At 66.2% G+C, this 55,945-nt stretch carries 53 protein-coding genes, 1 tRNA gene and 1 pseudogene (2 of these 55 only partly in view); 25 read left to right on the top strand and 30 right to left on the bottom strand.

Annotated elements, in window-relative coordinates; translation table 11 throughout:
* Window positions 1-989, bottom strand: partial view of a fatty-acid--CoA ligase gene (locus tag NLR35_RS07290; RefSeq protein ID WP_257165869.1) — the 5' portion only. The gene continues 640 nt to the left of window position 1, outside the view; the window shows 989 of its 1,629 coding nt (coding positions 1-989); the start codon lies at window positions 987-989; its stop codon lies off the left edge, out of view.
* Window positions 989-1,159, bottom strand: a complete 171-nt coding sequence (locus NLR35_RS07285; protein WP_257166173.1) for a hypothetical protein — start codon at window positions 1,157-1,159, stop codon at window positions 989-991. The genes NLR35_RS07290 and NLR35_RS07285 overlap by 1 nt, the downstream gene beginning before the upstream one ends.
* Here NLR35_RS07285 and NLR35_RS07280 point away from each other — a divergent pair.
* A complete protein-coding gene (locus NLR35_RS07280) occupies window positions 1,116-2,258 on the top strand; it encodes an extensin family protein (RefSeq protein WP_257165868.1) in 1,143 nt (380 codons plus the stop codon). The genes NLR35_RS07285 and NLR35_RS07280 overlap by 44 nt on opposite strands.
* Before the next feature lie 160 nt (window positions 2,259-2,418).
* On the opposite strand, the gene NLR35_RS07275 is transcribed toward NLR35_RS07280, so the two are convergent.
* A complete protein-coding gene (locus NLR35_RS07275; protein ID WP_257165867.1) occupies window positions 2,419-3,099 on the bottom strand; it encodes a L,D-transpeptidase in 681 nt (226 codons plus the stop codon).
* 332 nt (window positions 3,100-3,431) lie between these two features.
* Between NLR35_RS07275 and NLR35_RS07270 the strand changes: the two genes are divergently transcribed.
* Together NLR35_RS07270 and NLR35_RS07265 are read left to right on the top strand one after the other, a co-directional pair.
* A complete protein-coding gene (locus NLR35_RS07270) occupies window positions 3,432-4,409 on the top strand; it encodes a magnesium transporter CorA family protein (protein WP_257165866.1) in 978 nt (325 codons plus the stop codon).
* Window positions 4,410-4,825: 416 nt separating this feature from the next.
* Window positions 4,826-5,062: a hypothetical protein gene (locus NLR35_RS07265; RefSeq protein ID WP_257165865.1), complete on the top strand. Its 237-nt coding sequence runs from the start codon at window positions 4,826-4,828 to the stop codon at window positions 5,060-5,062.
* A gap of 232 nt (window positions 5,063-5,294) precedes the next feature.
* Here the strand turns inward: NLR35_RS07265 and NLR35_RS07260 are convergent, their stop codons facing one another.
* Window positions 5,295-6,047: an SDR family NAD(P)-dependent oxidoreductase gene (locus NLR35_RS07260; RefSeq protein ID WP_257165864.1), complete on the bottom strand. Its 753-nt coding sequence runs from the start codon at window positions 6,045-6,047 to the stop codon at window positions 5,295-5,297.
* A 137-nt stretch (window positions 6,048-6,184) separates the two neighbouring features.
* Window positions 6,185-6,835: a pyridoxamine 5'-phosphate oxidase gene (pdxH, locus tag NLR35_RS07255; RefSeq protein WP_257165863.1), complete on the bottom strand. Its 651-nt coding sequence runs from the start codon at window positions 6,833-6,835 to the stop codon at window positions 6,185-6,187.
* A gap of 125 nt (window positions 6,836-6,960) precedes the next feature.
* Between pdxH and NLR35_RS07250 the strand changes: the two genes are divergently transcribed.
* Both NLR35_RS07250 and NLR35_RS07245 read left to right on the top strand, forming a co-directional pair.
* Window positions 6,961-7,365, top strand: a complete 405-nt coding sequence (locus NLR35_RS07250) for an RT0821/Lpp0805 family surface protein (protein WP_306577292.1) — start codon at window positions 6,961-6,963, stop codon at window positions 7,363-7,365.
* A gap of 112 nt (window positions 7,366-7,477) precedes the next feature.
* Entirely contained in the window at window positions 7,478-8,437 is a 960-nt protein-coding gene (locus NLR35_RS07245) for a J domain-containing protein (protein ID WP_257165862.1), read from the top strand.
* 576 nt (window positions 8,438-9,013) lie between these two features.
* Here NLR35_RS07245 and NLR35_RS07240 read toward each other — a convergent pair.
* Together NLR35_RS07240 and NLR35_RS07235 are read right to left on the bottom strand one after the other, a co-directional pair.
* Window positions 9,014-9,787 carry an anti-sigma factor gene (locus NLR35_RS07240; protein ID WP_257165861.1) on the bottom strand — a complete coding sequence of 258 codons (774 nt, stop codon included), beginning with the start codon at window positions 9,785-9,787 and terminating at the stop codon, window positions 9,014-9,016.
* A 100-nt stretch (window positions 9,788-9,887) separates the two neighbouring features.
* The gene (locus NLR35_RS07235; protein ID WP_008964497.1) at window positions 9,888-10,376 is read right to left on the bottom strand and encodes a sigma-70 family RNA polymerase sigma factor; all 489 of its coding nucleotides are present in this window, start codon (window positions 10,374-10,376) and stop codon (window positions 9,888-9,890) included.
* 205 nt (window positions 10,377-10,581) lie between these two features.
* Here NLR35_RS07235 and fabI point away from each other — a divergent pair, with 205 nt between their 5' ends.
* The 4 genes from fabI to NLR35_RS07215 all read left to right on the top strand — a co-directional run bounded on the left by fabI (window position 10,582) and on the right by NLR35_RS07215 (window position 14,484).
* The gene (gene fabI, locus NLR35_RS07230; RefSeq protein ID WP_257165860.1) at window positions 10,582-11,415 is read left to right on the top strand and encodes an enoyl-ACP reductase FabI; all 834 of its coding nucleotides are present in this window, start codon (window positions 10,582-10,584) and stop codon (window positions 11,413-11,415) included.
* A 24-nt stretch (window positions 11,416-11,439) separates the two neighbouring features.
* Window positions 11,440-12,039, top strand: coding sequence for a histidine phosphatase family protein (locus NLR35_RS07225; RefSeq protein WP_257165859.1), 600 nt, complete (start codon window positions 11,440-11,442; stop codon window positions 12,037-12,039).
* Between the two features lie 116 nt (window positions 12,040-12,155).
* Complete coding sequence (aroC, locus tag NLR35_RS07220) at window positions 12,156-13,241, top strand: chorismate synthase (RefSeq protein WP_257165858.1); 1,086 nt, start codon at window positions 12,156-12,158, stop codon at window positions 13,239-13,241.
* A gap of 52 nt (window positions 13,242-13,293) precedes the next feature.
* Complete coding sequence (locus NLR35_RS07215) at window positions 13,294-14,484, top strand: adenylate/guanylate cyclase domain-containing protein (protein ID WP_257165857.1); 1,191 nt, start codon at window positions 13,294-13,296, stop codon at window positions 14,482-14,484.
* Window positions 14,485-14,493: 9 nt separating this feature from the next.
* On the opposite strand, the gene clpS is transcribed toward NLR35_RS07215, so the two are convergent.
* On the bottom strand, window positions 14,494-14,799 hold the full coding sequence (gene clpS, locus NLR35_RS07210; RefSeq protein ID WP_006609442.1) for an ATP-dependent Clp protease adapter ClpS: 306 nt from the start codon (window positions 14,797-14,799) through the stop codon (window positions 14,494-14,496).
* A gap of 234 nt (window positions 14,800-15,033) precedes the next feature.
* On the opposite strand from clpS, the gene NLR35_RS07205 reads away from it, so the two are divergent.
* On the top strand, window positions 15,034-15,900 hold the full coding sequence (locus NLR35_RS07205) for a DUF1194 domain-containing protein (protein WP_257165856.1): 867 nt from the start codon (window positions 15,034-15,036) through the stop codon (window positions 15,898-15,900).
* A gap of 170 nt (window positions 15,901-16,070) precedes the next feature.
* On the opposite strand, the gene NLR35_RS07200 is transcribed toward NLR35_RS07205, so the two are convergent.
* Entirely contained in the window at window positions 16,071-16,328 is a 258-nt protein-coding gene (locus NLR35_RS07200) for a hypothetical protein (RefSeq protein WP_257166172.1), read from the bottom strand.
* Here NLR35_RS07200 and NLR35_RS07195 point away from each other — a divergent pair.
* From NLR35_RS07195 to NLR35_RS07185, 3 genes are all read left to right on the top strand, one after another.
* Window positions 16,215-17,084, top strand: a complete 870-nt coding sequence (locus tag NLR35_RS07195; protein WP_257166148.1) for a sigma-70 family RNA polymerase sigma factor — start codon at window positions 16,215-16,217, stop codon at window positions 17,082-17,084. The two genes, NLR35_RS07200 and NLR35_RS07195, sit on opposite strands and share 114 nt — an antisense overlap.
* An 83-nt stretch (window positions 17,085-17,167) precedes the next feature.
* Entirely contained in the window at window positions 17,168-17,707 is a 540-nt protein-coding gene (locus tag NLR35_RS07190) for a carboxymuconolactone decarboxylase family protein (protein ID WP_257165855.1), read from the top strand.
* 252 nt (window positions 17,708-17,959) lie between these two features.
* On the top strand, window positions 17,960-18,532 hold the full coding sequence (locus NLR35_RS07185) for a septal ring lytic transglycosylase RlpA family protein (RefSeq protein ID WP_257165854.1): 573 nt from the start codon (window positions 17,960-17,962) through the stop codon (window positions 18,530-18,532).
* A gap of 334 nt (window positions 18,533-18,866) precedes the next feature.
* On the opposite strand, the gene NLR35_RS07180 is transcribed toward NLR35_RS07185, so the two are convergent.
* From NLR35_RS07180 to NLR35_RS07150, 7 genes are all read right to left on the bottom strand, one after another.
* Window positions 18,867-20,102, bottom strand: coding sequence for a class I SAM-dependent RNA methyltransferase (locus tag NLR35_RS07180; RefSeq protein ID WP_257165853.1), 1,236 nt, complete (start codon window positions 20,100-20,102; stop codon window positions 18,867-18,869).
* A complete protein-coding gene (locus NLR35_RS07175; protein ID WP_257165852.1) occupies window positions 20,095-20,832 on the bottom strand; it encodes a TlyA family RNA methyltransferase in 738 nt (245 codons plus the stop codon). Before NLR35_RS07175 ends, NLR35_RS07180 begins: the two co-directional genes overlap by 8 nt.
* Before the next feature lie 375 nt (window positions 20,833-21,207).
* Window positions 21,208-21,765 (bottom strand): nucleoside 2-deoxyribosyltransferase, encoded by a 558-nt coding sequence (locus tag NLR35_RS07170; protein WP_257165851.1) that lies wholly within the window; start codon window positions 21,763-21,765, stop codon window positions 21,208-21,210.
* Window positions 21,766-21,796: 31 nt separating this feature from the next.
* A complete protein-coding gene (dxs, locus tag NLR35_RS07165; protein WP_257165850.1) occupies window positions 21,797-23,722 on the bottom strand; it encodes a 1-deoxy-D-xylulose-5-phosphate synthase in 1,926 nt (641 codons plus the stop codon).
* 1,125 nt (window positions 23,723-24,847) lie between these two features.
* Window positions 24,848-25,099 (bottom strand): exodeoxyribonuclease VII small subunit, encoded by a 252-nt coding sequence (locus tag NLR35_RS07160; RefSeq protein ID WP_006611439.1) that lies wholly within the window; start codon window positions 25,097-25,099, stop codon window positions 24,848-24,850.
* Window positions 25,100-25,198: 99 nt separating this feature from the next.
* A complete protein-coding gene (locus NLR35_RS07155) occupies window positions 25,199-26,128 on the bottom strand; it encodes a histone deacetylase family protein (RefSeq protein WP_257165849.1) in 930 nt (309 codons plus the stop codon).
* Window positions 26,129-26,244: 116 nt separating this feature from the next.
* Window positions 26,245-27,921, bottom strand: coding sequence for a bifunctional UDP-sugar hydrolase/5'-nucleotidase (locus NLR35_RS07150; protein WP_257165848.1), 1,677 nt, complete (start codon window positions 27,919-27,921; stop codon window positions 26,245-26,247).
* A 104-nt stretch (window positions 27,922-28,025) separates the two neighbouring features.
* Between NLR35_RS07150 and bla the strand changes: the two genes are divergently transcribed.
* Window positions 28,026-28,913 (top strand): subclass B3 metallo-beta-lactamase, encoded by an 888-nt coding sequence (gene bla / locus NLR35_RS07145; RefSeq protein ID WP_257165847.1) that lies wholly within the window; start codon window positions 28,026-28,028, stop codon window positions 28,911-28,913.
* A gap of 2 nt (window positions 28,914-28,915) precedes the next feature.
* On the opposite strand, the gene solA is transcribed toward bla, so the two are convergent.
* Complete coding sequence (gene solA, locus NLR35_RS07140; RefSeq protein ID WP_257165846.1) at window positions 28,916-30,100, bottom strand: N-methyl-L-tryptophan oxidase; 1,185 nt, start codon at window positions 30,098-30,100, stop codon at window positions 28,916-28,918.
* A gap of 21 nt (window positions 30,101-30,121) precedes the next feature.
* Window positions 30,122-30,886, bottom strand: a complete 765-nt coding sequence (locus NLR35_RS07135) for an enoyl-CoA hydratase-related protein (RefSeq protein WP_257165845.1) — start codon at window positions 30,884-30,886, stop codon at window positions 30,122-30,124.
* Window positions 30,887-31,140: 254 nt separating this feature from the next.
* Between NLR35_RS07135 and NLR35_RS07130 the strand changes: the two genes are divergently transcribed.
* Window positions 31,141-31,929, top strand: coding sequence for a hypothetical protein (locus NLR35_RS07130; protein ID WP_257165844.1), 789 nt, complete (start codon window positions 31,141-31,143; stop codon window positions 31,927-31,929).
* A 4-nt stretch (window positions 31,930-31,933) separates the two neighbouring features.
* On the opposite strand, the gene NLR35_RS07125 is transcribed toward NLR35_RS07130, so the two are convergent.
* Window positions 31,934-32,305 carry a hypothetical protein gene (locus tag NLR35_RS07125; RefSeq protein ID WP_257165843.1) on the bottom strand — a complete coding sequence of 124 codons (372 nt, stop codon included), beginning with the start codon at window positions 32,303-32,305 and terminating at the stop codon, window positions 31,934-31,936.
* Window positions 32,305-32,820, bottom strand: coding sequence for a hypothetical protein (locus tag NLR35_RS07120; protein ID WP_257165842.1), 516 nt, complete (start codon window positions 32,818-32,820; stop codon window positions 32,305-32,307). Before NLR35_RS07120 ends, NLR35_RS07125 begins: the two co-directional genes overlap by 1 nt.
* Before the next feature lie 293 nt (window positions 32,821-33,113).
* On the opposite strand from NLR35_RS07120, the gene NLR35_RS07115 reads away from it, so the two are divergent.
* Window positions 33,114-34,382 (top strand): DUF892 family protein, encoded by a 1,269-nt coding sequence (locus NLR35_RS07115; RefSeq protein ID WP_257165841.1) that lies wholly within the window; start codon window positions 33,114-33,116, stop codon window positions 34,380-34,382.
* A 313-nt stretch (window positions 34,383-34,695) separates the two neighbouring features.
* Here NLR35_RS07115 and NLR35_RS07110 read toward each other — a convergent pair whose 3' ends face one another.
* Entirely contained in the window at window positions 34,696-37,614 is a 2,919-nt protein-coding gene (locus NLR35_RS07110) for an autotransporter domain-containing protein (protein ID WP_257165840.1), read from the bottom strand.
* 546 nt (window positions 37,615-38,160) lie between these two features.
* On the bottom strand, window positions 38,161-38,418 hold the full coding sequence (locus NLR35_RS07105; protein WP_257165839.1) for a hypothetical protein: 258 nt from the start codon (window positions 38,416-38,418) through the stop codon (window positions 38,161-38,163).
* Between the two features lie 429 nt (window positions 38,419-38,847).
* Here NLR35_RS07105 and NLR35_RS07100 point away from each other — a divergent pair, with 429 nt between their 5' ends.
* On the top strand, window positions 38,848-39,531 hold the full coding sequence (locus NLR35_RS07100) for a phytanoyl-CoA dioxygenase family protein (RefSeq protein WP_257165838.1): 684 nt from the start codon (window positions 38,848-38,850) through the stop codon (window positions 39,529-39,531).
* A 99-nt stretch (window positions 39,532-39,630) separates the two neighbouring features.
* On the opposite strand, the gene NLR35_RS07095 is transcribed toward NLR35_RS07100, so the two are convergent.
* The 3 genes from NLR35_RS07095 to NLR35_RS07085 all read right to left on the bottom strand — a co-directional run bounded on the left by NLR35_RS07095 (window position 39,631) and on the right by NLR35_RS07085 (window position 43,140).
* Window positions 39,631-40,044: a hypothetical protein gene (locus tag NLR35_RS07095; protein ID WP_257165837.1), complete on the bottom strand. Its 414-nt coding sequence runs from the start codon at window positions 40,042-40,044 to the stop codon at window positions 39,631-39,633.
* Between the two features lie 95 nt (window positions 40,045-40,139).
* Window positions 40,140-40,433 (bottom strand): HdeA family protein, encoded by a 294-nt coding sequence (locus tag NLR35_RS07090; RefSeq protein WP_257165836.1) that lies wholly within the window; start codon window positions 40,431-40,433, stop codon window positions 40,140-40,142.
* Between the two features lie 928 nt (window positions 40,434-41,361).
* Window positions 41,362-43,140: an acyl-CoA dehydrogenase gene (locus NLR35_RS07085; RefSeq protein WP_257165835.1), complete on the bottom strand. Its 1,779-nt coding sequence runs from the start codon at window positions 43,138-43,140 to the stop codon at window positions 41,362-41,364.
* A 292-nt stretch (window positions 43,141-43,432) separates the two neighbouring features.
* Here NLR35_RS07085 and NLR35_RS07080 point away from each other — a divergent pair.
* Both NLR35_RS07080 and NLR35_RS07075 read left to right on the top strand, forming a co-directional pair.
* Window positions 43,433-43,507 (top strand) — tRNA-Gln (locus NLR35_RS07080).
* Window positions 43,508-43,767: 260 nt separating this feature from the next.
* A pseudogene (locus NLR35_RS07075) lies at window positions 43,768-44,100 on the top strand (MetQ/NlpA family ABC transporter substrate-binding protein); the annotation flags it as partial.
* 78 nt (window positions 44,101-44,178) lie between these two features.
* On the opposite strand, the gene NLR35_RS07070 reads toward NLR35_RS07075, so the two are convergent.
* From NLR35_RS07070 to NLR35_RS07050, 5 genes are all read right to left on the bottom strand, one after another.
* The gene (locus NLR35_RS07070; RefSeq protein ID WP_257165834.1) at window positions 44,179-45,579 is read right to left on the bottom strand and encodes an amidase; all 1,401 of its coding nucleotides are present in this window, start codon (window positions 45,577-45,579) and stop codon (window positions 44,179-44,181) included.
* Between the two features lie 143 nt (window positions 45,580-45,722).
* Window positions 45,723-46,919 carry a 2Fe-2S iron-sulfur cluster-binding protein gene (locus NLR35_RS07065; RefSeq protein WP_257165833.1) on the bottom strand — a complete coding sequence of 399 codons (1,197 nt, stop codon included), beginning with the start codon at window positions 46,917-46,919 and terminating at the stop codon, window positions 45,723-45,725.
* Window positions 46,916-47,746, bottom strand: coding sequence for an FAD binding domain-containing protein (locus tag NLR35_RS07060; RefSeq protein ID WP_257165832.1), 831 nt, complete (start codon window positions 47,744-47,746; stop codon window positions 46,916-46,918). The genes NLR35_RS07065 and NLR35_RS07060 overlap by 4 nt, the downstream gene beginning before the upstream one ends.
* A complete protein-coding gene (locus NLR35_RS07055) occupies window positions 47,743-50,115 on the bottom strand; it encodes a xanthine dehydrogenase family protein molybdopterin-binding subunit (protein ID WP_257165831.1) in 2,373 nt (790 codons plus the stop codon). Before NLR35_RS07055 ends, NLR35_RS07060 begins: the two co-directional genes overlap by 4 nt.
* A gap of 1 nt (window position 50,116) precedes the next feature.
* Window positions 50,117-51,394: an amidohydrolase/deacetylase family metallohydrolase gene (locus tag NLR35_RS07050; RefSeq protein WP_257165830.1), complete on the bottom strand. Its 1,278-nt coding sequence runs from the start codon at window positions 51,392-51,394 to the stop codon at window positions 50,117-50,119.
* Between the two features lie 174 nt (window positions 51,395-51,568).
* On the opposite strand from NLR35_RS07050, the gene NLR35_RS07045 reads away from it, so the two are divergent.
* The 6 genes from NLR35_RS07045 to NLR35_RS07020 form a co-directional block, all read left to right on the top strand.
* The gene (locus tag NLR35_RS07045; protein WP_257166147.1) at window positions 51,569-52,057 is read left to right on the top strand and encodes a MarR family winged helix-turn-helix transcriptional regulator; all 489 of its coding nucleotides are present in this window, start codon (window positions 51,569-51,571) and stop codon (window positions 52,055-52,057) included.
* A 434-nt stretch (window positions 52,058-52,491) separates the two neighbouring features.
* Entirely contained in the window at window positions 52,492-53,328 is an 837-nt protein-coding gene (locus NLR35_RS07040) for a nitroreductase family protein (protein ID WP_257165829.1), read from the top strand.
* 25 nt (window positions 53,329-53,353) lie between these two features.
* The gene (locus NLR35_RS07035) at window positions 53,354-54,208 is read left to right on the top strand and encodes a transporter substrate-binding domain-containing protein (protein WP_257165828.1); all 855 of its coding nucleotides are present in this window, start codon (window positions 53,354-53,356) and stop codon (window positions 54,206-54,208) included.
* A gap of 134 nt (window positions 54,209-54,342) precedes the next feature.
* On the top strand, window positions 54,343-54,987 hold the full coding sequence (locus NLR35_RS07030; protein ID WP_257165827.1) for an amino acid ABC transporter permease: 645 nt from the start codon (window positions 54,343-54,345) through the stop codon (window positions 54,985-54,987).
* Window positions 54,984-55,640 (top strand): amino acid ABC transporter permease, encoded by a 657-nt coding sequence (locus tag NLR35_RS07025; protein WP_257165826.1) that lies wholly within the window; start codon window positions 54,984-54,986, stop codon window positions 55,638-55,640. The genes NLR35_RS07030 and NLR35_RS07025 overlap by 4 nt, the downstream gene beginning before the upstream one ends.
* A gap of 13 nt (window positions 55,641-55,653) precedes the next feature.
* Window positions 55,654-55,945, top strand: the 5' end (the start) of a protein-coding gene (locus NLR35_RS07020) for an amino acid ABC transporter ATP-binding protein (protein WP_306577290.1). 476 nt of this gene lie beyond the right edge of the window; 292 of the gene's 768 nt are visible here — the first part of the coding sequence; it begins with the start codon at window positions 55,654-55,656; its stop codon lies off the right edge, out of view.

Genomic DNA, 55,945 nt, shown 5'->3' with positions numbered 1-55,945 from the left:
ATCTCGGTCATGCCCCAGGCGTGACGCACGCCGATGCCCATGTCGAGGAACGCCTGGATCATCGAGCGCGGCATCGCCGAGCCGCCGCACACCACCATCTTCAGATGCGGCAGGGTGAGCTTATGCGCCTGCATGTGCTGCAGCAGCATCAGCCATACCGTGGGCACGCCGGCGGTGTAGGTCACCTTCTCGGTGTCGAGCAGCTCATAGACCGAGGCGCCGTCGAGCTTCGGCCCGGGCATCACCAGCTTGGTGCCCATCGACGGCGCGGAGAATGCGATGCCCCAGCTGTTGGCATGGAACAGCGGAACCACCGGAAGCATTGTGTCTGCGGCTGAGGTGCCGAGCGAATCCCTGGAATTGGCCATCAACGCATGCAGCACGTTCGACCGATGCGAATACAGCACGCCCTTGGGATCACCCGTGGTGCCCGAGGTGTAGCACATCGCCGCTGCGGTGTTCTCGTCGAAGGTGCCCCACTTGAAATCGCCATCGGCCTCGCCGATCCACGATTCGTAGGCGACGGCGTTCTTCAGCGTCGTCTCCGGCATGTGCGCGGCGTCGGTGAGCACCACGTAGCGCTCGACGCTCGGCAGCTTGTCGGCGAGCTTCTCCAGCAGCGGCACGAAGGTCAGGTCGGCGATGACGATGCGGTCCTGGGCGTGATTGACGATCCAGGCGATCTGTTCCGGGAACAGGCGCGGATTGACCGTGTGACAGATCGCGCCGATTCCCATAATGCCGTACCACACTTCGAGATGGCGGCCGGTATTCCAGGCGATGGTGGCGACGCGGTCGCCGAGCTTGATGCCGTCGCGCGTCAGCTTCTGTGAAACCTTGAGCGCGCGGTCGTGGATTTGCCGATAGGTGGTGCGAACGATGGGGCCTTCGACCGAGCGCGTCACGACCTCCTGGGAGCCGTGGATCGTCGCTGCATGCTCGATGATCCGGTGGCAAAGCAGGGGCCAGTCTTGCATCAATCCAAGCATCAGGTCGTTCCTCCGGTGGTGTTCGCTTTAGGCAGCGAGGGTCTTTTGGTCCGTTTCGTGAATTTTAGCGCGCGCCGCAGCGCGCGCAAATGGCCTTGTGGGAGCCAAACCGTCGCGCCGGGCGCGATGGTTAGCGCTGCCGCCGCGACCATTGCATTGAGCTGGCTCATGGCCGCTCCGCCGGCTGCCGCGCGATCCCGGGACGGCGGCCAAGCGCAGACGCGCGCCGCCACCGAATCGGCCGTGCGGCGCGTCCCGATGGCTGCCGTGCCGCTGCCGCAGCCCCGGCCAGATACGGCGCCGCCGCGGGCCGGCGCCAAGGCCGCTGCGCCGGCTGATTCGGCCGACGGTGCCGGCAAACCGCCCAATGCTGAGAAGGAGGCTCGCGAGCCCGGAAAGGAGCCAGGCGAAGCCAATCGCGAGGCGAAGGCTCCGCCTGCGCCACAGCTTTCCGCCTGCCGGCAAGCTCTGACCGAGGAGATCGCGATCGCGCCGTCGATCCCCCCGATCAAGGGCCCCGGCGCCTGCGGCGGCGACGATCTGGTGCGGCTCGAGGCCGTGGTGCTGCCGGACAAGCGACGCGTGGCATTGACGCCGGCCGCGACCATGCGCTGCACGATGGCCACTGCCGTGGCGAACTGGGTCCGCAGCGATCTGGTCCCGCTCGCCGCCCGGCTGGGCAGTCCGATCGCTGCGCTCGACAATTACGATTCGTACCAATGCCGCGGCCGCAACAACATCGCCGGCGCGCAGATGTCGGAGCATGGCCGCGCCAATGCGCTCGACGTGCGCGGCTTCAAGCTCGCGGACGGGCGCATGATCGAGCTCACCGATCGCACCCAGCCGCGCGATCTGCGCGAGACGGTGCTGCATTCCGTGTGCACGTATTTCACGACCGTGCTGGGCCCCGATTCGGACTGGTATCACGAGGATCACATCCACCTCGATCTCGCCGAGCGCCGCAGCAACTACCGCATCTGCCAATGGGACGTGCTCGATCCCCTGCCGAAAGTCGCACCCTTGATGCCGGCGGTGCGGCCGGACGATGCGCCGCCGCGGGAGACGGCGGAGGCCGATGAGGCAGGGAAGGGCGAGAAGGCCGCGGCCCGGCCCGGATCATCCGGTGCGACGGAGGCGGAGAAGCCGAAGGCCGAGCCGGCCCCCAGCGATGCAGCCGAGGCTGACGAGACCGAACCGGCAGCGCCTGCACCTCCACCGCCAGCGGTGCACTCCAAGGGCAGCAAGAAGAAGCACAAGAGCCGATCCTGAGCGTGCGCATTCGGCTCGTCGACCGCCCGCGGGATCGCCAGACCGGCGGAGGGCGGCGCCTTCAGCAAAGCCCGAAAACAAAAAGGCGCCGGATGACCGGCGCCTTTGAAAAGGATGCTAAACGCGTTTCTCGGCTTTTGATCTCGTGTGCGGGCGAGGCTTACTGCATCGCCGCGTAGGTGCCGCCGCCCTGCAGGGCCATCTGCGGCTTGTAGGGCGAATCGCCCTTCTTCGGATCCAGCACGACGACGATGGTGCCGACCTTGACCCGGTTGTAGAGGTCGATCGCGTCCTCGTTGGTCAGGCGGATGCAGCCTGAGGAGATCGACGCGCCGATATATTCCGGCTGGTTGGTGCCGTGGATGCGGAACAGCGTGTCCTTGCCGTTGGCATAGAGATACATCGCGCGCGAGCCCATCGGATTGTCGGGGCCGGCTGCCACGAAGGTCGGCACGCCCAGGCGCTCGATCTCGCTCTTGGTCGGATGCCAGGCCGGCCATTCCGTCATGGCGCCGACCTTGGCGATGCCGGACCAGGCCATGGCCTCTTCGCCGACGGTGATGCCGTAACGGATCGCCTTGCCGCCATCGAGCACATAATAGAGGTAATGGGCGTCGGAATCGACGACGATGGAGCCCGCGGCTTCCTTGCGGTGATAGTCGACGATCGCGCGGCGGTACGGCTCGGCCACCGGGGTGTTGGTATAGCGGATCTTCGCGAGAAGTTCCTTGTCCTTCGGCTTGAAAGCCTGGGTGTTGGTCGCCTCATAGGTCGTGGCCTGCATGCAGCCCGACAACATCAGGCCGGCGGCCAGGAGTCCGAGTTTCACCTTCAGCGACATCTCACCACTTCCAATTGATAGCTGACGTTGCAATGCCGCGGCCGCACCACTGCATCGCGATTCCAGATGTCCCATTATCGTCAAAATCGATCTCGATTCCAGCCGATACACGCACAAGTCACGCTGCAGCGCCGTGATTGTTGCTTTTTTGTCGCAAGAATCCGGCCGGCCATCCACAGCTGTGCTCCGAATGGCACGGTCGCACCGTTCTACGCGTGCGTCGGCCCGATCGCAAAATGCCGATGGACCGTGCCGGCAAGCTGCGTCACAAGGCGGCAGCACCCCGCCGGTAAATCCGCCGAAAACCACGTCTCGCGATTCGGAGCTTCTCTATGTTCTCGGTGTTCGTCCCGTCGGAGTCCTCGCTCAAGAAGGCGGCCGTCACCGATCCCGCAGCCCTGCCGGAGAATGCGGTCTGGGTCGATCTCGTGAACCCGAGCAGCGCCGAGGATCGCGCCGTCGAACAGCTGGCCGGGATTGCGGTGCCGACGCGGGAGGACATGCAGGAGATCGAGATCTCCAGCCGGCTCTACATCGAGAACGGCGCCCGCTACATGACCGCGACGCTGATGTGCCACTCCGACACCGACATGCCCAGGACCACGGCCGTGACCTTCATCCTCGCCGGCCACCGCCTGGTGACGGTGCGCTACGACCAGCCGCGGCCGTTCGCGGTGGTGGAGGCCAAGCTCGCCCGCAGCTGCGCGCCCGGCATCACCGGCGAGATGGTGCTGATGGAGCTGCTCGACGCCGTGATCGATCGCTGCGCCGACATTCTCGAGCGGGTCGGTGCCGACATCGACCAGGTCAGCCACGAGATCTTCGAGCCCAACAACGAGCGGCACGGCCACGCCAAGCAGTATTCGCAGATCCTGATCGCGATCGGCCGCAAGGGAGATTTGACCTCGAAGGTGCGCGAAAGCCTCGTCTCGATCGGGCGGCTCGTCACCTTCCTCTCGGCCGTGGTCGAAGGCGTGAAGTGGTCGAAGGACATGCGCGAGCAGCTCAAGACCATGCAGCGCGATGTGGCCTCGCTGACTGATCACGCGTCCTATCTCGCCGGCAAGATCACCTTCGTGCTCGACGCGATGCTCGGCGTCGTCAATCTCGAGCAGAACAACATCATCAAGCTGTTCTCGGTCATGGCGGTCGTGCTGATGCCGCCCACCTTGATCGCGTCGATCTACGGCATGAACTTCAAGATGATGCCGGAGCTGGAATGGGCCCACGGCTATCCGATGGCGCTGGTGCTGATGCTGATCTGTGCGATCGTGCCGTACTACATCTTCAAGCTGAAGAAGTGGCTGTAGTGCAGCGGCCATCGCCGATTTCCTGGCGAGGCCGATTGTCGTCTCTCGTCTGCAAGATCGGCTGATCGGATACCGCACGACGCGCTGCTGGAGGCCTCGTTGGCGCCGTGTTGTTAGCAGCTCGGGACATGTTCGCTCATCGAAATCCCGGTCGCTGGTATGGCGCTATGCACTTCAGTCGACACAAGCGCGGCGCGGCAAGATATGCCGGGAAATAGTTGTTAGGTCCGCCGCAACGCGGCTGCAAAGGCGCCTCAATTCCTCAGGTAAAATTTGACGGGAACACTGAACGTTTGATCGAAACTTCTCTGCGATAAGTCAGCACGTAGGCATGACCGAAAACGAGCGCTTCGGCGCTTGGCATGCAAGGCGAAGCTGGAGGGTGCGTTGATCGCGCCCGGGGCGAAGAGGCGGCAATGGTTGAGAAACGCATAACGGCATCGAACAACGTGGTCGAGCTCGCCAGCTATCAGCGCGGCCGCGCCGGCACTGTCGTGGCCCATGCGCTGTCGCCCCGGACCTGCAGCTATTGCGGCGCAGAGCTGGAGGACGACGAGCGCGAGGACGATTGCTCCAGCGCGCTGAACGTCGAGACCGATCGTCTGCGCTGGCGCGCCGCGCAGATCCTCCGTGGCCTGGTGTGCGAAGGCTGAACCGGCGTTCTCGATCGTACGGACTTCGGTAAATCTGCCGGTCCGATCGTCCAACTTCCGCATGGGAAGAACTGCAGCGCCTCCTCGACGGAGGCGCTTTCAGTTTGTGGCACCCAACGATGTCGAGCCGATCTTTGCAGACGGCGTTAATCGCGCCTTGGCGTCATCAGCCCGGACTCGTTGACGACCGCAAGCTGGCGTGAACCAAGCCGGCGACGCGCGGGGCCCTTGGTCAGACGTGCTGGCCGCCGTTGATGTGGATCTCGGCACCGTTCACATAGGAGCTGGTCTCGGTGCACAGCACGTAGATGATCTTGGCGACCTCGTCGGGTGTGCCGAGCCGCTGCATCGGAATCTGCTCCTGCACGATCTTCTCGGTGCCGGGCGACAGGATCGAGGTGTCGATCTCGCCGGGGGCGATCGAGTTGACGCGCACGCCGACGCGGCCGAAATCCGAGGCCATCTCGCGGGTCAGCGCCGCGAGCGCGGCCTTGGACGTCGCGTAGGCCGCCCCCGCAAAGGGGTGCACGCGCGAGCCGGCGATCGAGGTCACGTTGACGACAGAGCCCTTGGCCGCCTTCAGCTCGTTGATCAGGCCGCGCGCCATCATGATCGGTGCGAAGAAGTTGACGCGGAAGACGTGATTCCAGGTGTCGAGATCGGTATCGACGGTGCCGAGCCGTGCGCCGCCCGATCCCTTCGGCGAGATCGCGGCGTTGTTGACCAGCGCATGCAGCTCGCCGCCGTCGATGCGCTGCTTGATTTCGGCGATCGCGCGCAGCGTATCCTGCGGATCGGAGAGATCGACCTGGACGTGGTCCTCGGGACCGGCTCCCCACGGGCATTCCTCCGGAAAGGGATGGCGCGAACAGGTGAGCACGCGCCAGCCTGCGGACGAGAAGCGGATCACCGTCGCGTGGCCGATGCCGCGGCTGGCGCCGGTCAGCAGCATCGTGCGCCGCGGCTGGTTGGAAGGGTTCGGCATAGGCTGGGTCTCTCACGATCCCTGAGGGATCAACTTACCACAATGGTTGCGTGTTCGCTGCGCTAATCCTGCGCATCGATGTCGAACGACGCGTTTGACGTTTGTTCGATGAGGCGTCGCGCCAGGCACAAGCCCGCTTACGGATACATCCTCACCTTCGCCCAAGGCTGACCGGCAGCCTCGCGCCGGAATTCGATGCGGTCGTGCAGGCGGAAGGGCCGGTCGTGCCAGAACTCCATGCGAACCGGCGTGACGCGCCAGCCGCTCCATCCCGGCGGCCGCGGCACCTCGCCGATGATGTATTGCGTGGCGACCTTGGCGATCGCCTGTTCGAAGGCGAAGCGGCTCTCGAGCGGCTGCGACTGTTTGCTCGCCCAGGCGCCGAGTTGCGCCTGCTTCGGCCGGCTGGCGAAATAGGCGTCGGCCTCCGCGTCGGTCACCGGCGTCACCAGGCCGCGGATGCGGACCTGGCGGCGCAGCGACTTCCAGTGAAACAGCAGCGCGGCCTTCGGATTGGCGGCGAGCTCCTGGCCCTTCTGGCTGGCCTTATGGCTGTAGAACACGAAGCCATCGGCGTCATAGCCCTTCATCAGCACCATGCGCACGTCCGGCAACCCGTCCGCATCGACCGTCGACAGCGCCATCGCATTCGGATCGTTCGGCTCGCTCTTGGTGGCCTCCGCGAACCACTCGGCAAACAGCGCAAACGGCTCGCCGGCCTGGGTAAAATCGGCCGATGTACCGGATGTTAAGGTTGTCTGGTGTTTGATGCTCGTGGGGTCGGTCATGTCTTTGGGGAGTCCGAGTTTTGCGTTCACCCGCGGCCAGGCGCGTGCGAGTTCATTCTGGTCCGGCCCTATATAGGGCATCGGTCCGGCTTGGCCTATCCGCGATCGGTCATGCCGGCACCGCTTTGACACTCATTCTAATCGGCTTGTCCGGCGGCGGCTGCAGCCTGTCGCGCCCCGAGTCGGCATTCGCCAAGATGGAGGATGCGGAGATCACCGGCACGATCAGCCCACCGCCCGAGCGCGAGCCGACCGAGGCCGATCTCGCCTTCGCCCGCAACGCCGCCTCGGACGTGCTGACCAAGGGCAGCAAGGATTCCAGCCAGCCCTGGCAGAATCCGCAGACCGGTGCCCGCGGCTCGGTGACGCCGATCGCCAAATCCTACACCGCTGACGGCGGCCGCACTTGCCGGGATTTCCTGGCGAGCTATGTCAACGGCAGGACCGAGCGGTGGCTGCAGGGCTCAGCCTGCCGGATCGAGCGGGGACGCTGGGACATCCAGACGCTCAAACCCTGGCAGCAAAGCTAGCGGGACCGCACCGGAACCCGTTGCAAAAATACAACGGACTCCCCAGATGAAATGCAAAGCGGGCGGGGAGCCCATAGGTTAGTATCTGACTTTCTGTAAGGAGACGTGACGGATGCGCGACCCCTATGAGGTCTTGGGGGTGCCGCGAAGCGCCAACGCTGCGGCCATCAAGAGCGCCTATCGCAAGCTCGCCAAGAAGCATCATCCCGACAGCAACAAGGATGACCCGAAGGCATCGGCCAGGTTTGCCGAGATCAATTCGGCCAACGAGATCCTGGGCGACGACGAGAAGCGGAAGCAGTTCGATCGCGGGGAGATCGATGCCGACGGCAAGCCGCGTTTCCAAGGCTTCCCCGGCGGCGGCGCCGGCCGGGCCGGTCCAGGCGGTGGCTTCGAAAACTATAGCTTCCGAAGTGGCGGCCCTGGTGGCGGCTTCGCGGGAGGCGGCGGCTTCGAGGACATTCTGAACAGCATGTTCGGCGGTGCCGCGCGCGGTGGGCGTGGCGGCGGCGGCCCGTTCGAGTTCGATACCGGCGGCGTCGGCGTCGACCTCGACCTCAAGGTCGCGATGTCGGTGTCGCTCGAGGAGTCCGTCAAGGGCGGCGAGAAGCGCGTGCGCCTGCCGTCAGGCAAGGAGCTCAACGTCAAGGTTCCCGCCGGCGTCACCGCCGGCCAGCAGATCCGGCTCAAGGGGCAGGGCGAGAGCGCGCCGGGGCACCGGCCCGGCGATCTCCTGATCACGATCCAGATCGCGCCGCATCCGTTCTTCAAGGTCGAGGGCAGCGACGTCAGGCTCGATCTGCCGATCACGCTGTATGAAGCCGTGCTCGGTGCCAAGGTGCGCGCGCCGACGCTCGGCAGCGCGGTCGAGCTGTCGATCCCGAAGAACACCTCCAGCGGCCGGACCTTCCGGCTGAAGGGCAAGGGCCTGCCGAAGAGCGACGGCTCGGCGGGCGATCTGTTCGTCACGACCAAGATCGTGCTGCCGGACGGCAACGACGCCGAGCTGGAAGCGCTGATGACCAAGTGGCGCGACAAGCATCCCTACAATCCGCGCAGCAATCTTTCGTAACACAGCCGGCGAAGCTCGCGGGCTCGCCGGACAGCATGCGTGTTGACGGTCGGTCGTGGCGCCTACCGTGGCCTTCATCGTCCTTCGAGACGCCCGCCTCCGGCGGGCTCCTCAGGACGAGGTCGGAATTCTGGGTGAAAATTTTACCCCTCATGGTGAGGAGCGCCGCGCGCGGCGCGTCTCGAACCATGAGGCCTCGAACGATGCGCCCACATCCGTGGGCGGACCCTCGCGGGGCCACAGATATCGGCGTGCTGAAGGGAGAAAAAAGTGCGGCCTCGAAAGGGGGACCAGCGCGGTACAAAACCCCGATCGAGGCCGCTTCCGTGTCGATCGGCGGATCGAACACTCCTCATTTTTTCGTGAAGTTTCGGAGCGATATTGAGACGCGTCCGTGCCCTGATTCCAGATTTTCGGTGACGGAATTGCGGCGTCGACCTGGGCGTGTCCTCCGCCCAGGAGATGTGAAGATGGCGCCCCTCAGGCTATCGTTTGCAGCTCTGCCGCAAATGCTTCTGATGATGCCGGAAATCCCGACGAGGTCGGCGTCAGCGGAGTCCCGGCGACACCAGACCGCTAGCCGCCCACACGTTCGGACTGGTCATAAACAAGGCGTGCAACCTGAGTGAGACGTGTCCGGTCGCTGCCGCCGCTGACGACGTAGCTGACCCCGCGCTCCGCCCAGGACAGCGCGGAGGTATTGCCCTGCGCCGTGTAGCGCATCTGCGCCGCCTCGATCCCGACCTTGGTCGCATACACCGTAAAGCGCTCGCCGGAGGCGCTCTCGTACATCAGGAAGGAGGCGGGGCCGGTCGGGCCCGGCAGCAGCCGGCCACCGACGAGCTTCAGCCCGGTGGCTTCCAACTCGGGGGCCTGCACGGTGCGGCCGCAGCGCTTCGTCAGCCATTGCTGCAGATGCGCCTTCTCGTCGCCGGGAACCTCGACCGGATGGCGCACCTCGACGACGTAGAGCCGGTGTGCGTCGAGCGCCTCCCCGGCCAGGTTCTGCAGCAGGGCGGGAGAGGTGGCCGCGCCATGCGCGACCCAGCCGACGGCGCCGCCGACCGCAAAGGCGACGATGCTCGCGGCGACGGCGCCGATGATCCAGCGCCGCGGACGGTGATCCAGGCGATCCAGATCGAGGCGTCGCGGCACAGGCTCGTTGATGACCGCATCGTAGCGGGCATGCAGGGCCGCCGTCATGCTGCGCCAAGATTCCACCCGTTCGGCATCCGCCGGATGCGCTGCAAGCCAGCGCTCGACATCGCTGCGGCGCTCCGCCGGCAGCTCGTTGTCGACATAGGCGTGCAGTTCGTCCTCGGTGACGGGAATGGTCGGCTCGGTCATCATCTTGATCTCGTTGCAGTCGAGCGGCCGCCCCGATGGGCGGCCGTAACGGCCCTGGTCAGGCGACCGCGGTCACGCGGCTTTTGTGCGGATGATCGCAGGTTCATTTCACCCTCCGCAGCGCCGGCCGCTCACCTTCGAGCACCGCCCGGACATGAGCACGGGCGCGGGCAAGGCGCGACATCACGGTGCCGATCGGGACGCCCTGGATGTCGGCGACCTCGCGGTAGCTCATGCCCTCGAGCACCACGAGCAGCAGCACGGCGCGCTGCTCCTCCACCAGGGTCGCGAGCGCGCGCTCGATGTCGCGGCCCTCGGCCTCGGTGCCGCTGGCGTCGGGATTGTCGTCCTGCAGCGGCATGAAATGCGGCCGCCGCGCCAGCGACCGGCGGCGGTTCTTGTTCAGGTTGGTGAGGATCGTATACAGCCAGCTGCGCAGATCCCCACCCAGGAACAGCCGCTCGGAGCGCAGTGCCCGCACCAGGGTATCCTGGACGAGGTCGTCGGCCGCATCCATGTCGCGCGCCAGGGCCCTTGCATAGCGGCGCAATGCCGGGATCATGGCCTCGACGCTCTGGCGAAACGCGCTCATGGGGTGTCCGGCGGCCGTCCAACCTTGTGACAGCGACGCGGGCCGCAACCGCGCCTTGCAACGATCATAACCCCGCGATGACAGGCCTATTCCGGCCCGGCAAGTCCTGCCCGGACTTTGCCACAGAGCGGGTGGAATGGGGCTGTACCGGGCCAGACCGGTGGTGTACGTCCACTTCTTAATAATCAGTTCGATGGGAAGCCGCATGGCGCAGATTTCAGGTTTGATGCAGGGCAAGCGCGGGGTCGTTCTCGGCGTGGCCAACAACCGCTCGATCGCCTGGGGCATCGCCAAGGCCGCGCGCGCCGCGGGAGCCGAGATCGCGCTGACCTATCAGGGCGACGCGCTGAAGAAGCGGGTCGAGCCCTTGGCCGCCGAGCTCGGCGGCCTCGTGCTCGGCCATTGTGACGTCACCGATCCCTCGACCATCGACGCCGTATTCGACGTGCTGAAGGAGAAGTGGGGCAAGATCGATTTCGTCGTCCACGCCATCGCCTTCTCCGACAAGGACCAGCTCGACGGCCGCTACATCGAGACCACGCAGGACAATTTCTCCAAGAGCATGCTGATCAGCTGCTACTCGCTGACTGCGATCGCGCAGCGCGCCGAGAAGCTGATGACCGACGGCGGCTCGATCATCACGCTCACCTATTACGGCGCCGAGAAGTGGATGCCGCACTACAACGTGATGGGGGTCGCCAAGGCCGCGCTGGAAGCCAGCGTGCGCTATCTCGCCGCCGATCTCGGCGAGAAGAACATCCGCGTTAACGCGATCTCGGCCGGTCCCATCAAGACGCTGGCCGCGTCGGGCATCGGCGACTTCCGCTATATCCTGAAGTGGAACGAGTACAACGCGCCGCTGCGCCGGACCGTGACGATCGACGAAGTCGGCGATAGCGCGCTGTATCTCTTGTCCGACATGTCGCGCGGCGTGACCGGCGAGGTGCATCACGTCGATTCCGGCTATCATGTCGTCGGCATGAAGCGGCCGGAGGCGCCGGACATCTCGCTCAGCAACTCCGTCGGCGCCAAGGAATAGCCAAAGAATAGCTGATCGCCTGCAATGCCCCGGCCCACGATCTACTACATCCGCCACGGCGAGACGGAATGGAATGCGCTCGGCCGGCTGCAGGGCACGCAGGACATCCCGCTGAACGCGCTCGGCCGCGTCCAGGCGGTGCAGGCCGGCAACATCCTCAGCGAGCTGGTCGCGCGCAACGGCGATGACGCGGCGCGCTTGCCGTATGTCGCAAGCCCGCTGATCCGCGCCCGCGCGACCATGGAGCTGGTGCGCGAGACCTTGAAGCTGCCGGTGGCGGACTACGGCCTCGACGCGCGGCTGCGCGAGATCGGCTATGGCAAATGGGAGGGCGCGACCCTGCCGGAGATGCAGGCTGCCGACCCGGTCTTCTATGCCAAGCGACTGACCGAGAAATGGACCCTGGCGCCGGAAGGCGGCGAGACCTATGCCGATGTCGAGCGCCGGGTCCGCGACTGGTATGATGGGCTGACAGGCGATACCGTCGCGGTCGCCCATGGCGGCACCGCGCGGGCGCTGATGGTCGCGCTCGGCTTCGAAACGCCGACCCGCGCCGTCGACCTGCCGATCCAGCAGGGCGCGGTGTATGTGTTCGGCGAGAACGGGTTCGAGAAGTTCGGTTAGTTTCATGCCTGTCGTTCCGGGGCGCCTCGTGAGAGGCGAACCCGGAATCTCGAGGTTCCGGGTCTGGTCCTTCGGACCATCCCGGAACGACGGTTTTTTCGATTGGTGATCAGCTCATGTCCTTCAACACCTTCGGCCACATGTTCCGCGTCACCACCTTCGGCGAGAGCCATGGCGTGGCCATCGGCTGCGTGGTCGACGGCTGCCCGCCGCGGATTCCGCTGGAGGCCGCGGAGATCCAGACCGATCTCGACCGCCGCCGCCCCGGCCAGTCGCGCTTCACCACCCAGCGCCAGGAGCCGGACCAGGTGAGGATCCTGTCCGGCGTCATGGCCGATCCCGACAGCGGCGCGCAGGTCACCACCGGCACGCCGATCGCGCTTGAGATCGAGAATACCGACCAGCGCTCGAAGGACTATTCCGAGATCAAGGACAAGTTTCGTCCGGGCCATGCCGACTTCACCTATGAAGCCAAATACGGCCTGCGCGATTACCGCGGCGGCGGCCGCTCCTCGGCGCGCGAGACCGCCACGCGGGTCGCGGCCGGCGCCATCGCGCGCAAGATCATCGCCGGCGTGAAGGTGCGCGGCGCTCTGGTGCAGATGGGCCCGCACAAGATCGACCGTGACAAGTGGGACTGGGACGAGATCGCACGCAATCCGTTCTTCTGTCCCGACAAGGACAAGGCGGCGTTCTTCGAGACCTATCTCGACGGGATCCGGAAGTCCGGCTCCTCGATCGGCGCGGTGCTGGAGATCACGGCCGAAGGCGTCCCGGCCGGCCTCGGCGCGCCGCTCTACGGCAAGCTCGACGCCGACCTCGCCGCGGCGATGATGAGCATCAACGCGGTGAAAGGCGTCGAGATCGGCGCCGGCTTTGCTGCCGCCGAACTCACCGGCGAGGAGAATGCCGACGAGATGCGCTCCGCCAATGACGGCACGCGCTTCCTGTCCAACAACGCCGGCGGCATCCTCGGCGGCATCGCCACGGGCCAGCCGATCGTGGTGCGCTTCGCGGTCAAGCCGACCTCGTCGATCCTGACGCCGCGGCAGACCGTCGACCGGGCCGGCCACGAGACGGAGATCCTGACCAAGGGCCGTCACGACCCCTGCGTCGGCATCCGCGCGGTTCCCGTCGGCGAGGCGATGATGGCCTGCGTGCTCGCCGACCATCTGCTGCGCCATCGCGGCCAGGTCGGGTAAGCGTTCGACGCCGCGTGTTTGCCGTTGTCACACGGCTCGCTTAATGTCGGCCATGGACATCTCCAAGCTGCAGGACATCAAGGAGTGGCTGGTCGACGGCGCGCGTTCCACCGCGACGCCGAGCGAGATGATGGCCGAATGCTGCGCGCGGCTGATGGACCTCGGCATCCCCTTGTGGCGCGTCGGCGTGTTCGTCCGCACCCTGCATCCCGACATCGCCGGCCGCAGCTTCATCTGGCGTCAGGGAGCGGAGGTCGAGATGGGCACGGTCGCTTTCGGTTTCGAGAGCAGCCCGATGTACCGCGACAGTCCGCTCGCCCGCGTGTTCGAGCAGGGCACCGAGTTCAGGGCCGATCCGCGTGGTCCCCTGGCCGAGCAGTTTCCGATCCTGATGGATCTGCGCGCCGAAGGCGTCACCGACTATGTCAGCCTGCCTCTGACCTTCATCGACCGGGCCATCCACGCCGCGAGCTGGACCACCAGGAGCCCGGGCGGTTTCACCGAGGAGCAGCTGAACGCGATCCGCTCGCTGGCGCCGGCTCTGGCGCGCTACACCGAGATCGTCACGCTGCGCCGGACCGCCTCGATGCTGCTCGACACCTATGTCGGCAACAGCGCCGGCGAGCGCATCCTCGGCGGCCAGATCCGCCGTGGCCACACCGACGCCATGGACGCGGCGATCTGGCTGTCCGACCTGCGCGGCTTCACGCCCTTGTCCGACCGGCTGCCGGCCGAGGACGTGGTCGAGATCCTCAACCAGTACTTTGATTGCCAGGTCGAGCCGATCCGCGAGCAGGGCGGCGAGGTGCTGAAGTTCATGGGCGATGGCCTACTCGCGGTGTTCCCAATCCGTCGCCAGGGCGGCGATCCGGCCGAAGTCTGCAATCGCGTACTGACGGCGGCGCGCGCATCGCGGGCCCGCGTCGATGCGCTCGAATATGCGGCCGGCGGCATCGGCGAGCGCTTCCGCTTCGGCGTCGCGCTGCATGTCGGCCGGCTGCTCTATGGCAATATCGGCGGCGGCAACCGGCTCGATTTCACCTGCATCGGCCCGGCCGTCAATCTGGCGGCCCGGCTGGAGAAGATCGCGGCTCGGCTGAAGCGGACGGTGGTCGCCTCCGAGGCCTTTGCCGGCGCCTGTCCGGAGCCCGTGACCGATCTCTGGACCGATCTCGGCGAATTCCCGATCGCCGGCCTCTCGACGGAGCAGCGGGTGTTCGGGCTGCGCGAGGAAGGCAATTAGTTCGCCGCCTCACTCCTCCGGCTCGGTGGTGAACAGCAGCGGATAACCCTTGGCGCGCCCGGCATCCGTCGCGCGTGTCGCCTTGGTTTCGGCGACGTCCTTGGTGAACACGGCCACCACGCAGACGCCGAGCTTATGGGCCGTGATCATGACCTTGTAGGCCTGGTCCTCGGTCATGCGGAATTCCGCCTTCAGGATCATCGTGACGAAGTCACGCGGCGTGAAGTCGTCATTGACGAGGATGACCTTGTAGAGCCGGGGCCGCTCGACCTTGGTGCGGACCTTCGTCTTCGGTTTGGCGACGGCGTCGTTCATGTGAGATGCACGCCCTGTGTTCCTGATGCGGCGGCCGCCACAATACAGCCTTCAGCCGCTCCGGGAAACCACGGGGTGCGGAGCCGCCGGTCGAAGACGGCACGCGGCCGCCGAGCTGATCAACATCCGGGCAGGCCCAGGAAACTAACTGGAATGTGAATGGACCCGTGCGTTCCCGCTTTGCTGACCGGGGATTGCGTGTCACCATCATCCGACGCGATTGGAGGGCAGCTGATGCGCTGGTGGATCTCGATCGGGGCGGCGTGTGCGTTGGGCGCCTTTGCTGGTATCTTGGCTGGCGGCGACGTCGCCACGGTCGCGGCAGCACCGGGCGGCAAGTCCGCTCAGCAGATGAGCGAGAAGGAAGCCTCCGTCGACGTCGAGCTGATCCTGGCGGTCGACGTGTCCTACTCGATGGATCTCGACGAGCTCGCCATCCAGCGCGAAGGCTATGCCCAGGCGCTCAGCTCGCGCGAGTTCCTGCAGGCGCTGAAGAACGGCGTGCATGGCCGTATCGCCGTGACCTATTTCGAATGGGCCGCCGCGAGCGATCAGAAGATCATCATTCCCTGGCGCGTGATCGACGGGCCTGAGAGCGCCGACGCCGTCGCCGCCGAGATCATGAAGACGCCGATCCGAAGGGCCTCGCGCACCTCGATCTCCGGCGCGATCTACTTCGCGATGCCGCTGTTCGACGACAATCCCTATCGCGGGCTGCGCCGCGTCATCGACATCTCCGGCGACGGGCCGAACAACAACGGGCCTACGCCGGTGACGCTCGCGCGCGACGAGGCGGTCAACAAGGGCATCACCATCAACGGCCTGCCGATCATGGTCAAGGAGCCGTCCTACTCGACGATGGATATCGAGAATCTCGACCTCTACTACAAGGATTGCGTCACCGGCGGCCGCGGCTCGTTCGTGGTCACGATCAAGAGCCGCGACGAGTTCAAGGAGGCCATCCGCACCAAGCTGCTGATGGAGGTCGCCGGCCGTCAGCCGCCGCCGCGCATCGTCCCGGTCGCCGACGACGGCAACAAGGAGCCGCGGGTCTCCTGCACGATCGGCGAGAAGATCTGGCAGGACCGTTGGGGACGATAGGCAGAGGCGAAAGCCACCGGCCATTCCCTGCGCAAGTCAGGTGGAGCCGTCGCGGGCACGATCCGCAGAGCGCCGAACGCAGGGAGGTCGGCAAGTCCGTCGGCCGGCATCGGGACGACAAGGAAGAGTGGGCCCCTGAGCGTCCTCACCGCTGAGGAACGGAATGCGCGTCAGCCACGGCAAAAATCGCGGCGGGTTCGAACTTTTTCGACTGCCGGCGCATCTATCGCCCCATGAAACATCAAGCTGATATCCGGCCGAGCGATGCCGAACTGGCCGTTGCGGCGCGTGGCGGCGATTGTGCCTGCCTTGGGGTGCTGTTGGAACGCCATCGCGCACGGTTGTACGCTGCGGCACTCGGCGTGCTCGGCTACGGTCCGCAGGCCGAGGATGCCGTCCACGATACGTTTCTCATCGCGCTGAGGCATATCGGGGATCTCAAGGAACCTCAGGCCGTCGTCGGCTGGCTCCTGAGCGTGCTGCACCGCTGCTGCCTGCAGCAGCTCCGCCGAAGACGGCGCGAGGTGCTCGCCGCCGAGGTGCCTGATCGTCCCGACGACGGGCCGAGCATCGAGGAGCGGCTCGAGAAGGTCGCGCTGCGCGAATGGGTCTGGAACGCTCTGGGCAAGCTTCCTGAATCGCAACAGGTCACAGCCGTGCTGCGCTATTTCGGCAGCTATCAGTCGTATGAGGAACTGGCCGCCATCCTGGCGGTTCCGGTCGGGACCGTCCGCAGCCGGCTGTCCGAAGCCAAGCGCAAATTGGCCGAAATGCTGCTGGCAACGGCAGGCGGTGTCGATTCCGACGCCGCCTCGCAGTCACGACAGCACCACAGGTACTACGACGAGGTCTTTCGCAATCTCAGCCGCCCGGGAGAAGGCGACCGCCATCTCGGCCATTTCGCGGAGGATCTCCACCTCGTCCGCGGCGGCAGCCCGGTGTTCGGGCGCTCGTTCCTCGCCCAGGAAATCCGCGAGGATCAGGAAGCCGGCGTTCTCATCGAACCGCAGCGCATCTTCGGCGCCGGCAACATCAGCGTGATCGAAGGACGGTTTTTCAATCCGCCGGAGGATCCGTTCCATTGCCCGCCGGGATTCGCGTTCGTGATTTTCCGCCGATCCGGCCGAGCCAAGCGCCTGCATATCCATCTGTCGCCGCGCTCGCCCAGAATCGACGACGACTGATCGAACTTTCTCTCGCGCCCACCTCTCCTTACAGCGCACGACCATCAATTGGCGGGCACAACTGATACCATCGAGGAGAGAATATGTTCAACGTTGCAGTCTATGAGTTCATATCCAGCGCGCACCGCAGCGTACTCAGCTCATGCCGCTCGCACCGCATTTTCAAACGCGCCGCCGCTTCGGCCATCGTCTATGCGGTGCTGTTGTCATCGGGCCTCACCGTGGCCGGTAGCGCAGAGAAGGTCGATCCCACTTACAAGGACGTCGAACAGACCCTTGGCAAGATGCCTGACTTTCTTCGCCGCGTTCCGAAAGCCGCGTTGCCGGGCGCCTGGGCCGAGGTGAAGGCGCTCCAATTTTCGAACGCAACCGTCCTGCCGCCAAAGGTGAAGGCGTTGATCTCGCTGGCCGTCTCCGCCCAGATCCCCTGTCAGCACTGCATCTGGGAAGATACGGAGAGCGCGAAGCGGGCCGGCGCCACGCAGGAGGAGATCGGGGAGGCTGTCGCGATCGCCGCGGTGGCCCGGCACTGGAGCACGATGTTCCACGGCCTGCAGGTCGATTTCGAGACCTTCAAGAAGGAGCTCGGAGGCGACGCGCCGGCAGCTCCGCCTGCCAAATAAGCCGGGTCCATCGTAAGCCTCGCGAAGAGGCAAGGCGGACGGCAAATGCTGCCGTCCGCATTCACCAGTGCCACGTGTGACGGGGTCTTGTGTGGACAACACCCGAGTGCCGCCAGCGCAGACTGATCTGTGACTATTGCGCAACAGGTGAGCCAAAAACCAGGAGTTGCAACGCACCGGAATTCGCTTTGCCACCGTGCCGCCGCGATTAGGCCGCGACCATGAAGCGGTTGAGGCGGAGGCGCACAGAACATGCGTATCATCGACCGGACAGAACGTCCCGAACAGCGCGACACACGTCTTTCGTTGGGGCAGGGCAGCACGGCTGCAATGGCCCGGCAGCTCCTGAGGGGCGCGCTGGTGTGTGCGGCCGCGGCCTCGCTGGCCGCTTGCGCGCAGTCATCGGCGGTTCGGCAGGCGCGTCTCACGGCGCCGACGAAGCAGGCCGCTGTCGAATTCACGCCCGCGGTTCAGCGCACGGAGACCGCGCGGGACTCGGTGGTCCGCGTGCGGCATGTCGAACCTACTCCACCGCCAGCGCATTCTGCGTCGTCAGGCCTCGCCAGCTACTATTCCGAAGGCCGCAAGACCGCGAGCGGCGAGCGCTTCGATCCCTCCGAGTTGACCGCGGCGCATCGCAGCCTGCCGTTCGGCACGCGTCTGCAGGTCACCAACGTCAAGACCGGCCGCTCGGTGGTGGTGCGCGTCAACGATCGCGGCCCGTTCGTGCAGGGGCGGGTGGTCGACGTGTCCTACTCGGCCGCGCAGGCGCTCGGCATGATCAACACCGGCGTCGCGCCGGTGAAGGTGAGTGTGGTGAGATAGAGGGGGCTGAGCCACGAGCACGCTGCGCTCCCTCTCCCCGTTCTTCACGGGGAGAGGGTTGGGGTGAGGGGCAGCGGCGCGGGTGGTCCAACTATTGGACGCCGACGTATGAGTCCGATGGAGTTTTGATCTGGCTTCTTATGTGCCATGCCCCTCACCCGGATTGCTGCGCAATCCGACCTCTCCCCGCAAAGTGCGGGGAGAGGTTGCACCGACCGCGCGGCGCGCGAGGTGCTCCCGAAGATCGGGCTTGTCACTGCCGGTGTGATACGAGCTATCACCACGCAGCGTTCGTGACGGGACAGCTCCGCTACTCAACTCATCCAACTCCGCCTCACCGCACCAGCTTCGCTACCAGCTCGACATGCGGCGTATGTCGGAATTGATCGACCGGCACCACGGTCTCGAGCTTGTAGCCGCCGTCGATCAGCATGCGCACGTCCCGTGCGAACGTGGTCACGTTGCAGGACACCGCGACGATCACCGGCACCTTGCTGGCGGCGAGCTGCTTGGCTTGCGCCTGCGCGCCCTGGCGCGGGGGATCGAACACGACGGCGTCGAGGTCGCGCAATTCGGGCGGCATCAGCGGGCGGCGGAACAGGTCGCGGGCTTCGGCCTTGATCGGCTTGAGGCCGGGCGTACCCGCGGCCTTCTGCAGCGCTGCGATTGAGCCGGCGTCATTGTCCATCGCGATGACGCGCCCGCGCGATGCGAGCCGCAATGCGAACGGGCCGACGCCGCAGAACAGGTCGGCGACGTGCTTCGCCTTGCCGACGCGCTCCAGCACCAGCTGCGCCAGCGTCTCCTCGCCTTGCACCGTCGCTTGAAGGAATGAGCCCGGCGGCAAGGTCACCTGGGCGGTGCCCATGGTGACGACAGGCGGATTGCGCATCAGCACCAGCTCGCCATGGCGCGTCAGCCGTGCCAGGCGGTGTTTCTCCGCGACGAGCGAGAGTGCTGCGATGCGCGGCGGCGGCAGCGGGCCGGAGCCGCGGATGTCGATATCGAGGCCGTTGCTGGTCGCGGTCGCCTGGATGTCCAGCGGCTTGCCGGTCGGCTTCAGCGCCTCCGCCAGCGCCCATGCGGCCTCGAGCGCGCCGTCCAGCGCGGGATCGAGGATCGGGCAACGGTCGATCGGGACGATCTCGTGGCTGTTGGCGGCGGAGAAGCCGACCCGGAGAATGTCATGCGTGCCCATGCGCGCGTGAAAGGTGGCGCGGCGCCGGCCGGCGCCATGGGCATCGATCAGGTCAGCCACATCGCAATCCACCTTGGCGGCGCGCAGCGTCTCGACGACGATGTTGCGCTTCCATTGCTGATAGCGCTCCGGCGACCAGTGCTGGATGGCGCAGCCGCCGCAGACACCGAAATGCGCGCAGAACGGCGCGATGCGCTCCGCGCTCGGCGTGTCCACGGCGAGCAGCTTGCGACGGTCGGGATGGCCGGGAATGGCAGCTGTCTCGACGGTCTCGCCGGCGAGCGTATAGGGCACGTACAGCGCCTCGCCCGATGACAGCGACACGCCGTCGCCGCGATGGCCGACATGGTCGATGAGGAGACGTTCAACCATGGCGGCGCGCTCCCAGGAAGAATTCGGCGTTGCCGTCGCCGCCCTTGATCGATGATGGGAAGATCTCGATGTCGCTGCAGCCGAGCGACGCTGCGAAGGCGGCGATGTCGTCGCACACGGCTTGATGCACGCTCGCATCCTTGATGATGCCGCCCTTGCCGTGCGCGCCCTTGGCTTCGAATTGCGGCTTGATCAGCGCCAGCAGGCTCATCGGCGAGGCCGCCAAGGTCAGCGCCACCGGCAGGACGGCCTTCAGCGAGATGAAGCTGCAATCGATCACGACCACGTCCGGCCGCTGCGGCAGCCGCTTGCCTTCGTAGCTGCGGATGTCGGTCTGCTCCATCGAGATGATCTTCGGATGGTTGCGCAGCGACGGATGCAGCTGGTCACGGCCGACATCGATCGCGAACACGACCGCCGCGCCGTTGGCCAGCAGCACCTCGGTGAAGCCGCCGGTGGAGGCGCCGACATCGAGGCAGACATGATCCTCGACGTCGATGCCGTAATGCTCCAGCGCCGCGGCGAGCTTGACCCCGCCGCGCGACACCCAGGGATGCGCCGGCTCGGCCTGCACCACGGCATCGACGGGAACGGTCTCGGACGCCTTGGCCACCTGCTTGTCATTGGCGAACACGAGGCCCGCCTCGATCGCCGCCTGCGCCCGCGCCCGGCTCTCGAACAGGCCGCGTTCGACCAGCAGGAGATCAGCGCGTTTGCGGGCAGGGGGCATGGGGGTGATGAGTTGTCATGAGTTGTGGAGGTCGCATTCAAAAATTCGGTGTCGTCCCGGGCAAGCTCCAACGCGCAACGCGCGTTGGAGCGCCGACCCGGGACCCATAACCACAGGAGGTCGTTTGGAGGAAGGTGGCAACTACGCGTCTGCCCAATACGACGTCCTGTGGTTATGGGTCCCTGCGTTCGCAGGGACGACAGCGGAGGGTGTGGCGAGCAGTCTGCGTGATGCGAGAATTGTAGGGTGGGCAAAGGCGCGTGCACCGGTCTTACCCCACGCTCGTATCGCAATTGACGCGCCGTGCCCACCATCTCGATCGCGGGCGAGGATGGACGGTGGGCACGCGTCGCCTTCGGCGCCGCTTTGCCCACCCTACGATTCCGCGCCCAGTCGCTGCGCCGCCAGCCTCACGCACATCTCGAACGCGGATAAGTCATGCCAGACATCCGCCGGCCGCTCACGGGGCAGCACCAGCGGGGCGCCGTGCAGCTCGAGCGCGTGGATCATCATCAGATTGTCGGGCAGGCCGAAATCCTCGATCGTCAGCCCCTCGGCATCGACCAGCCGGCCGTCCTGTTCTGCCACGCTCGTGAGGCGCCGCACGCGGTCCGCATACACAGCCGGATCATTGCAATAGCCGAAGCACAGCTTGCCTGATCCCGCCATGTAGCCGAGCTCATAGACGGTGCCCGCATCGGCGCCGGGGCCGCGAAACGGCGTCAGATTGGCGATGACGGCATCTGCGCCGTCCATCATCGCCTCGTTGCCATGGAAGATCTGGCGCGAGGCGTCGGAGGAGGCGAGGTCGACGGTGTTGTCGAGCGGGTAGAGGCCGATCAGGCCGTGGCGGTCGCAGATCGCGACCTTGCGCCGGCCGATCTCAACGGCATCTGGCAGGAACACGTCGGGACCTGCCAGATAGATCTTCATGGATCACCAGTCGCGTGCAGTCAGCGCGCCCTCAGGCGAGCTTGACGGCCTCGGTCGCGTAGTCCTTGCCGAGCGCTTCGAACACCTTGCGGACGATGCCCTTGGCGTCGAGGCCGGCGCGGGCGTACATCGCCGCCGGCGTGTCGTGGTCCTGGAACTCGTCGGGCAGCACCATCGAGCGCATCTTCAGGCCGCCGTCGAGCATGCCCTGGTCAGCCAGGAACTGCATGACATGCGAGCCGAAGCCGCCGATCGAACCTTCCTCGATCGTGATCAGGATGTCGTGCTCGCGGGCGAGCTTCATCACCAGCTCCTCGTCGAGGGGCTTCATGAAGCGCGCGTCGGCGATCGAGGCGGACAGGCCGTGCGCGGCGAGCTCATCGGCCGCCTTCTCGCACTCGGCGAGACGGGTGCCGAAGGAGAGAAGGGCGATCTGCTTGCCCTGGCGGATCATGCGGCCCTTGCCGATCGGCAGGGGCACGCCGACCTCAGGCATCTCGACGCCGCGGCCTTCGCCGCGGGGGTAGCGTACCGCGCTGGGCTTGTCGTCGATCGCGACCTGGGTCGCCACCATGTGCACCAGCTCGGCCTCGTCGGAGGCGGCCATGATCACCATGTTCGGCAGGCAGCCGAGATAGGCATTGTCGAACGAGCCCGCATGGGTGGCGCCGTCGGCGCCGACCAGGCCGGCGCGGTCGATCGCGAAGCGCACCGGGAGTGACTGGATCGCGACGTCATGGACGATCTGGTCGTAGCCGCGCTGCAGGAAGGTCGAGTAGATCGCGCAGAACGGCTTGTAGCCTTCGCTGGCAAGGCCGGCGGCGAAGGTCACCGCGTGCTGCTCGGCGATGCCGACGTCGAAGGTCCGCTTCGGGAACGCCTTGGCGAAGATGTCGATGCCGGTGCCCGAGGGCATCGCGGCGGTGATGCCGACGACCTTGTCGTCCTTCTCGGCTTCCTTGACCAGGCTCTGGCCGAACACGTTCTGATAGGCCGGCGCGTTCGGCTTGGCCTTGGCCTGGGTGCCGGTGGCGATGTCGAACTTGGCCACCGCGTGATACTTGTCGGCCGCCGCTTCCGCCGGCGAGTAGCCCTTGCCCTTCTGGGTCACGACGTGAACCAGGATCGGGCCGGTCTCCATGTCGCGGACGTTCTTCAGGACCGGCAGCAGATGGTCGAGGTTATGACCGTCGATCGGGCCGACATAGTAGAAGCCGAGCTCCTCGAACAGCGTGCCGCCGTCCATCATGAAGCCGCGGGAATATTCCTCGACGCGGCTGGCGCGGTTGGCGATCACCTTCGGCAGATGCTGGCCGAGCTGCTTGGCGGCATCGCGCAGCGTCCGGTAGGTCTTGCCCGAGTAGAGGCGCGACAGATAGGCCGACATCGCACCGACCGGCGGAGCGATCGACATGTCGTTGTCGTTGAGAATGACGATCAGGCGCGAGTTCATCGCACCGGCATTGTTCATGGCTTCATAGGCCATGCCGGCGGACATCGCGCCGTCGCCGATCACGGCGATCACGTTGTTCTTGCCGCCCGACAGGTCGCGAGCGACCGCCATGCCGAGGCCGGCGGAGATCGAGGTCGAGGAGTGCGCGGCGCCAAACGGATCGTAGTCGCTCTCGGCGCGCTTGGTGAAGCCGGAGAGGCCGCCGCCGGTGCGCAGCGTGCGGATGCGGTCGCGGCGCCCGGTCAGGATCTTGTGCGGGTAGGCCTGGTGGCCGACGTCCCAGATCAAACGGTCGCGCGGCGTGTCGAACACGTAATGGATGGCCGTGGTCAGCTCGACCACGCCGAGCCCCGCGCCGAAGTGGCCGCCGGTCACCGAGACCGCGTCGATGGTCTCCTGGCGAAGTTCGTCGGCGACCTGCCGGACCTGCTCGACCTTCAGCCGGCGCAGATCTTCCGGAGTCTTGATGGTGTCGAGAAGCGGCGTCTTACTAAATGTGGTCACGGTGACATTCCAATTTTGCAGGTCGGGTTCAAGGGCCGACGTCTGAGAGGTTCATCGTAACGGGCGGCGAAACCTGGAGCCTTGAAGGTCACATCCGCGCGGATCGAAGCCGTAGACCGGACCCTAGCCGGCTTTTGGATCGATCTATGTGATGTAAGTCACTCTTGGTGGCCTTGCCGTCCTCGTTAGTCGCCCAAGATCGCCAAGTCGTTCAGCCAAGTCAGTTTCCCGAGCTTTTACAAGCGCTTGTTTCCATCCTCCTGGTGAGAATGGACACTTCCAAAAACCCGCACTTGCGAGAAGCTTTACACCAAAGCCCGTCTTAAAGCCAACCCGGCGGCAGATGGCAAGCCCGCAAACGGTACCGTTGCGCCAGATCTCAACCTCTGCGACGCGCCTTGGGTTCCACGACGCTGCTTAAATCGACGGCAAGCGTCCGTCCGGAATTATCCGGAGATGCGAGCCTGGTCCAGGCTTTTTCCCGCGCCGCAGAACCCGTCCCAGTCACGATTTGCGAGCGCTGCGGCGGGATGAGCCATGCGTTCGCGTCAGGCGGGCGGCCCGTCCACGATCATGAAGAAGTCATCGGCGTACGGCGTTTCGTAGGCGAACTGGACACGAAGGCCAACGCACCGGCGGCGAACGCGCGCCACGATGGAGATCGATCTCGGCAGCGCTCCGGCGCCATAGAACAGCGACCGGCGGTGGATGCACGAGCCGTGACCGGATCAAATCCGAACGAGCCCGACATGCTCGAATGATTGTCTGCGAGGCGACCCGGCCGTTGATCCCTCCCGATCTCCGGCACTTGGCCGCGCGACATGCGTCGTTAAGCCTGTTTCCAGAGACAGCGTTAATGGAAGGCTCGGCTGCGCGACGCTTGTGTCGGGGACGTCCTTGCATCCGCGCCACTGTCACTCTGCGAATGGGCAGGGAATGACTGCTCCGTTTTTCGGCTGATTTGCTCGATCGGCAGGCGGCTATCCTGCGCGCGACGCTCGGACGGCCAAACGCGAAAATAATTGTCGGCTGTTGCCGGCGAGCGGACGTTTCGGACGCGAGCCCGCCGAAGCGGCGCACTTTCGACACGCTAGCTGCGACTGGATCTCAGGACGCCGCGCGGCTTTACTGCACGTCGAGCGGCGCCGTTCCCGTGGCCCGGCCGCTGGCGTCGGTCGTGATCTTCTCGACCCGGGCCTCGGCCTGCCGCAGCAGCTCCTCGCAGCGCCGCTTCAGCGCCTCGCCGCGCTCGTAGATGGTCACCGACTCCTCGAGCGGCACCTTGCCGTCCTCGAGCCGCTTCACGATCGATTCCAGTTCCTCGATCGCGCGCTCGAACGACAGCTTCTTGACGTCGGCTACGGTGTTGTCCGCCATGCGGGTTCCCTGCAGATACTCAACTCCGGGGCCGTGCTTTTACACCCCGGTCGACGCTGTGTCAGGCCCTGCCGCTTGGGATCGGTGAGAAGCTGGGGATTACGCGCCGGTCAGTGCCGCGACATGGGCGGAGACGGATTCCTTAAGGCCTTGAAGATCATAGCCGCCTTCCAGGACCGAGACGACACGTCCGCCGGCGGTCTTGTCGGCGAGTTCCATCAGCTTGCGCGTGACCCAGCCGAAATCCTCGGCCCGCAGGTTCAGCGAGGCCAGCGGGTCGCGGTAATGGGCATCGAATCCGGCCGAGATGATCACCAGCTCCGGGCTGAACTTGGTCAGCTGCGGCAGGATCAGGTTCTCGAAGGCCGAGCGGAACTCCAGGCTGCCGTCCTCGGAGGCCAGCGGCGCGTTGACGATGGTGTCGTGCTCGCCGCGTTCACCGCGCGCGCCGGTGCCGGGAAACAGCGGCATCTGGTGGGTCGAGCAATACATCACGCTCTTATCGGCCCAGAAGATGTCCTGGGTGCCGTTGCCGTGGTGGACGTCGAAATCGATGATGGCAGCGCGCTCGATGCCGAAGGTGCGCTGGGCATAGCGGGCGGCGATCGCGACATTGTCGAAGAAGCAGAAGCCCATCGGCTTGGCGATCTCGGCATGGTGTCCAGGCGGTCGCACGGCGACGAAGGCGTTCCTGTGCTTGCCGGACATCACGGATTCGGTGGCCGCGACCGCGCCGCCGACGCCGCGCATGACGGCTTCCCAGGTGCCCGGCGACATCGAGGTGTCGCCGTCGAGATAGATGATGCCCGAGGTCGGGGCCATCTGGCGCAATTCGGTGACGTAGTGCTCGTTGTGGCAGAGCAGGGCCAGCTCGATGTCGGCCTCCGGCGCCTCGTCGCGATCGAGCAGGGCGAAGCGTTCCTCAGCCAGGGCCTCCTCGACGGCACGCAGCCGGTCGGCGCGCTCGGGATGTCCGGAGGGCGTGGCGTGATCGAGGCAGGCTTCATGAGAGAGGTACAGCGTCGACATTCAACAGATCCTGCCACTCGCGCGTTGCGGGAGTGCCCAATCTATGCGCTGAACGCAGCCTCGGAAAGAGCCATGACGGAGGATATGACCGGGATTCCCGCCGGTTGCCGCGAGCTTCACTGAGCTTTGTTGACGATCCGGTCGCGCGGCGGCGGCGCCAGCGGGCTGTTGGCCTTGAGATAGGCGAACAGCGCCTCGTCGTCATAGGGGCCGACGATCGGCTCGCGGCCGCTCTTGAAGGTGGTGAAGCCGTCGCCGCCGAGCGCGAGATAGTTGTTGAGGGTGACGCGATAGGACGCGGCGGGGTCGATCGCCTTGCCGTTCAGCGTCATCGTGGCGGCATCGATGCGCGCGCCGGCCGGCTGCTTCGCATCGAACGCATAGGAGAAGCCGCGCGAGATTTGCAGAATGCGCGGCCGCGCCGGGTCGAGCCATTGCTGCTCGAGCGCGGCCCTGATCTCGGCCCCCGTCAGCGTGACCGTCATCAGCTGATTGCGAAACGGCTGGCTCGCAAACACGTCGGCGAAGCTGACCGCGCCGTCGTCGCGGCGGGCGAGATCGGTGCGGATGCCGCCGGGATTGGTCATCGCAATCACCGCGCCGCCCTTGTCAGGCGCCGATGTCGCCGCGAGCTGGGCGTCCGCGATGACGTCGCCGAGCACGCTCTCGCCGGCCGCATTCGGCAGCCGCGACAGCACCTGCGTGATGACGCCCGCGGGACGATTGGCGATCGGCGCGGCGAGCTTCTCATAGGCGTCGATCAGCGCGGTCTGCGTCGGGTCCTTCGGCAGCGTCGCGTCGACGACGATGTTGGTCGCGCTGGTGCTGATCACGTCGCGCGTCGTGCGATCGAGCTTGATGTCGATCGCGGTGACCAGGGTGCCGAACTTGTCGGCCGAGGTGACGAGCCGCTTGTCGATGGTGCAGACATAGGCCTGGTGGGTGTGGCCGGAGATGACGATGTCGACGGCGCTGTCGAGATCCTTGACGATGTCGACGATCGGGCCAGAGAGGCCGGGGCATTCGTTCATGCCGCCGGACGGCCAGCCGCCCTCATGGATCAGCACCACGATCGCCTGCACGCCCTTGGCCTTCAATTCGGGGATCAACGCGTTGACGCTCTCGGCCTCGTTGCGGAATTCCAGGCCGGCCGAACTCGCGGGCGAGATGATGCCCGCGGTGCCTTTCAAGGTCAGCCCGATGAAGGCGACCGGGATGTCCTCGAAGGTCCGGATTTCGTAGGGCGGAAACACCGTCTTGTCGGTGCCCTTGAGAAAGGTCGAGGCGGCGAGATAGTGGAATTTGGCGCCGGTGAACGGTTTCGGCCCGCGGCACCCGTCGGTCGGATGGCAGCCGCCGTTCTGCATCCGCAGCAGCTCGTCCTTGCCCTCGTCGAACTCGTGATTGCCGACCGCGGACAGCGCGAGCCCCATCTGCGACATCGATTCGATGGTCGGCTCATCGTGGAACATCGCCGAGAGGAACGGGCTGGCGCCGATCAGGTCGCCGGCCGCCACGAAGATCGTGTTCGGCTGGCCGTCGGTCAGCAGCTTGACGAGGCTCGCCATCTGCGCGGCGCCACCGGCCGGCACCACGCTGCTCTTGGTCGGATCGTTCGGGTCGGCGACGCGGATGCCCGCGCTCGGCGGCTTCAGATTGCCGTGGAAATCGTTGATGGCGAGGATGCGCAGCGACACCGGCTCGTCCTCGGCGGATGCGGGCAGGGCGGCAAGGCTTGCCGCGGCGGCACCGGCCAGCAGAGCGGCGAAGGCGAGGCGGTGGAGCAGGCTCATGGCAGATCACGTGTGATGCAGGCGGCGAGACGAAGCACGATTGCCTCGCTGCGGTCGCGATGACATAAAACGGGTTCATAACAACAATACATCGGGAGCCCGCAATGAAAAGAATGATGCTGCTCGCCGCGGCGATATCGCTGAGCGTCGGTCCCGCTGCAGCGCAATCGCTGCCCGATTTCATGAAGCAGGTGATCGTGGCCTGGAACACCCCGACCGAGCCGTTCAAGGTGATCGACAACATCTATTACGTCGGCACCGACGGCCTGGCGTCCTATCTGATCACCACGCCGCAGGGCCACATCCTGATCGACACCGTGATGCCGGAATCGACCGCGCTGATCGAGACCAACATCGGCAAGCTCGGCTTCAAGGTCGCCGACATCAAATACATCATCAACACCCACGCCCATATCGATCACACCGGCGGGCTCGCGCAGATCAAGCAGGAGACCGGCGCACAGATGGTGGCCGGCGCCAAGGACGTGCCGCTGCTCGAAGGCGGCTTCTATCCTGGCCGCGAGGAGCAGACCCATCTGAACTTCCCGCCGGTCAAGGTCGATCGCGCCGTGAAGGAGGGCGACACGGTGACGCTCGGCGGCGTGACGCTGACCGCGCATGAGACGCCCGGCCATTCGCCGGGCTGCACCAGCTGGACGACCAATGTGAAGGACGGCGACGCGACGCGCAGCGTCATCTTCTTCTGCAGCGCCACCGTGGCGCTCAATCAGCTCGTCGGCCGGCCGACCTATCCGGGCATCGTCGATGACTACAAGAAGACCTACGCCTGGGCCAAGACGGTGCATCCCGACGTGCTGCTGGCGCCGCACCCGGAGATGTATGGCATGGCCGAGAAGCGCGCCAAGATCGCCGACGGCGCGGCCAATCCGTTCGTCAAGCCGGGCGAGTTCAACGCCTATCTCGACAAGCTCGAAGGCCAGTTCAACGACGGCCTCGCCAAGCAGACTGCCGCGCTGTCCTCCGGCAAGTAGCGTCAGGGGGCGGCGAGCCGGTCCAGCGTGAAGCCGGAGAGATCCACGCGCGGCGGCTGGCCCAGCGCCATCGCCGCGAGCGCCTCGCCGACCGCAGGCGAATGCTTGAAGCCATGGCCGGAGCAGGCCGAGGCGTAGATGACGTTGGCATCGCCGGGATCGCGGTCGATGATGAAGCGGCCGCCCGGCGCATTGGTGTAGAGGCAGACTTCGCTGCGCAGGCAGCGGGGGCCGAGATCCGGCACGAACGGGCGGACGTAGGTCTCGTAGGTCGCGGCGATCTCGTCCGCTGTGACCTCGCGCGTCACGTGATCCGGATCGGTCTCGCCGGTCAGCACCTCCTGGGCGATCTTGACGCCATTGTCGGGCGAGCCGAGCCAGGGGAAGCCGTAGATGTCGGAGGCGGCGTGCTCGCGCCCCGCCACGTCCCAGATGAAGACCGGCGCGTTGGGGCCAAAGCGCTGCGGATTGGACAGCAGCTCGAACCAGTACAGCACCTGCCGCGTGACATTCACGCGCCGTTGCAGCGGGGCGATCAGCTCGGTGATCCAGGGGCCGGTGGTGACGATCAGCGTCGTTGCCGATGCGGTCGAGCCATCGTCCATCGTGACGGTGAGGTCACCCGCAGCGCGGCGGAACGAGGTCACGCATCGGCCGGTGAGCAGCGTGGCGCCATGGCGAGCGGCGACCGCGAGCTCGGTGCGCACGCAGTCCTCGACCAGCAGATAGCCGCCTTCGCGATCGAGGAAGGCGCGATCGCCGGGCGCCGTGGCAAACGCCGGATAATCCGCGCGCAAGCGCTCCGACGGCAGCGTCTCGCCGTCGACGCCGTGCAGCCGCGCCGCGGTCTCGATATTGGCGAAGAACTGCGCGCTCGTGACGCCGTGGACCTCGCCGCCATGCTGGCTCGGAATGAACAGGCAGCCGCATTGCTCGAACAGATGCGCGCCGGTCTCGCGCTCCAACTCGCGCCAGATCGCGTGCGAGCGCTGCGCCAGCGGCGTGTAGTCGACGCCTTCGCCGATCGCTGCGCGGGTGATGCGGGTCTCGCCATGGGTCGAGCCGAAGCGGTGCGGCGGCTGGAAGCGGTCGATGCCGAGCACCCGCCGGCGGGCCTTGGCGAGATGCAGCAGCGCGGCGCTGCCCATCGCGCCGCAGCCGATCACGATGACGTCAAACTGCGGCATGCGCGCCCGACGACCCCTGTGTCACTTTTTCTTCTTGCGCGACAGGAACGCCTTGAACGCGCCGATCGCCTCCTCGGAGGTCATGCGCTCGGCGAACAGATAGGCCTCCTGGTCGATGCGGCGGGTCAGCTCGTCCGGCGCGGTGCGGATCAGCTTGCGGCCGATCGCGACGGCCTCGGCCGGCAGCCGGCAGATGTCGCGCGCCACCTTGTGCGCCTCGACCTCGGTATGGCCCGGCGCCACCACCGTGTTCACGAAGCCTGCGATCTGCGCGTCCGCCGCCGTCATCGTGCGCCCCATCACCAGCATCGCGAACGCCCGCTGATAGCCCATGGTCTGCGGCATCAAGAGGCTCGAGGCGCCCTCCGGCACCAGGCCGAGATGGATGAAGGGCGTCGCGAACGTCGCCGTGGTCGAGGCCAGCACGTAGTCGCAGTGGAACAGCATCGTCGTGCCGATGCCGATCGCAACGCCGTCGACGGCTGCGATGATCGGCTTGACGTTATGCGCGAGCGAATACAGGAATTTGGTCGCCGCCGAGGTGCGCACGGCGTCATTGCCGGCCGAACCCGCATGCAGGAAGTCCTCGAGATCATTGCCGGCGGTGAACACGCCGGAGCCGCCGGTGATGATGATGCATCGCACCAGCGGGTTGTTCTGGGCGGTGTCGATCGCATCGCTCATGCCGAGATACATGGCCTGGGTGATCGCGTTCTTCTTCTCCGGGCGCCTGAGCTTGATCGTCCGCGTCTCGCTTTCGTCGGTGACGATCAGATGGTCGGTCATGGGCCCCTCATGCGTCTCCGCCGGCTGCCGCGATGCGGGCGGTGATCTTCGAGTCGTTGCTGCCGCCCGAGCCTACATCATCAGCCGACCGCGCCAAAGGCCGAAGCGGTGATGAGGCGGAGAGGTGCGCGTGTATCGGAAGAGGGAGGCACGCCGTAGTTTATGATTGGTTTGCGACGGCGTCGCGGCTAGATTTGCGCACGCCAAGCTGCGTGTCCACCCGGAAGGCCGATCCCATGACGAGAGTCTATTCTGTGCTGCTGTCGCTGCTGCTGTGCAGCGCCTTCAGCGGCGGCGCCAGAGCTGACGCCACCGATCGCGCGCTATTGTCGCAGTTCTGCGCGCCCAATGCGATTGCCGGGTCGACCTGCAAGCAGGCCAAATCCTATCCCTCCGATGATGAGCGCGGCTGCAACGTCACCCTGCAGCCGCAGCGGCAGCAGGGGCGTTTCCTGGCCACCGGCCATCCGCTCCTGCTCGTGAGCTACGGCAGCGATTGCGAGCCGCACGCCAACAATTTCGGCGGCACTGTCGTGTTCGAGCAGGTTGGCGACACTTACCAGTTTCTCGGTTTCCAGCCGGGCATCGACGTGGACGAATGCGTCATCGCCGCGAAAGACGGAGCGCAGGACGTGCTCGTCTGCCTGACTGGATTCATGGGGCAAGGTATTATTGAATCCGCTGTTGCGCGCGTCGGCTTCCCCACCGGCAGCGATGGATCCTTTGAGATGACCTACGACGTTCTGCTGCGGGCCTCGAACTCGACCGGGGCTTTTTCGTCGAACGTCGTCACATGTACGGAGCAGATCAACTATTTCGGCCTGTCGAAGCTCGCCGCTGGTCCGCGCCCCGGCACGGTCGTCGTGACGGTCAGCTATGCCGACCGCGAGACGATTGAAAAGGCCTGCGCCAAGGGCTTTCCGATCCCCAAGGACGCTCTCGACCATAACATTGCCCCGGACGAGGCTTTTGTCCCCGACGCCTACGCCAAGCGCGGCAGCGCCGTCATCGATCTATCGAGCCGAACGGCGACCTTGCGCTGAGCCCTCAACGCGCGCCGTCCGGGCGCGGCGGCGCGCCCGGTGGGCGCGAGGCGGCCGGTTGCGCCTGCTGGCGCACCGCCTCGCGGCGCAGCGCCTGCTCCAGCACCGCGAGCCGCGTCGCCATGCGGGTCAGCTCGTCATGCATCGAGCCCTGCACCGCCGTCACCGCGTGCTGCACCTCGCGCAGCGCGTCACGCTGGGTCTCCGCCTTCAGCACCCTGAACTCGGCCTCGATCGAGGTCAGCCGCTGGTTCACCGCCCGGATCGCTTCCGCGATCTCCTTCTGGCCGTCCTGCAGCGCGCGCACGTGATCGACCAGCCGCAGGTGATCGGTCAACTCCTCGACGGTCTTGCCGATATTGCTGCGGCCCCACATTACTTCACCGACCTCAGCAGCGTGCGGATCGTCGCCAGATGATCCTCCGGCGTGCCGAGCCGCGCCGAGATCGCGCTCATCAGATCCTTGCGCAGCTCCGACAGCTCGTCCTCCGGCGTGACCTGCTCTGCCGGTTCCTCATAGGGCGCCCGCCGCGGCTCGACCTCGACGGGGCGCGGCGCGATGTCGCGCGGCGTGACGTCGAAATAGGGCGGACGCTCATAGACCGGGATGTGCGGTGCCTGGCGCGATGCGGTCACGCGCGCCAGAGACGGAAACTTCGACGGCGGCGGCGCCTTGGCCGGCCGCTCGATCTGGTCGATCAGCGCGGCGAGGGCGACCTCCATGTTGCTGTCGTCGGGCTCGTCGTCGGCAAATTGATAGGTTTGAGGCCGCGGCGCGGCCGTCATCGTCAGCGATGAGGGCGCCAGCGAGGATGCGTGCGCGCGAAGTCGCCCGATGACGCGGCGAAGTCGATCGCCGAGACCGGGTTTCTCCCTGGCTGGTGTCCGCATCAACATCTCACTCTCCAGCACAACAGCTTAGGCGAGCAGGGAAAACCTTAGCAAGGGACGTGGCCCAACTGCCAACAGGATGTCGTCGCAAAGTCACCGCATTTTAAGCTGGCCGCATGGATCGCGACAGGGGGCATGGCGGGATTTGCGCCGCTCCTGGAGTGAAACCCAGCGTGCATAGCACGCGAATCCCGCCGCGCCGGCACGCAGGTTCCGGTGCAAGAGGTATGGAACAACCATGTAGGCGCGCCGTTCGGACAATGCGTCCCCCCGCAAACGTCCGAGGCCTTCCCATGTATCACCACGTCAAGAAGCTGATGTTCACCGTCCGTGTCGACGAGCCCGATCCGCGCTTCGGCAATATGCTGCTGGAACAGTTCGGCGGAGCCAATGGCGAGCTTGCCGCCGCCATGCAGTACTCGATCCAGGGCCTCAATTGCGAGGACCCCGACCGCAAAGATCTGTTGATGGACATCGGCACCGAGGAGCTCAGCCATCTCGAGGTGGTCGGCACGCTCGCCCGCATGCATCTCAAGCCCGCCAAGTTCGACCGCGAGGCCGCCGAGGCCGACCCGTTGATCGCGATCGCCGGCGGCGGCGGCGTCAATCTGTTCAACTCGCAGGGCAACCCGTGGACCGCCGATTATTTGAAGATCACCGGCGAGCTCGATGTCGACCTGCGCAGCAACATCGCCGCCGAAGCCCGCGCCAAGATCGTTTATGAGCGGCTGATCAATTTCACCGACGACGCCGGCACCAAGGACGCGCTGCAGTTCCTGATGACGCGCGAGATCACCCACATGAAGGCCTTCGCGCTGGCGCTGGAGAGCATGAACAAGCCGGCCTTCAGCGTCGGCCGCATCGCGCCGACCCCGGGCCTGGTCGATCAGTTCTTCAACGATTCCACCGGGTCGGGCGACCACGGCGAGATCGACACCCGCGGCCCATGGAACGAGGGCGGCGACTGGGTGTTCACGGAATCGCCGGCGATCCAGGCCGGCGAGAACGGCGCGTCCAGTGCGATCGTCACCGAGAGCTCGCCGCCGGCCGACGAGGCGGGCCTTGGCGATCTCCTGATCGAGGAGCTCAGAGACATCCTGCACGCCGAGAAGCAGCTCACCAAGGCGCTGCCGAAGATGGCCGAGGCCGCGCGCTTCGATCAGCTGCGTGAGCTGTTCGAGCAGCATCTGGTGGAGACCGAAGCGCAGATCGAGCGCATCAACGAGTGCTTCGAACTGCTCGGCAAGACCCCGCGTGCAAAGCCGTGCAAGGGCATGATGGGCCTGGTCGAGGAGGGCCAGGAGATCATCGCGCAAGGCGAGGACAAGGAGGACGCCGCCGCTGATCTGGCCTTGATCGGTGCCGCCCAGCGTGTCGAGCATTACGAGATGTCCGGCTACACCACCGCGCGCAACCTCGCCTCGCAGCTCCGCCACAGCGCCGTCGTTGCGCTCTTGTCGAAGTCGCTGGCCGAGGAGGAGAACGCCGACCAGCTTCTCAACCAGGTCGCGCGCTCGCTGATGTCGGTTGCCAAGATGCCGGCCGCGATCGAGCAGGCGTAGTCGAGAGTCGGGCGGATGAGCGAAGCGTCATCCGCCGCTTTACGAACGAAGACGGCGGGTTACGCCTTCGGCTAACCCGCCCTACGCATCCGCTGTGTCGTCGCGCGCAGCTCGGCCTCCAGCGTCCTTCGAGACGCCCGCCTTCGGCGGGCTCCTCAGGACGAGGACCATTTTCCCGGTGAGATATCACCCCTCATGGTGAGGAGCGCCGTCTTCGGCGCGTCTCGAACCATGAGGCCCGGACGTGCATGTGATATGCCGTCGCCGTGCCTGGACAGCGAGCTTCATCGACGATGCTGTGAGATCCCATTGCTCACCACGAATACCGCACCACGCCCTTGCCGCCATAGCTGCGGCTGATGCTGGCGAACTCGCCGTCGAAGGTCAGGGCAGCCGACCAGTTGCTCATCCACTTCATCTCCGCCGTCGCGCTGACCAGCGCGCGGTCGGCGGCCTGCTGCGCGCCGTTGACGACGAAGCTCGCGCCAGGCAGCGTCTGGAAGGTCGGCGTCAGCGTGCGACCGGTCGTGTAGTCGTGGGCCCAGGCGAAGCGGCCGCGCAAGGTCAGCACTCCCTCAGGCATCGCGAACGCCTTGTCGGTGCGCAGGCCGAGCTCGCTGCGCGGCGCGGTCGCGCTGCGTGCGCCGTAAGCGAGCGCAAACGTGTTGGCGCCGGTCACCGCCTGCTCGGCATAGGCCGGCAGGTCGTAGGTCGTGAACTGTCCGGCCGCATAGGGCGTCAGGCCGATGCCGGCCGCCGGCCAGATCACGCGATAGCCACCTTCGAGACGGCCGGACCAGGCGTTCGCCTTGAACTGCGCGCGCAGCTGATCGATGCCGGCCACCGTGACGGTGCGGTTGGTGGTGACGTCCTGCCAGCCATAGGCGAGCGCCGCGGTGATGTAGGCCGGGCCGATGGTGTGACGGACGAAGCCGCCGGCCTGGAACAGGTCGGAGCGTCCGGAGCCCAGCGCGTTGGCGACGCTGAAGCTGGTGCCGCCGCCGGCCATCGCGAAGCCGGCCACTGTGTTCGGCGACAGCCGGTAGTCGAAGCCGACCGCTGTGCCGTAGAGGTTGGAGGTGGTGGTGTTCGAGCCGAGCGCGGCATTGCCGTCGGTGGTCTGCGAGCCGCCGAACGCTGCAGCCCACACGCTCCAGCGCCGCGCGAACGGATCGGCCATCGGCGCCTTGGTCACCATCGCATAGGCCTCCCGCTCGGCGCCCTTGCGGCCGCGTCCGGTCGCCGCATAGGCATTTGCCAAGCTGCCCTCGTCAGCGAACGCCGGCGCGCCGGTCGGCGGCACGCCCTCGCCGCGGCCGGCGCCGAACGGATCGGTCATCACGCCCATGAACTGCGTCATCGCGTTGAACGTGGTCTGCTGCGAGCCCGTCGCCGCCTCGCCGGAAAGCTGGCTGAGGCCGGCCGGCGTCAGCCCGCCGAACACCAGTGGAATGCTGCCATTGCTGTTGAAGTAGTTGATGATGGTGTTGGCGACGTTGGCCTGGTTGGTGTTGAAGCTGCCCGACGGCTGCGCAAATGCCAGCGTGAGGTTGAGATAGACGTTGTTGGCGTCATAGGAGAGATTAGTCGAGAAGCCTGCGGGCAGGTTGGTGTTGGTCACGCCGGAGAAGGTGCCGGTGACGCCGCCGCTGGTCTGCAGAATGGTGTACTGCTTGGCCGCGTAGGTGCCGGCCGCGAAGCTCGCCGTCACGCTGGCGCCGCCGAGCGTGGCAGCCGCCGCGGTCGTCTTCGACGCGGTGGTGGGATCGACCTGCACCAGGTACATCGCGCCGCTGGCAAAGGCGAGGCTGCCCTGCACGGCGAGCGTGGTGCCGGCGACGCCGGAGCCCGGCGCCAGGGTGCCGCCGCTGGCGACCGTCACGCTGTTGATCGTGCCGATTCCGCCGAGCGTGGCGCCGCTGCTCACGGTGGTCGCGGAGTTCGATAGCGTGCCGTTGACCAGCAGCGTGCCGGCATTGACGCTGGTCGCGCCGCTGTAGCTGTTGGTGCCGCCGAGCGCGAGCGTGCCGACGCCGGTCTTGGTGACCCCGCCTTCGCCGGCGATGTTGCCCTGCGTGGTCTGGGTGCTGCCGCCGAACGTGGTGGTGCCGGAGTCGATCTGGAACGTCACGATTTGCGTGGCGCCGTTGATGTAGAGGTCCTGGCCCTTCGGCGCGGTCGGCGAGCCGCCGGTGCCGGCCTGCGTGGTGTTGCCGCTGAAGCTCGTCGAGGTTTTGACCGTCAAGGTCGCGCCGTCCATCACGAACACCGCGCCGCCATAGCTAGCGCCGCCGGAGCCGGGGCCGTTGTTGCCGAAGCCGCCGGCACCGGCGCCATAGCCTGCCGCGCCGCCCACGCCTGCGACGCCGCCGCTGCCGCCGCCGAAGCCGCCGCCGCCACCACCACCGCCGAAGCCGCCGGCGCCACCGGCGCCGCCATCGAACGTGTTGGTCGCGGCGCCGCCGCCACCACCGCCGCCGCCGGTCCCGCCGGCGCCGCCGGTGCCGCCATTGGAGATGTTGTTGCCACCGCCGGTGCCGGCCACGCCGCCGCCGCCCGGAAACAGCGTCGACGATGCGCCGACACCGCCGGGGCCACCCGTGCCGCTGCCGTTCGGCGGGGTGCCACCGGTGCCGCCGTTCAGCGCGCCGCCGCCGGCGCCGCCGGAATTCGCACCGGACACGCCGCCATTGCCGCCGACCGCCGCGTTGTTGGTGAAGGTCACGCTGTCGATGATGACATTGGCGCCGGCCGCCACGAACAGGCCGCCGCCCGCGCCGAGGCCGCCACCGCCGCCGCCGTCACCGCCGCTGCCGCCATTGCCGCCGCGCGCGCGCATCGCGTTGATGGTCAGGTTCGAGATCGACACGATGGGCGAGTTGGTGCCGCTGACCTGGATGCCCTGATAGGTCGAGGCGCCATCGACGGTATTGTTGTTGCCGGTGATGTTCACCGTGACATTGCTGGCATTGGCCACCAGCGCGCTCAGCGAGCTCGTCAGCGTGAAACCGGCGGTGAAGTTGATGCTGACGGTCGAGTTCGCACCAGCGGCAGCGACCGCCGCCACAGCGGTATTCCAGTCGGCTTGCGATGCGACGTCGAGCGCATGCGCGCTGCTGCTGATGGCGATCAGCGCGGTGGTTGCGAGGAAAGCCGTTCGCCAGCTGTGGCGCGTCCGATTCCCCGTGACGGAATGAGTACGTGAAGGGGCGGCGATCATTTGCAAGGACATCAATGCCTCGACGACGGATCAGCAGTGCTGATTGCTGACGCGAAAAAAGACTCTGAAATAGCGCGCCGACGCTATCGTCCCTGCGGCTGCAATTCACGCGCGTGTGTGATGAATTGTGTGCCCCCGTTACGCCTTATTTACGATTGTTGCCGAACGGCGACAGAGTTTGCATGCAGGTCTACATACGCGCGGTATCGCGAGAGTGTCTCAATACCGACCTGCGTGTTGCGCCCGTAACTTTACGGGATCGTCTGGCGCGCTGAATCGCTCGGTGTCACGAGAGGGCCGCCATGTCGGAAGCGACCGGATTCGGCGCGCGATGAACTCGCCCCGGGTCTCCGCGTCGTGATGGCCGGGCTCGTCCCGGCCATCCACGTCATTCGGCGTTCAAGGACGACGTCGCTGCCCAGGCCTGGCCGTGCGGCCTCGTTCGTGAAAGCGGCTCAGACCTCGGAGGCACGCCGCACCAATGACCTCGCGAGGCGCGTGTCGCGACAGTCCTGCATCGTCCCCCGCGATGGCGCTGCGCGTAAGCCGGCCGTTGCTCTATTCGGTGTAGCTCCGCCACCGCTCCGCCCGCCGGACATGCACCGGCGTCAGGCAGCGCCTCGCACGACTGATCTGCGCATCGGTGGCGCCGCGGCTGCGCGCATACATCTCGGCGACCTCCGCCGTGTACTTCTCGACGTAGTAGCGAACCTCCGAGCACGACATCCGCGTCTCCGCAGCTGCCTCGTTGGCCGCCTGCGCCCCGGGCGCCATCGCAAGCATCAACAGCCCCGCAGCCGTCACTCCCCGCAACATCGACATCTCCCCATTGTCGTCATCAGCTGCTAACAGGCGTGACTCGAAGCGCGGGCACAAATTAACAATGACCGGCGCGTGACATCGCGCGCGGACTGTTGCTCGACGGTGTCAGTTGTTCCTGGATCGGAACTGGCGCGTTGAAGGCGCGGTGCCATCAGCGAAGCGCCATCTCTCTCTCTCTCCGCGGCAGTTCAACATCCGTCCAGTCATCAGCGCGCGTCGTCGATCAGGCTCTCTCTCCGGAATCCGTAGTCCCGAGCGCCGATGCGAGGCGCCGTCCGGCCACGTCCTGGTCGCCCCTCATCGCATCGTGCGCATGGAGTCCGGGGTGGCCCTGCGTGCGCTCCGGAATGGCGGCAATGGGGCCGGCGAGCGCAATTGCCAAACTCCGGCACGACGCTCTAATCTCCTGCGCTCATGGCCCTCATGCTTTCTCCTCGGCACGCAGCGCAATTCGCCGACACCGGCGCGTTGCATCTGGCAGCGGCGCTCGATGCGCCGGCCTTGCACGACCTCACCGCCGCGCTCTCCGGCCACGCGCCGGCGCAGGCCGGCACGCGGCTGCACGGCGTCGCGGGATTGACTCCATGGCTTGCCCATGACGGCCCGGTCGGCCGCGCCGCGGCCGCCGTTCTTGGTCGTGCCGCGCGGCCGGTCCGCGCCGTCTATTTCGATAAGACCACGCAGGCCAATTGGGCCGTGCCGTGGCATCAGGACCGCACCATCGTGGTCCGCGACCGCATCGACGTCGCCGGCTTCGGCCCCTGGACGATCAAGGGCGGCCTGCAGCATGTTGCGCCGCCGATCGAGGTTCTGGCGCGCATGGTCACCCTGCGTGTCCATCTCGACGCCGTGCCGGACGGCAACGCGCCGCTGCTGATCGCCCCCGGCTCGCATCGCCTCGGCCGCATCCCGGAAGCCGACGTGCCCAACGTCGTCGCGCGCTGCGGCACCGTCATCTGCCGCGCCGAGCCGGGCGACATCTGGCTCTACGCCACGCCGATCCTGCACGCATCAGAACCATCCGTGCAGCCGGGACATCGCCGCGTGCTGCAGGTGGATTTTGCCGCGGACGGATTGCCGGGCGGACTGGAGTGGCTTGGAGTTTGAGCAAACAGAGGAGGGCGGATGAGCGCAGCGTAGTCCGCCATTGGTCCCTCGCGGAAGCATGGCGGGCTACGCTGACGCCAACCCACCCGACGCCCTGGGCTATTGCCCCATGCGGGCCTTCATCGCAGCGACCTCCTTCGGATGGCTGTTATTCCAGGCATCGCGGCAGGTGCGGTAGGGTTCTGCCTTCGCGGCCGGGACGGTGTAGGCACGCCACTCGGCATAGGTAAATTTGTACTTGGCCATGCAGGCGCGTGCGCCTGGCGTACTGTTCTCGCCCTCCCAGGCGAGCGCCGGGCTGGAAACAATAAGACCAAGAAAAGCGATTGCTGCTAATTTCATGTTCTGCTCCATGCTCATCATGAGCACGAACTCGCTACACGTCGAATCGTGGCGCTGCAATCGGAGGTTCTGAAGTCGTCCGCGGCTCACCCGACCGGTTTTGCGGCGGCTGAGCGGCCGCGGCTGCTCGGTCTGCTGATGAGAAGAGTAGGGCGGATGAGCGAAGCGCAATCCGCCATTGGCTCCCACGGAGACATGGCGGGTTGCGCTGGCGCCAACCCGCTCGACGCGCCGCCGGATATCATCGACTACTTGCGGAGGAGCGACTACTTGCCGAGGATCTTCTCGGCAGCCGTCACGATGCTGACCGTCGGATGCTCGGCGCAATACGTACCGAACTTCTTGGCGTTCGCGACGAACTCCTCGGTGTCGAACAGCGCTTCGTCCTGGTCGCCCTTGTACCAGCCGTCCAGCCAGATCAGCACCATCTTGATGGTGTCGTCGCCGCTCTCGACGAACTGCTTGCAGCTCATGGTCGAGAGATCGAGAACGACGGCGGACGCCGGAGCGGGGGACAGCAGGAGGGCGGCGGCAAACAGCGGCGCAACGAGGAATTTCATGAGACGTCTCCGAATGGATGTGATGAAAAACAATGAACTATGCAGGGCGTTACCAATCCCTTCGCAGATCGACCTGAAAGACATGGTCTCGATCGCTACGGAACGGCAGGGCTAGCACTGGCCGGATCGCGCTCGGAAGTCAAGGATTGCGGTGGCCGGGGACGGCGGCCCGATGCGCCCGTCGGGCAAATCACGTTAATCCGAAGACGGCGTGTCAATGGATTCTGGAAAACATAAATCGCTTGGCTGTCACCCCAAATCAGCACTATGGTCCGCGCATCCCGTTGCACGGTAGGGGACGGTTCGCGGTCGTCACGGACGTTGGCAGCGGGATGCGGTGGACGCGGGCGGGCGGCGTGCTGATAGCACGGACGAACGTCAGGCTCGCGGACGGTGAAGGCGCGTGGTTCTGATACTCCGACGCTAGTATCAACTCGGCGACGACGCTGACGCGTCGCGCAGGGGATGGTGGCCAGAAAGCCGGCGCACCAGGAAGAGCGCGCGATAGCCCGTTAAAACCATCGCGTGGGGAAGGCCGGGTCTGTCCGGCTAGACCTGTGGTGACTGCCGCCTGCTTTTTTTCTGCAGGCGGGCCACGGGCCTCAGCCGAGGCCCGGCCTTCCTCGCGCCCTCCATCTCGTGAGGGCGGGACTGATGGCATAGCTCGGGCGCGGCAGGCGTCGCGAGAGCGCGGATGCTCATCTCATCGCGACAGGTTGTTTAATGGTGTCGGTCCATGACTGCAACGCGTGTAGGGCAGGGTGCGCGTCACAACCTCAACTGTCGTCCCGGCCTTGAGCCGGGACCCATAACCCCAGGGAGGCGTGTGGGGCACGATGGTGGAGCAATCTCGCCCAGCCACGATGGCCGGTGGGTATGGGTCCCGGGTCAAGCCCGGGACGACATCGAGTTTTGGAGCGCCGGCGCCTCACGCCACCAGCACGGCCTCTGCCGCGAGCACCGCATCGGCGCCGTCGGTGACGGTCTTTTCCAGCGACGGGGCCTGCACCGCAAAGGTCTCGGCGAAGAACCTTGCGAGCGCCACATGACGCGCGCCATCCGTCTCGTTCTCGCTGCGCGCGGCCAGCGCTTCGTTCGCCAGCATGCAGCCGCCGAGCGTCGAGCCGAACAGGCGCAGATAAGGCGTCGCGCCGGCCAGCGCATCGTTCGGGCGGGTCGCCAGCTTTTCCAGGAGCCAGCGGCTGGAGCGGTCGAGCGCGCCCAGCGCGTCGCGCAGCTTGGTGCCGGTGGTGCCGAACGCCGGATCGTTCGAGGCCTCGACGCGGCGGACGATGTCGGTGAGCTCGTCGAGCAGCTTGAACACCGAGGCGCCGCCATTGGCGCCGAGCTTGCGGGTGACGAGGTCGATCGCCTGGATGCCGTTGGTGCCTTCGTAGATCGCGGTGATGCGGGCGTCGCGATAATGCTGCGCGGCGCCGGTTTCCTCGATGAAGCCCATGCCGCCATGGATCTGCACGCCGAGATAGGCGACCTCGTTGCCGATGTCGGTGGAGAACGCCTTTGCGATCGGCGTCAGCAGCGCGCCGCGCGCGGCGGCCTCCGCACGGACTGCCGGATCCTTGGCGCGGACGGACACGTCGAGCGCCACCGCCGTGGCGTAGCAGATCGAGCGCGAGGCGGCGGTGAGGACGCGCATCTGCATCAGCATGCGCTTGACGTCGGGATGGGCGATGATCGCGTCCGAGCCGGTCGCCTTGCTGCCGACCGCGCGGCCCTGCTTGCGCTCCTGCGCGTAGGCCAGCGCCTGCTGATAGGCGCGATCGGCGACGCCGACGCCCTCGAGACCGACGCCGAGACGCGCTTGGTTCATCATCGTGAACATGCAGCGCATGCCGGCATTCTCTTCGCCGATCAGATAGCCGATGGCGCCGCCATTGTCGCCCATCGTCATGGTGCAGGTCGGCGAGGCGTGCATGCCGAGCTTGTGCTCGACGCCGGTGGCGTAGATGTCGTTGCGGGCGCCGAGCGAGCCGTCCTTGTTGACGAGGAATTTCGGGATCAGGAAGAGCGAGATGCCCTTGGTGCCGGCCGGCGCATCCGGCAGCCGCGCGAGCACGAAATGCACGATGTTGTCGGTCATGTCGTGCTCGCCATAGGTGATGAAGATCTTGGCGCCGCTGATCCGGTAGGTGCCGTCGGCGGCGCGCTCGGCGCGGGTGCGGAGCGCGCCGACATCGGAGCCGGCCTGCGGCTCGGTCAGCTGCATCGTGCCGGTCCATTCGCCGGAGATCAGCTTGCCGAGATAGATGTCTTTCAGCTCGTCGCTGCCATGGGCGTCGAGCGCCTCGATGGCGGAGAGGGTCAGCAGCGGGCACAGGCCGAAGGCGACATTGGCCGCGCTCCAGATCTCGGTGCAGGCGGCGTTGATGGCGAGCGGCAGGCCCTGGCCGCCATGCGCCTCAGGACCGGAGACCGCGTTCCAGCCGGCCTCGGTCCAGCGCTTGTAGGCGTCGGGCCAACCCGGCGCGGTCGTGACCTTCTTGTCGGCGAGCTTCACGCCATTCTTGTCACCGACCTTGTTCAGCGGCGCGAGTACGTCGGAGGCGAACTTGCCGGCTTCCTCGAGCACGGCTGTGGTGATGTCGGGGTCGAAATCGCCGTAATGGCCGGCCTCGACCGCCGCCTTCAGCCCGGCGCCGTGGTTGAGGGCGAGCAGCATGTCGTTGAGCGGGGCGCGATAGGTCATGGCGTGTCCTCGGGGGCTTGGAAAGTCTGCCGGTTTGGCCGCCGTCATCCCATGAAACCGCCCGGGCCTCAACTTTTTCGCGGACCGCTGCGGCGGGCCGCCGCGGGGCCACCGGCGGGGCGGAATAAGAGCTTGCCCGCATTGACGAATTGGCCCTGCTCCCGGATCACCGGGAGGATGGGCAAAATTCCTGCGGCGCAGCGGTTGAAATGGGCGGGCGCGCTCTGTAGACCACGGACGCCGATCCGGAATCGCCTGGCGCCGACGCGCCACGCCGACCCGGCTGACCTGATGGGGCGTAGCCAAGCGGTAAGGCAGCGGATTTTGATTCCGCCATTCGGAGGTTCGATCCCTCCCGCCCCAGCCAGCCTAAGTTTTTGTTATGGCTGTCTAAAATTGCAGCCTCTTGTCGGGTGTGAACTCGCATTTGGAAAGCCCGCGTCGCCCTTATTGGGAAATTCTGTCCTCGTTTCGTTTTTTCCGCAAATGCGTGGAGGGGCGGATCCGCCTCAGGCTGCACGACAGCTCCGGTTCAACGGCATCCGCAAGGCCGACGGCCAGAAGCTGTTCGATCTCTTCCAGTCCTATATCACCGCGCCGGAGAACACCGTGCGCTGGCGCTGGAAGGCCGGCGACATCAAGGCGAACTCCGTCCAGAACCAGCCTTATCTCGACAATCAGAAGGCCGACCGCGGCTACAAGATCGAGCCCGTCGGCCTGACCGTGAACTTCCCGATCGGCGTCTATTCCAAGCGCCACAAGGACTGGGCCGAGGTGCCGGATGGCGGCAAGGTCTCCATCCCCAACGATCCGACCAATGGCGGCCGCCTGCTGCTGCTCTTGTGCGACAAGGGCATGATCAAGCTCAAGGACGGCGTTGGCTTCAAGCCGACGGTGCTCGACATCACCGACAATCCGAAGAAGCCAAAATTCGTGGAGGTCGACGCCGCCCAGTCACCGTGCTGCCGAGCTGGTGAGCGATTGAGGACCGGGCCGGAAGGTCTCCTCCGGCCCGCGCTTCCGTTCCAGCTCCTCAACTCAGATCCCGGGGTGACGCTTGTGCCAGTCGGTCGCGCGCTGAAACGCATCGCCTGCGCGGACGAGACCAGCTTCGTCGAAATGACGGCCGACGAACTGGAAGCCCACCGGTCCGCCATTCGCGGCAAAGCCGCCGGGCAACGTCACGGTCGGACTTCCCGTCATGTCGAACGGGCAGGTGAAACGAAGCAGGCCGCCGATCAGCGAGGCATCCTCGCCAAGCGTTGCCATCTTGGCGAGGCTCGGTGCCGCAAAGGCCTGCGCCGGAACTGCAAGGAGGTCGACCGACTCGAACAGCACGCGGACTGCGCCGCGAAACGCTTCGCGCCGAAGTACGATCTTCTGATAGTCCATGCCGGATTGCTGCCGGCCAAGATCCAACAGACCCGCGAGCCCAGGACCATACTCGTCCTTGCGCGCGGGATAGGTGTCCTCGTGCGCGACCGCGGCCTCGATGCCGCAAAGCGGGAACCAGTCGTCAATGACCGCCCGGGGATCGGGGAAATTGATCTCCTTGATCTCGGCGCCGAGTTCGGCCGCCACACGCAGGCCTTCGGCCAGCACCGCGGCTGCGTCGCTGTCGGTGCCTTCGCTCGTCCAGCGCCTGTCGATCCCAATCGTCACGCCTCGGAGGTCGCCGGAGAGATTGGCGAGATAGTTCGGCACGGGCAGCGGCACCGAGGTCGTATCCTTGGGATCCTGACCTGCGATGGCGCCGAGGATGGCCCCGCAATCCACCGCGCTGCGTGCCATCGGACCGATGTGATCGAGCGTCGCCGCGAGCTCGAACGCGCCATAACGGCTGACACGTCCCCAGGTTGGCTTGAGCCCGGTCACGCCATTGGCCGCAGACGGAAAGCGGATCGAGCCGCCGGTGTCCGTGCCGAGCGAGCCGAAGCAGAGGCCTGCGGCAGTGGCGGCACCTGAACCGCTCGAGGATGCGCCGGGCCAGAGATCTGCGTTCCAGGGATTTTTGGGCGGATCGATCTTCGGATGATGATCGGCGTAGGCACCTTCGGTCTGTTGCAGCTTGCCGAGGATGACCGCGCCGGCATCCTTGAGCCGCGCGACCACCGTGGCGTCCTCGGCCGGACGAAAGTCGTGATGAATTGTCATGCCGTGCGCCGCCGGCGCGCCCTTGGCCCAGCAGAGATCCTTCACCGCCACGGGCACGCCGTGCAGCGGCCCCCGGATCTTGCCGGCTGCAATCTCCTGTTCGGCTGCGGCGGCCTCTGCGAGTGCCGACTCGGCCATCACATAGGCGAAGCTCTTGAGCTTGCCGTCGAGCTTCTCGATCCGTCCAAGCATGGCCTTGGTCACCTCGACCGGCGACAACGCCTTGGCCTGAATTTTCTGCCCGACGTCGACGAGTCCGAGATAGTGGAGATCTGTTGCTGCCATGGTTCTTCATCCTCTTTGGTACGATCATGCATGCTCGCACTCGGCCGCCACAGTTTTGGGACGCGGGCACATCAAGCGGTTTGAAACTGCAAACCTTGCGAACTCTTCAGCGCAGGCGCTGCGGCATGCGGCGATGGCAAATCTCACGGCTTGCGCAGTCCGCGAACGAGTGCGCCCAGGCGCGACAGTGCGACGTCGAGCAGCAAGCCAACGGCGTTGAGGCGCTGCGGTTGGTCGCGTGCAGCCTGGTTTGTCGCGCCCGAGAGGTAGCTGTCGCAGTTTTGCGCGAATGTCGTCGTGATGCGCGACGCCAGATCGCGCACGAGCCCATCCCGTGCGATCTGTGCCAGCGGACCGGAGAGGCTGTAGCCGATCGTGAGCAGGACGCGGGTTTTTCGTCCGTCGTCGATCGGCACCATGCGCCAGCTGATCTGTCCGGAGGTCGAGGTGCGGCTCTTCTGGTCCCGTCCCGTGCCGATGAGGCGGCCCGACAAATTCGTCTCGTCGCGGTCAATTCGTGCAGAACCGCGGAACGCAGCCGCCAGCGGGCCGATGGCCACCCGGATCTCACCTTCGATGCAATCCGGAGCCGGCATGTCCGTGATGGTCGCGCCGGGAAAGCATGCAGCCAGGGTCCTGGCGTCGCCGAAGAGCGTGAAGACCTGCTCGGGCGCGGCGTTCACCGTGAAGGAGGCATCGAAGCTTTTGGCGGGAATGACGTCGGGAACATCGAGCGTGGCAACGGCAGCGCCGGAGGAGAGCTTGATGTCCGTCATCACCGGCATTGACGGCGACGTTGTCGGGATCGTGTTCGGATGAGATCCCACGGGACCGAGAGACGTCCGTCCCGCGCCGATCACGGCTGCGATGCCCCGTTGCCGTCGCGCTTCGATCACAGCGCGGATAGCGCGCACGATTCCGGCATAGCCGGTGCACCGGCAGAGATTGCCGCTCAGCCCAACACGGATCGCCTGCTCGTCGGCATCGTCGAGACGCAGCACGAGGTCGCGTGCCGACATGATCATGCCGGGCGTGCAATAGCCGCATTGCAAGGCATGCTCGCGCGCAAACGCCGTGCGCAGCTCGGCGGCGATCTCATCCTCATCAAGGCCTTCGATCGTCGTGATGGCAGCGCCAGCGCAGGCCACGGCGAACGTGATGCAGGAACGCGCTGGAGCGCCGTCGAGCAGCAGCGTGCAGGCGCCGCAGACGCCGTGCTCGCAGCCGAGATGTGTCCCGGTCAGGTCGAGCTGATCGCGCAGAACATCGGCGAGATGTGTACGCGGTTCGACGGTTGGCTCGATCGCGTTGCCGTTGACGGTGAGTTGGATCGTCGTCATGCGGTCGCCTCCGCGATCGCCCGCGCGAGCACGCTCACATGGATGTGCCGGGCGGCCGGATCGGTTACGCCGGCCTGCATCAGCAGGCGATCGGCGAGGGCGCGATCGAACTGCTGGGTGAGATGGGTGGTCGCGCCGCCGAACAGGGATGAATCGTTGACGACGATCGGCGTCGTGTCGATGGCGCCGATGACGATGCGATTGCGTACTTTGTCAGGCTCGATCAGGACGGCGCCCATCGCATGGGCGAATTCACCAGGTTTGCGACAGGCCTTGGCGTAGCCGAAGCGTGCCGTTGATGACAGCGAGGGGATGCGGATCGCGGTGACCAGTTCGCCTGGACGCAGCGCCGTCTGCAGCGCGCCTTGGATGAACTCCGCCACAGCAAGGTCGCGCTGTCCTGCGGCCCCTGTCAGTTGCACGCTGGCGCCGAGGGCCGTGAGCGTCGTCACCCAGTCGGCGGCCGGGTCGGCATGACCGAGCGAGCCGCCGATGGTGCCGCGGTTGCGGACAGCGCGATAGGCGATGCCACGGGCGATCCGCGGCAACACGCCATGGGTCACGTCGGGGAGGCGGCCGTCCTCGATGTCGGCATGGGTGACGCAGGCGCCGATCACGAGCGCGTCGCCATCGTGCTCGATCGTACGAAGCTCGGCAATGCTGGCGATGTCGATGATGAGCGGCGGCTGCACGAGGCGCAGATTGAGCATCGGGCCGAGCGACTGTCCGCCGGCCATGATCCTGGCTTCGCCCTCGGCCTTCGCGAGCAGGCCAAGTGCGTCGCGGACGCTTTTGGGACGCTCATAGTTGAAGGAGGCGGCCTTCACGGTGAGCTCGCCTGTTTCGCTGCCAGCACCGCCGCGACGATGCGGTGTGGCGACAGCGGCGACTGCATCAGCTCCGCGCCCAGCGGCCGCAGCGCGTCGTTGACGGCGTTGGCGATCGCGGCGGGCGGCGCGATTGCGCCGCCTTCGCCGATGCCCTTGACGCCGAACATCGTGTAGGGCGACGGCGTCTCCATGTGAAACAGGCGAGGCTCCGGGACTTCGGTCGGACCCGGCAGCAGGTAGTCCGCCAAGGTCGTCGCCAGCGGCTGCGCGGCCTCGTCGAACGGCATCTCTTCGTACAGCGCTGTGCCGATGCCCTGCGCGAGACCGCCGAGAATCTGGCCGTCGACGATCATCGGATTGACGAGCACGCCGCCATCCTCGACGATGACGTAGTCGAGCAGCTCGACCTCGCCGAGATCCGGATCGACGGCAACAGTCACGGCATGCGCCGCGTAGGAGAAGGTGCCACTGTCGCGCACCGGCTTGTAGCCGCCGGTGACCTCGAGCCCAGAGGGATCGACATCGTTGGGAAGATCCTGCGGCCGGCGGTACCAGGTGTGCGCGATCTCGGCGAGGCCCACGCTGCCATTCGGTCCGCAGGCGCGGCCCTCGCGCCACGTGACCGCCTCGGGCGCGAGCTGCAGCAGCTTGGCGCCGATGCGCGTGGCCCGCGCGACGAGCTGTTCGCAGGCGGTGCCCACGGCGCCGCCGGCCATCACCATCGACCGCGAGCCCCAGGTGCCGGTCGAGTAGGGCGTCATCGCTGTGTCGCCGAGGATGACGCGGATCTTGTCGGGATCGACGCCGAGGATCTCGTGCGCGACCTGGGCGAGCGTCGTCTCCAGCCCCTGGCCGTGGGAATGCACGCCGACGCGCAGCTCGAGGCCCCCGTCAGGCGTTAGCCGTGCGGTGGCCTGCTCATGGCCGGGCACCATCGGGATGCCCCAGCCGGCATAGACGGAGGTGCCATGCGCGGCCTGCTCGCAATAGATCGAGACGCCGGTGCCGATCAGCCGGCCATCCGGCTCGCCGCGCTGCTGCCGTGCTCGCACGGCGGGGACATCGATCGCCGTCAGCGCGCGCCGCAGTGCGCCGGGATAGTCGCCGCTGTCGAAATGCTTGTTGGTGATGTTGTCGAACGGCATGTCCTGCGGCTGCACCAGATTGCGCAGCCGGACCTCGCCGGGTTCGAGCCCGGCCTCGGCCGCGACCGCGTCGAGCAGCAGCTCGAGGGCGAAGCAGACGCCAGTGCGGGCCACGCCGCGATAGGGCAGGATCGGGCATTTGTTGGTCGCGACCGAATAGGTCCGGCAGCGATAGGCCGGCATTCGGTACGGGCCCGGCAGGATGCTCGCGATCTGCGCCGCTTCGAGGCAGGCGGAGAACGGATAGGACGAGTAGGCGCCGGAATCGACGGTGGCCACGCAGTCGATGCCGCGCAGCCGGCCGTCGCGGTCGGCATAGACGGTGATGTTGTAGGCGTGCTCGCGGCAATTCGCGCTGGCGCTCAGATGCTCGCGCCGGTCCTCGAGCCAGCGCACCGTCCAGCCCTTGTGCATGGCGAGCCAGCTCAGGCAGACTTCCTCGGGCAGCAGGATGCCCTTGTGGCCGAAGCCGCCGCCGATGTCAGGCGCGATGATGCGGATGCAGCCCTGCTCGATGCCGAGGCAGTCGGACAGGCCGTTGCGCACGATGTGCGGCATCTGCGAGCCGGTGTAGAGTGTGAGCTGATCGAGCCGGTGATCGAAGGTCGCGACGACGCCGCGGCCCTCCAGCGGCGCCATGCACTGGCGCGCCGTCGAGATCTCGCGCGTCACCTTGATCGGCGCGTCCAGCGCCGCTGAGATGTCGACCTCGAAATTCGTTTCCAGGAAGACGTTGTCGCCCCAGTGCTCGTGCACCAGTGCGCTGCCGGGGTCGCGCGCCAGCCGCATGTCGTGCACCGCCGGCAGCGGCTCCAGGTCGAGCTCGACGGAAGCGGCGATGTCCTCGGCCTCGGCGCGGCTGCGCGCGACGCACATCGCCACGAGCTCCCCGACATGGCGCACCTTGCCCACAGCCAGCACCGGCTGCTCGGAGATCTTGAAGCCGGGCAGGCCGGAGACGGCGCGGATCGGCTTGATGCCTGTGAGGTCGTCGGCCGTGAACACGACGTCGCGATATTCAGCGGGAACGTGGATCGCCTTGATCCTGGCATGCGCGATCGGACTGCGCACGAAAGCGACGTCCTTCAATCCCGGCAGTCTGATGTCGGCGACATACTGACCGCGGCCGCGCAGAAAGCGGTCGTCCTCCTTGCGCAGCAGCCGCGCGCCGACGCCGCGCGGCGCGCGATCATCCGGGACGGTCGGCGCCGTGTCCGTCACGTCAGGCCGCGACCGCTGCGGGCAGGATCGGCGCCGTCGCGTCGTGGCGGATTCCGGCGCGCAGGCAGAACACCGGCTGCAGCAGCTTCTCGGCGATCACCTCGGTTTTCTCATTGTCGCGCAGCACGAAACGGCCCTGCTGCTCGCGGAGCACGCTGATATCGGCCGCCATGCCAGGGCGCAGAGCGCCGATCTGATCGGAGAGGCCGAGCATCGCGGCGGGATTCGACGTCACCATCGGCACGACCTGCTCCAAGGTCAGGCCGAGCGCGACCATCGAGCTCATCGCCTGCACGAGGCTGAACTTGGCCTGGCCCGCGAACGGATGGTTCTCGTCGTCCGCATGTTCGTCCGGCGTGCCCGCGGGCGCCGGCACATGGGTGTTGTAGCCGTGGATGTCGGCGCCGAGCGTATGCGGCACGATGCCAGCGTCGATAGCCTTGCGCGCCAGCCGGTAGGAGAAGTGACTGCCATGGCCGACGTCGACCTTGAGCCCGCGATCGAGCGCGGCCTGGATCACCGGATGCACCTCGCCTTTGGTGTTGACGAAGCCGCCGGGATGCCGCGTGAACGGATGCGCCAGCACATCGCCGGGGCGCAGCAGCGGGATCACGCGCTCCAGGATGGTGTCGACGTCCTCGCCGTTGGTGCCGCTCGCGGGCAGGCCCCATAGCTGGCCGAAATGGACGTAGACGGGAAGCTCCGCGCGGCGGCCGATCTCGGCCGCCATCTCGATGACGCGGATGCCCCAGCGCGCGAAGCCGCCGATCTCGGCATGCGCCTTGATGCCGCGAACGAGGTCGCGGTTGGCGACCGCGGATTTCACCGTGGCGTCGATGTCGACGCAGTCGGGACGATAGAGGTCAGGGTAGTAGTGGCCTTCCAGGCCGCCGACGAGATAGGCCGACAGGAACGCATAGACGCGCGATTGCGCGGCCTCGGCGACGAAGTGCCGGAAGCCGGGCAGGGTCATGCAGGACGGCCCGCCCTGGTCGATCAGGCTGGTGACGCCCGACTGTACGCCGACCATGTCGGCGTTCATGCCGAAGCGGCCGGTGACGTATTGATAGACATGGGCGTGGGTGTCGATCAGGCCCGGCAGCACGAGCTGGCCGGTGACGTCGACGACGTCCTTGGCGCTGGTCGGCAGGATGTCGGATTGAACGGCCGCGATGCGGCCGTTGCGGATGGCGACGTCTCTCAAGCCATCGATGCCGGAGGCGGGGTCAATGACGCGGCCACCACGCAGCAGCAGGTCGAATGAGGCGCTCACGGACATGCAAGGTCTCCTTTCCAGGGCGCGTAGTGATCCCGGTCAAAGCCTTCTTCGACGAGCCGGCACGGATGATGGACCGACCCATTTACGAAGCATGCTTCGCATTACATCAAGATCCGTGCCATAGACAGCTTCAAATAGATGCAGCGTGATGAGCGCTTATGCGGGAGCCGTTCGATGGCAGGAAGGAACAAGCCGAAAGCCGATGGGTCATCCTGGCCGCTCGAGGAGCGTCCGGGCTATCTGATCCGGCGCCTGCACCAGATTCACGTCGCGCTGTTCCAGGAGAAGTGCGCCGCCTACGAGATCACGCCATTGCAGTACAGCCTGTTGACGGCGCTGGCGAAACGGGGAACGGCGGATCAGACCGCGCTGGCCCACGATATCGCCCTCGACCGGACCACTACGACCGGCGCGCTGAAGCGGCTGCAGGCGCGCGGCCTGATCGATCGCAGCGTTGGTCCGCACGACCGGCGGTCGCGCACCTGCCGTTTGACCCGCTCCGGGCTCGCATTGCTGCGAAAGATCGAGCGGCCGGCACGGGCGGCGCATCTTGCAACGGTCGCGGATCTGACAAAGGCCGATCAGAGGCGGTTCATTGCCATGATGCAGGCGATTGTCGCTGCACAGGGGCAAAAACTCGATGCGACACGCTCTCCGGACTGACGGCGCCAGATGGTGATGATCTCCGATTAGATAATGGGCACTTTGCTGCCCGAAAAGCAGTGCGTCATCGGTGAGCGCTATCCAGTCCGGCGTCGGTTGCCACAACTACGAAGCATGCTCCGCATTGTTGCGCTGCGGTGCTTTGTCCGCAAACGGCGCATTTGGCAGCTCAATTTCGACGAATGTCGTCGTGGGAGCCGGCGCGTAGACGCCGCGCTCCGCGCGCTAGCCCGGCGTCTGGCATGTCCCTTGCTGATACTTCCAACGACAGCTGCGCAAAAGCCGCGGCAGAATGAATCCGGGGCGGCGACACCGATGTCGCCGCGCGTGGAGTGAGCGATGCGATATCTGCCGCGGCGCGAGCCGCCGACCATTGCTTTGACCGTCGGCGTTCGTTCGACGCGATGCTTCGCGCACGATGGGAGGAAGGCGCCGTGACGTCCGAGCATGCTGATGCCATCGCAACACGCTTCGGAGATGGCGGCCCCGATGGCGGCGACGTCGAGCCCAATGCGTTCCTGCGCGGCGTGCTGTCGCGCAAGACGGTGCGCCGCTACAGCGACCAGATGCCGGAGGAGGGACTGCTCGACCTGCTCGTCGCCTGCGCGCTGAGCGCCTCGGCCAAGTCGGATTTCCAGCAGGCTTCGGTGATGCGCGTGCGCGATGCGGAGAAGCGTACTGCGATCGGCAAGCTGTTCCCGAGCATGCCATGGATCGGAGCGTCGCCGGTGTTCTTCGTGTTTCTTGGTGATGCGCGGCGGCTGCAGCGGATCGGCGAGCTGCGCGGCAAGCCCGTCAAGAACGGAACCCTGGAGGGCTTCTTCAACGCCTCGGTCGACGCGGCGCTCGCGCTGCAGACGATGATCCTTTGCGCGGAGTCCGAGGGTCTCGGCACTTGTCCGATCAGCGTCATCCGCAACGAGATCGACACCGTCGCCAAGGTGCTGGAACTGCCCGACATGGTGTTCCCAGTCGCCGGCCTGTGTCTCGGCTATCCCGCGGGGGAGGGCCATGTCAGCCTTCGGCTGCCGCGCAGCATTACGACGCATGTCGACCGCTACGGCGACGATGCATTGCCTGCGGCGCTCGACGATTACGACCGTCGCCGCCATGCCCGGCATGCGATCCCGAAAGAGCAGCAGCGCGGCAATGCCGAGTTCGGCGAGGCCGAGTTCTACGGCTGGTCCGAGGACAAGGCGCGGCAGGCTGCGAAGGCCGAGGGCGCAGCCTTCCCGCCTTATCTGCGCGCGCACGGCTTCAGCTTCGACTGATCAGTTTCATATGAGGAGATGCGAGATGACCAAGCCTTCGTTTCCCCGCCTGTCGGCGCCGTCGCGGCGCGTCGCGCTGGCCGTGCTGGCCGCCGCGCTGACGCTGTCGGCCGCGTTCAATGCCAAGGCCGGCAGCATGGACGAGATCAAAAAGCGTGGCCTGATCGTCGCGACCGAGGACGATTTCCGTCCCTTCGAGTTCGTCAAGGACGGCAAGCCGACCGGCTTCGACAACGAGCTGATCGAGGATCTGCGCAAATATGCGCCGTTCGAGATCAAGCAGCAGATCCTGCCCTGGACCGGCATCCTGGCCGGCGTTTCCACCGGCAAATACGATGTCGCCATCACCGCGGCGATCATCACCAAGGAGCGCAAGAAGTCGCTCGACTTCACCAGCCCGATCGCCGACGCGACGCACTATTACGTCAAGCGCAAGGACGACAAGAGCATCAACGCGATCAAGGACCTCAGCGGCAAGACCGTCGGTGTCCAGGCCGGCAGCGCGCTGCTCGGCCGTCTGCCCGAGCTGAAGGACATGTTGGAGAAGGATGGCGGCAAGCTCGGCAAGGTGGTCGAATACACCTCGTATCCGGAAGCCTACCAGGATCTCGCGCTCGGCCGTGTCGACTACGTCGTCAACACCATCATCAACATCAAGGCGCTGGTCGCCGAGAAGCCGAACGTGTTTGCGGTCGGTCAGCCCGTTTCCGGCAAGTCCTATCCGGCCTGGGCGGTTGCCAAGGGCAACACGGAGCTGGTGGAGTTCCTGAACGGCTTCATCGCCAAGGAGAAGGAGACCGGCCGCTTCGCCGAGTTGCAGAAGAAATGGTTCGGCGAAGCCTTCCCGGATCTGCCGGTCACGTTCGAGCCGGAATTCTGACGGCGCGACGAGGGGCAGTCCATGTGCGGGTGGCGATCGATGCGTGCCCGTCTGCTTGACGGTGTGATCCTGCCCCGGGCGTGCTCGGCCGGGGCAGCGCGCCGGCCGCGTCGCTGCGCTGCGGATGTGTGGTCATGAGCACCGCCGACATCCTGGCCATCTTGCAGGGCGCCGTGGTCACGGTGACGCTGTCCTTCGTCGGCATCCTGATCGGGCTTCCCATCGGACTAGGCCTCGCGCTGTTGCGCTGGGCCGACGTGCCGGTGATCGCACGGATCGTCGCCGTCTATGTCTCGGTCCTGCGCGCGACGCCGCTCGTGACTCTGCTGCTGCTGCTGTTCTTCGCGCTGCCCAATGTCGGGATCGCGATCGGCCCGGTGTCGGCGGCGATCCTGGCGCTGGTGATGAATACCTCGGCGTTCAACTGCGAGGTCTGGCGCGCGGCCCTGATGAACTTCCCGAAAGAGCAGTACGAGGCCGCGCAGTCCGTCGGCATGCACGCGAGCCTGCGGTTCCGCCGCATCGTGCTGCCGCAGATCGTGCGGGTCAGTCTTCCCGGGCTCGTCAACGAGATGTCGCTGCTCATCAAGGTGACGCCGGTGCTGGCGGTCGTCGGCGTCGTCGACATCACGCGGGCGGCGGTGCGGATCGGCGCCGAGACCTACGAGCCGCTGCCGCCGTTCCTGGTGGCAATCGCCATGTATGCGCCGATCGTGTTTGCGCTGGTCTCCCTGCAGCGATTCATCGAGCGGCGTCAGCTCGCAGCCGAGGCCGCATGATCCGCGATTTCGCCATCGTCTGGAGCGAGCGGGATCTGCTGCTGAGCGGGCTCGGCAACACCACGATCCTCTCGGTGCTGTCGGCCATTGCAGGCCTCGTGATCGCGTTCGTGCTGACGCCGGCGCTGATGTCGAAGCGACGCTGGCTGGCGCTCGCCGTGCGCGTGTTCGTCGACGGCATGCGCTGCGTGCCGTTTCTGCTGTTCGCTTACATCGTCTATTATGGGTTGCCGTCGTTCGGCATCCGGCTCGACAATTGGAGCTCGGGGCTGGTGGCGCTGACAGTGTATCACGCCGCTTATCTGGCCGAGATCCTGCGCGGCGCCTGGGCTGCGCAGCCGCGCGAGCCGCTCGAGGCCGGGGTCGCCTTCGGCTTCTCAGGGCCACGCCTGTTCCGGCGCATCATCCTGCCGCCGCTGCTGCTCGCCGCGGGACCTATCATCGGCAACCAGATGATCCAGATCGTCAAGGACAGCGCCTTCCTCACCATCATCGCGTTGCCCGAGCTGACGCATGCGGCAAGCTCGATCCAGTCGCGTCACTACGTGCCGTTCGCCGCCTTCATCACAGCCGTGTTCCTCTATTGGGGGCTCTGCCTGATCATCGAGGCGGGGGTCAGCGGCATCGACCGGCTCGCGGCGGCGCGGCGCTGAGGGGAGCATGGGAATGACCAACGACATGGCCGTGCTCGACGTCGCCGGTATCTCCAAGCGCTTCGGCGACCTCCAGGTGCTGTCCGACATCAGCTTCACGGTGACGCGGGGCGAGACGGTCTGCGTGCTCGGCCCGTCCGGCTCCGGCAAGTCGACCCTGCTTCGCTGCATCAACTGGCTGGAGCGGCCCGACGCCGGCCAGATCTATCTCAATGGCGACCGCATCGGCATCAACAATGGCGGCGTGGTGATGTCCGATCGCGAGCTGTCGCGGGTCCGCACGCGGATCGGCATGGTGTTCCAGC

Origin of the sequence: Bradyrhizobium sp. SRS-191, assembly GCF_024586915.1 — a bacterium.
Classification (GTDB): Bacteria; Pseudomonadota; Alphaproteobacteria; order Rhizobiales; family Xanthobacteraceae; genus Bradyrhizobium.
Note: the sequence above shows the minus strand (reverse complement) of the source record. Positions and strands in the feature narration are given on the sequence as shown.

Excerpts from the sequence above, each read along its gene's own strand:
- NLR35_RS07280 (WP_257165868.1), top strand. The coding sequence starts at position 1,116 with ATGGTTAGCGCTGCCGCCGCGACCATTGCATTGAGCTGGCTCATGGCC.
- NLR35_RS07285 (WP_257166173.1), bottom strand. The coding sequence starts at position 1,159 with ATGAGCCAGCTCAATGCAATGGTCGCGGCGGCAGCGCTAACCATCGCG.
- NLR35_RS07275 (WP_257165867.1), bottom strand. The coding sequence starts at position 3,099 with ATGTCGCTGAAGGTGAAACTCGGACTCCTGGCCGCCGGCCTGATGTTG.
- NLR35_RS07270 (WP_257165866.1), top strand. The coding sequence starts at position 3,432 with ATGTTCTCGGTGTTCGTCCCGTCGGAGTCCTCGCTCAAGAAGGCGGCC.
- NLR35_RS07265 (WP_257165865.1), top strand. The coding sequence starts at position 4,826 with ATGGTTGAGAAACGCATAACGGCATCGAACAACGTGGTCGAGCTCGCC.
- NLR35_RS07260 (WP_257165864.1), bottom strand. The coding sequence starts at position 6,047 with ATGCCGAACCCTTCCAACCAGCCGCGGCGCACGATGCTGCTGACCGGC.
- pdxH (WP_257165863.1), bottom strand. The coding sequence starts at position 6,835 with ATGACCGACCCCACGAGCATCAAACACCAGACAACCTTAACATCCGGT.
- NLR35_RS07245 (WP_257165862.1), top strand. The coding sequence starts at position 7,478 with ATGCGCGACCCCTATGAGGTCTTGGGGGTGCCGCGAAGCGCCAACGCT.
- NLR35_RS07240 (WP_257165861.1), bottom strand. The coding sequence starts at position 9,787 with ATGATGACCGAGCCGACCATTCCCGTCACCGAGGACGAACTGCACGCC.
- NLR35_RS07235 (WP_008964497.1), bottom strand. The coding sequence starts at position 10,376 with ATGAGCGCGTTTCGCCAGAGCGTCGAGGCCATGATCCCGGCATTGCGC.
- fabI (WP_257165860.1), top strand. The coding sequence starts at position 10,582 with ATGGCGCAGATTTCAGGTTTGATGCAGGGCAAGCGCGGGGTCGTTCTC.
- NLR35_RS07225 (WP_257165859.1), top strand. The coding sequence starts at position 11,440 with ATGCCCCGGCCCACGATCTACTACATCCGCCACGGCGAGACGGAATGG.
- aroC (WP_257165858.1), top strand. The coding sequence starts at position 12,156 with ATGTCCTTCAACACCTTCGGCCACATGTTCCGCGTCACCACCTTCGGC.
- NLR35_RS07215 (WP_257165857.1), top strand. The coding sequence starts at position 13,294 with ATGGACATCTCCAAGCTGCAGGACATCAAGGAGTGGCTGGTCGACGGC.
- clpS (WP_006609442.1), bottom strand. The coding sequence starts at position 14,799 with ATGAACGACGCCGTCGCCAAACCGAAGACGAAGGTCCGCACCAAGGTC.
- NLR35_RS07205 (WP_257165856.1), top strand. The coding sequence starts at position 15,034 with ATGCGCTGGTGGATCTCGATCGGGGCGGCGTGTGCGTTGGGCGCCTTT.
- NLR35_RS07200 (WP_257166172.1), bottom strand. The coding sequence starts at position 16,328 with ATGCCTCAGCGCGATGAGAAACGTATCGTGGACGGCATCCTCGGCCTG.
- NLR35_RS07190 (WP_257165855.1), top strand. The coding sequence starts at position 17,168 with ATGTTCAACGTTGCAGTCTATGAGTTCATATCCAGCGCGCACCGCAGC.
- NLR35_RS07185 (WP_257165854.1), top strand. The coding sequence starts at position 17,960 with ATGCGTATCATCGACCGGACAGAACGTCCCGAACAGCGCGACACACGT.
- NLR35_RS07180 (WP_257165853.1), bottom strand. The coding sequence starts at position 20,102 with ATGGTTGAACGTCTCCTCATCGACCATGTCGGCCATCGCGGCGACGGC.
- NLR35_RS07175 (WP_257165852.1), bottom strand. The coding sequence starts at position 20,832 with ATGCCCCCTGCCCGCAAACGCGCTGATCTCCTGCTGGTCGAACGCGGC.
- NLR35_RS07170 (WP_257165851.1), bottom strand. The coding sequence starts at position 21,765 with ATGAAGATCTATCTGGCAGGTCCCGACGTGTTCCTGCCAGATGCCGTT.
- NLR35_RS07160 (WP_006611439.1), bottom strand. The coding sequence starts at position 25,099 with ATGGCGGACAACACCGTAGCCGACGTCAAGAAGCTGTCGTTCGAGCGC.
- NLR35_RS07155 (WP_257165849.1), bottom strand. The coding sequence starts at position 26,128 with ATGTCGACGCTGTACCTCTCTCATGAAGCCTGCCTCGATCACGCCACG.
- NLR35_RS07150 (WP_257165848.1), bottom strand. The coding sequence starts at position 27,921 with ATGAGCCTGCTCCACCGCCTCGCCTTCGCCGCTCTGCTGGCCGGTGCC.
- bla (WP_257165847.1), top strand. The coding sequence starts at position 28,026 with ATGAAAAGAATGATGCTGCTCGCCGCGGCGATATCGCTGAGCGTCGGT.
- solA (WP_257165846.1), bottom strand. The coding sequence starts at position 30,100 with ATGCCGCAGTTTGACGTCATCGTGATCGGCTGCGGCGCGATGGGCAGC.
- NLR35_RS07135 (WP_257165845.1), bottom strand. The coding sequence starts at position 30,886 with ATGACCGACCATCTGATCGTCACCGACGAAAGCGAGACGCGGACGATC.
- NLR35_RS07125 (WP_257165843.1), bottom strand. The coding sequence starts at position 32,305 with ATGTGGGGCCGCAGCAATATCGGCAAGACCGTCGAGGAGTTGACCGAT.
- NLR35_RS07120 (WP_257165842.1), bottom strand. The coding sequence starts at position 32,820 with ATGCGGACACCAGCCAGGGAGAAACCCGGTCTCGGCGATCGACTTCGC.
- NLR35_RS07115 (WP_257165841.1), top strand. The coding sequence starts at position 33,114 with ATGTATCACCACGTCAAGAAGCTGATGTTCACCGTCCGTGTCGACGAG.
- NLR35_RS07110 (WP_257165840.1), bottom strand. The coding sequence starts at position 37,614 with ATGTCCTTGCAAATGATCGCCGCCCCTTCACGTACTCATTCCGTCACG.
- NLR35_RS07105 (WP_257165839.1), bottom strand. The coding sequence starts at position 38,418 with ATGTTGCGGGGAGTGACGGCTGCGGGGCTGTTGATGCTTGCGATGGCG.
- NLR35_RS07100 (WP_257165838.1), top strand. The coding sequence starts at position 38,848 with ATGCTTTCTCCTCGGCACGCAGCGCAATTCGCCGACACCGGCGCGTTG.
- NLR35_RS07090 (WP_257165836.1), bottom strand. The coding sequence starts at position 40,433 with ATGAAATTCCTCGTTGCGCCGCTGTTTGCCGCCGCCCTCCTGCTGTCC.
- NLR35_RS07085 (WP_257165835.1), bottom strand. The coding sequence starts at position 43,140 with ATGACCTATCGCGCCCCGCTCAACGACATGCTGCTCGCCCTCAACCAC.
- NLR35_RS07070 (WP_257165834.1), bottom strand. The coding sequence starts at position 45,579 with ATGGCAGCAACAGATCTCCACTATCTCGGACTCGTCGACGTCGGGCAG.
- NLR35_RS07065 (WP_257165833.1), bottom strand. The coding sequence starts at position 46,919 with ATGACGACGATCCAACTCACCGTCAACGGCAACGCGATCGAGCCAACC.
- NLR35_RS07050 (WP_257165830.1), bottom strand. The coding sequence starts at position 51,394 with ATGTCCGTGAGCGCCTCATTCGACCTGCTGCTGCGTGGTGGCCGCGTC.
- NLR35_RS07045 (WP_257166147.1), top strand. The coding sequence starts at position 51,569 with ATGGCAGGAAGGAACAAGCCGAAAGCCGATGGGTCATCCTGGCCGCTC.
- NLR35_RS07035 (WP_257165828.1), top strand. The coding sequence starts at position 53,354 with ATGACCAAGCCTTCGTTTCCCCGCCTGTCGGCGCCGTCGCGGCGCGTC.
- NLR35_RS07030 (WP_257165827.1), top strand. The coding sequence starts at position 54,343 with ATGAGCACCGCCGACATCCTGGCCATCTTGCAGGGCGCCGTGGTCACG.
- NLR35_RS07025 (WP_257165826.1), top strand. The coding sequence starts at position 54,984 with ATGATCCGCGATTTCGCCATCGTCTGGAGCGAGCGGGATCTGCTGCTG.